The 57,671-nt window shown below is 68.6% G+C and carries 46 protein-coding genes (2 of these 46 only partly in view); 25 read left to right on the top strand and 21 right to left on the bottom strand.

Annotation, left to right across the window (positions count from 1 at the left end):
* The 5 genes from KY661_RS25580 to KY661_RS25600 form a co-directional block, all read left to right on the top strand.
* On the top strand, positions 1-128 hold the end of the coding sequence (locus KY661_RS25580) for a vWA domain-containing protein (protein ID WP_225412713.1). 850 nt of this gene lie to the left of the window's left edge; 128 of the gene's 978 nt are visible here — the last part of the coding sequence; the start codon falls outside the window, past its left edge; the stop codon is at positions 126-128.
* Positions 129-137: 9 nt separating this feature from the next.
* Positions 138-1,517 carry an adenylosuccinate synthetase gene (locus KY661_RS25585; protein ID WP_225412714.1) on the top strand — a complete coding sequence of 460 codons (1,380 nt, stop codon included), beginning with the start codon at positions 138-140 and terminating at the stop codon, positions 1,515-1,517.
* 83 nt (positions 1,518-1,600) lie between these two features.
* A complete protein-coding gene (locus KY661_RS25590) occupies positions 1,601-2,362 on the top strand; it encodes a hypothetical protein (protein WP_225412715.1) in 762 nt (253 codons plus the stop codon).
* Complete coding sequence (locus KY661_RS25595; RefSeq protein ID WP_225412716.1) at positions 2,359-3,162, top strand: hypothetical protein; 804 nt, start codon at positions 2,359-2,361, stop codon at positions 3,160-3,162. The genes KY661_RS25590 and KY661_RS25595 overlap by 4 nt, the downstream gene beginning before the upstream one ends.
* Before the next feature lie 80 nt (positions 3,163-3,242).
* Complete coding sequence (locus KY661_RS25600; protein ID WP_225412717.1) at positions 3,243-4,469, top strand: serine/threonine-protein kinase; 1,227 nt, start codon at positions 3,243-3,245, stop codon at positions 4,467-4,469.
* A gap of 9 nt (positions 4,470-4,478) precedes the next feature.
* Here KY661_RS25600 and KY661_RS25605 read toward each other — a convergent pair whose 3' ends face one another.
* Positions 4,479-5,408 (bottom strand): LysR family transcriptional regulator, encoded by a 930-nt coding sequence (locus KY661_RS25605; RefSeq protein WP_225412718.1) that lies wholly within the window; start codon positions 5,406-5,408, stop codon positions 4,479-4,481.
* 121 nt (positions 5,409-5,529) lie between these two features.
* Between KY661_RS25605 and KY661_RS25610 the strand changes: the two genes are divergently transcribed.
* Positions 5,530-6,249 carry an SDR family oxidoreductase gene (locus KY661_RS25610; RefSeq protein WP_225412719.1) on the top strand — a complete coding sequence of 240 codons (720 nt, stop codon included), beginning with the start codon at positions 5,530-5,532 and terminating at the stop codon, positions 6,247-6,249.
* A 13-nt stretch (positions 6,250-6,262) separates the two neighbouring features.
* Here the strand turns inward: KY661_RS25610 and KY661_RS25615 are convergent, their stop codons facing one another.
* Both KY661_RS25615 and KY661_RS25620 read right to left on the bottom strand, forming a co-directional pair.
* Positions 6,263-7,561 carry a phospholipase D-like domain-containing protein gene (locus tag KY661_RS25615; protein ID WP_225412720.1) on the bottom strand — a complete coding sequence of 433 codons (1,299 nt, stop codon included), beginning with the start codon at positions 7,559-7,561 and terminating at the stop codon, positions 6,263-6,265.
* Positions 7,562-7,656: 95 nt separating this feature from the next.
* Positions 7,657-8,472, bottom strand: coding sequence for an SDR family NAD(P)-dependent oxidoreductase (locus KY661_RS25620; RefSeq protein ID WP_225412721.1), 816 nt, complete (start codon positions 8,470-8,472; stop codon positions 7,657-7,659).
* A gap of 192 nt (positions 8,473-8,664) precedes the next feature.
* Here KY661_RS25620 and KY661_RS25625 point away from each other — a divergent pair, with 192 nt between their 5' ends.
* A complete protein-coding gene (locus KY661_RS25625; RefSeq protein ID WP_225412722.1) occupies positions 8,665-12,123 on the top strand; it encodes an ATP-binding protein in 3,459 nt (1,152 codons plus the stop codon).
* A gap of 11 nt (positions 12,124-12,134) precedes the next feature.
* Positions 12,135-13,040: a vWA domain-containing protein gene (locus tag KY661_RS25630; RefSeq protein ID WP_225412723.1), complete on the top strand. Its 906-nt coding sequence runs from the start codon at positions 12,135-12,137 to the stop codon at positions 13,038-13,040.
* 43 nt (positions 13,041-13,083) lie between these two features.
* Here KY661_RS25630 and KY661_RS25635 read toward each other — a convergent pair whose 3' ends face one another.
* The 7 genes from KY661_RS25635 to KY661_RS25665 are packed head-to-tail and all read right to left on the bottom strand — an operon-like array spanning position 13,084 to position 21,016.
* Entirely contained in the window at positions 13,084-16,641 is a 3,558-nt protein-coding gene (locus KY661_RS25635) for a serine/threonine-protein kinase (RefSeq protein WP_225412724.1), read from the bottom strand.
* 60 nt (positions 16,642-16,701) lie between these two features.
* A complete protein-coding gene (locus tag KY661_RS25640; protein ID WP_225412725.1) occupies positions 16,702-17,076 on the bottom strand; it encodes a response regulator in 375 nt (124 codons plus the stop codon).
* Between the two features lie 19 nt (positions 17,077-17,095).
* Positions 17,096-17,791: an ATP-binding protein gene (locus tag KY661_RS25645; protein WP_225412726.1), complete on the bottom strand. Its 696-nt coding sequence runs from the start codon at positions 17,789-17,791 to the stop codon at positions 17,096-17,098.
* 1 nt (position 17,792) lies between these two features.
* The gene (locus tag KY661_RS25650) at positions 17,793-18,527 is read right to left on the bottom strand and encodes a response regulator (protein WP_225412727.1); all 735 of its coding nucleotides are present in this window, start codon (positions 18,525-18,527) and stop codon (positions 17,793-17,795) included.
* Positions 18,528-18,538: 11 nt separating this feature from the next.
* Entirely contained in the window at positions 18,539-19,954 is a 1,416-nt protein-coding gene (locus tag KY661_RS25655) for a sensor histidine kinase (RefSeq protein ID WP_225412728.1), read from the bottom strand.
* Positions 19,951-20,583 (bottom strand): thioredoxin domain-containing protein, encoded by a 633-nt coding sequence (locus KY661_RS25660; protein ID WP_225412729.1) that lies wholly within the window; start codon positions 20,581-20,583, stop codon positions 19,951-19,953. Before KY661_RS25660 ends, KY661_RS25655 begins: the two co-directional genes overlap by 4 nt.
* A 1-nt stretch (position 20,584) precedes the next feature.
* Complete coding sequence (locus tag KY661_RS25665) at positions 20,585-21,016, bottom strand: response regulator (RefSeq protein ID WP_075011416.1); 432 nt, start codon at positions 21,014-21,016, stop codon at positions 20,585-20,587.
* Positions 21,017-21,344: 328 nt separating this feature from the next.
* On the opposite strand from KY661_RS25665, the gene KY661_RS25670 reads away from it, so the two are divergent.
* A complete protein-coding gene (locus KY661_RS25670) occupies positions 21,345-22,235 on the top strand; it encodes a DUF72 domain-containing protein (protein ID WP_225412730.1) in 891 nt (296 codons plus the stop codon).
* A gap of 22 nt (positions 22,236-22,257) precedes the next feature.
* On the opposite strand, the gene KY661_RS25675 is transcribed toward KY661_RS25670, so the two are convergent.
* Positions 22,258-24,615 (bottom strand): CARDB domain-containing protein, encoded by a 2,358-nt coding sequence (locus KY661_RS25675; protein WP_225412731.1) that lies wholly within the window; start codon positions 24,613-24,615, stop codon positions 22,258-22,260.
* Positions 24,616-24,789: 174 nt separating this feature from the next.
* Here KY661_RS25675 and KY661_RS25680 point away from each other — a divergent pair, with 174 nt between their 5' ends.
* The gene (locus tag KY661_RS25680; RefSeq protein ID WP_225412732.1) at positions 24,790-25,332 is read left to right on the top strand and encodes a hypothetical protein; all 543 of its coding nucleotides are present in this window, start codon (positions 24,790-24,792) and stop codon (positions 25,330-25,332) included.
* An 18-nt stretch (positions 25,333-25,350) separates the two neighbouring features.
* Here the strand turns inward: KY661_RS25680 and KY661_RS25685 are convergent, their stop codons facing one another.
* Together KY661_RS25685 and KY661_RS25690 are read right to left on the bottom strand one after the other, a co-directional pair.
* Positions 25,351-25,860, bottom strand: a complete 510-nt coding sequence (locus tag KY661_RS25685) for a DUF1579 domain-containing protein (RefSeq protein WP_225412733.1) — start codon at positions 25,858-25,860, stop codon at positions 25,351-25,353.
* A gap of 8 nt (positions 25,861-25,868) precedes the next feature.
* Complete coding sequence (locus KY661_RS25690) at positions 25,869-26,360, bottom strand: hypothetical protein (protein WP_075011419.1); 492 nt, start codon at positions 26,358-26,360, stop codon at positions 25,869-25,871.
* Between the two features lie 192 nt (positions 26,361-26,552).
* Between KY661_RS25690 and KY661_RS25695 the strand changes: the two genes are divergently transcribed.
* The 8 genes from KY661_RS25695 to KY661_RS25730 all read left to right on the top strand — a co-directional run bounded on the left by KY661_RS25695 (position 26,553) and on the right by KY661_RS25730 (position 33,602).
* The gene (locus KY661_RS25695; RefSeq protein ID WP_225412734.1) at positions 26,553-27,077 is read left to right on the top strand and encodes a pyridoxamine 5'-phosphate oxidase family protein; all 525 of its coding nucleotides are present in this window, start codon (positions 26,553-26,555) and stop codon (positions 27,075-27,077) included.
* A 321-nt stretch (positions 27,078-27,398) separates the two neighbouring features.
* Positions 27,399-28,736 carry an inositol-3-phosphate synthase gene (locus tag KY661_RS25700; protein WP_225412735.1) on the top strand — a complete coding sequence of 446 codons (1,338 nt, stop codon included), beginning with the start codon at positions 27,399-27,401 and terminating at the stop codon, positions 28,734-28,736.
* The gene (locus KY661_RS25705; protein ID WP_225412736.1) at positions 28,714-29,649 is read left to right on the top strand and encodes a phosphatase PAP2 family protein; all 936 of its coding nucleotides are present in this window, start codon (positions 28,714-28,716) and stop codon (positions 29,647-29,649) included. The genes KY661_RS25700 and KY661_RS25705 overlap by 23 nt, the downstream gene beginning before the upstream one ends.
* Before the next feature lie 70 nt (positions 29,650-29,719).
* Positions 29,720-30,883 (top strand): GtrA family protein, encoded by a 1,164-nt coding sequence (locus KY661_RS25710; protein WP_263437364.1) that lies wholly within the window; start codon positions 29,720-29,722, stop codon positions 30,881-30,883.
* Positions 30,873-31,856 (top strand): hypothetical protein, encoded by a 984-nt coding sequence (locus KY661_RS25715; protein WP_225412738.1) that lies wholly within the window; start codon positions 30,873-30,875, stop codon positions 31,854-31,856. The genes KY661_RS25710 and KY661_RS25715 overlap by 11 nt, the downstream gene beginning before the upstream one ends.
* Before the next feature lie 21 nt (positions 31,857-31,877).
* On the top strand, positions 31,878-32,468 hold the full coding sequence (locus tag KY661_RS25720; RefSeq protein ID WP_075011425.1) for a protein-tyrosine phosphatase family protein: 591 nt from the start codon (positions 31,878-31,880) through the stop codon (positions 32,466-32,468).
* A 26-nt stretch (positions 32,469-32,494) separates the two neighbouring features.
* A complete protein-coding gene (locus KY661_RS25725; protein WP_225412739.1) occupies positions 32,495-33,046 on the top strand; it encodes a hypothetical protein in 552 nt (183 codons plus the stop codon).
* Between the two features lie 46 nt (positions 33,047-33,092).
* The gene (locus KY661_RS25730) at positions 33,093-33,602 is read left to right on the top strand and encodes an OsmC family protein (protein ID WP_075011427.1); all 510 of its coding nucleotides are present in this window, start codon (positions 33,093-33,095) and stop codon (positions 33,600-33,602) included.
* 16 nt (positions 33,603-33,618) lie between these two features.
* Here KY661_RS25730 and KY661_RS25735 read toward each other — a convergent pair whose 3' ends face one another.
* From KY661_RS25735 to KY661_RS25745, 3 genes are all read right to left on the bottom strand, one after another.
* Positions 33,619-36,234: an alpha-amylase family glycosyl hydrolase gene (locus KY661_RS25735; RefSeq protein ID WP_225412740.1), complete on the bottom strand. Its 2,616-nt coding sequence runs from the start codon at positions 36,232-36,234 to the stop codon at positions 33,619-33,621.
* 17 nt (positions 36,235-36,251) lie between these two features.
* On the bottom strand, positions 36,252-37,730 hold the full coding sequence (locus KY661_RS25740; RefSeq protein WP_225412741.1) for a serine/threonine-protein kinase: 1,479 nt from the start codon (positions 37,728-37,730) through the stop codon (positions 36,252-36,254).
* A gap of 83 nt (positions 37,731-37,813) precedes the next feature.
* Entirely contained in the window at positions 37,814-40,324 is a 2,511-nt protein-coding gene (locus tag KY661_RS25745) for an efflux RND transporter permease subunit (protein ID WP_225412742.1), read from the bottom strand.
* A gap of 171 nt (positions 40,325-40,495) precedes the next feature.
* Here KY661_RS25745 and KY661_RS25750 point away from each other — a divergent pair, with 171 nt between their 5' ends.
* The 5 genes from KY661_RS25750 (at position 40,496) to KY661_RS25770 (ending at position 47,779) form a co-directional block, all read left to right on the top strand.
* Positions 40,496-42,184 (top strand): alkaline phosphatase family protein, encoded by a 1,689-nt coding sequence (locus KY661_RS25750; RefSeq protein ID WP_225412743.1) that lies wholly within the window; start codon positions 40,496-40,498, stop codon positions 42,182-42,184.
* Positions 42,185-42,415: 231 nt separating this feature from the next.
* Positions 42,416-42,802: a toll/interleukin-1 receptor domain-containing protein gene (locus tag KY661_RS25755; protein ID WP_225412744.1), complete on the top strand. Its 387-nt coding sequence runs from the start codon at positions 42,416-42,418 to the stop codon at positions 42,800-42,802.
* Positions 42,799-46,167 carry an NACHT domain-containing protein gene (locus KY661_RS25760; protein ID WP_225412745.1) on the top strand — a complete coding sequence of 1,123 codons (3,369 nt, stop codon included), beginning with the start codon at positions 42,799-42,801 and terminating at the stop codon, positions 46,165-46,167. Before KY661_RS25755 ends, KY661_RS25760 begins: the two co-directional genes overlap by 4 nt.
* 654 nt (positions 46,168-46,821) lie before the next feature.
* On the top strand, positions 46,822-47,103 hold the full coding sequence (locus tag KY661_RS25765) for a hypothetical protein (protein ID WP_225412746.1): 282 nt from the start codon (positions 46,822-46,824) through the stop codon (positions 47,101-47,103).
* Between the two features lie 166 nt (positions 47,104-47,269).
* Positions 47,270-47,779: a hypothetical protein gene (locus KY661_RS25770; RefSeq protein ID WP_225412747.1), complete on the top strand. Its 510-nt coding sequence runs from the start codon at positions 47,270-47,272 to the stop codon at positions 47,777-47,779.
* 70 nt (positions 47,780-47,849) lie between these two features.
* Here KY661_RS25770 and KY661_RS25775 read toward each other — a convergent pair whose 3' ends face one another.
* Positions 47,850-48,062: a hypothetical protein gene (locus KY661_RS25775; protein ID WP_225412748.1), complete on the bottom strand. Its 213-nt coding sequence runs from the start codon at positions 48,060-48,062 to the stop codon at positions 47,850-47,852.
* 241 nt (positions 48,063-48,303) lie between these two features.
* Between KY661_RS25775 and KY661_RS25780 the strand changes: the two genes are divergently transcribed.
* Positions 48,304-49,569, top strand: a complete 1,266-nt coding sequence (locus KY661_RS25780) for a hypothetical protein (protein ID WP_225412749.1) — start codon at positions 48,304-48,306, stop codon at positions 49,567-49,569.
* Positions 49,570-49,632: 63 nt separating this feature from the next.
* Here KY661_RS25780 and KY661_RS25785 read toward each other — a convergent pair whose 3' ends face one another.
* Both KY661_RS25785 and KY661_RS25790 read right to left on the bottom strand, forming a co-directional pair.
* Positions 49,633-50,391 carry a DUF4142 domain-containing protein gene (locus KY661_RS25785; RefSeq protein ID WP_225412750.1) on the bottom strand — a complete coding sequence of 253 codons (759 nt, stop codon included), beginning with the start codon at positions 50,389-50,391 and terminating at the stop codon, positions 49,633-49,635.
* A 185-nt stretch (positions 50,392-50,576) separates the two neighbouring features.
* A complete protein-coding gene (locus KY661_RS25790) occupies positions 50,577-51,479 on the bottom strand; it encodes a hypothetical protein (protein ID WP_225412751.1) in 903 nt (300 codons plus the stop codon).
* A gap of 260 nt (positions 51,480-51,739) precedes the next feature.
* Here KY661_RS25790 and glgX point away from each other — a divergent pair, with 260 nt between their 5' ends.
* Entirely contained in the window at positions 51,740-53,875 is a 2,136-nt protein-coding gene (glgX, locus tag KY661_RS25795; protein ID WP_225412752.1) for a glycogen debranching protein GlgX, read from the top strand.
* A 1,209-nt stretch (positions 53,876-55,084) separates the two neighbouring features.
* On the opposite strand, the gene KY661_RS25800 is transcribed toward glgX, so the two are convergent.
* The gene (locus tag KY661_RS25800; protein WP_225412753.1) at positions 55,085-56,206 is read right to left on the bottom strand and encodes a serine/threonine-protein kinase; all 1,122 of its coding nucleotides are present in this window, start codon (positions 56,204-56,206) and stop codon (positions 55,085-55,087) included.
* 105 nt (positions 56,207-56,311) lie between these two features.
* On the bottom strand, positions 56,312-57,671 hold the 3' portion of the coding sequence (locus tag KY661_RS25805; RefSeq protein WP_225412754.1) for a serine/threonine protein kinase. Its footprint extends 587 nt past the window's final position; 1,360 of the gene's 1,947 nt are visible here — the last part of the coding sequence; its start codon lies beyond the right edge, outside the window; the stop codon is at positions 56,312-56,314.

Here is a 57,671-nt window from a genome sequence, read left to right on the forward strand (position 1 = left end):
GCGCGGTGGTGCGCTCGCTCACCCCGTTCGCGGCGGTGCTGGAGCGGGATGGCACGCCCCGGCCCCGCTTCGACGGGGGCGCGGACCTGCCCACGGGGAATGGTTCCTCGGGCTACCACCGCCGCTGAGGAGGGCCCATGTCCGCGCGCCGGGAGGCCCATATCGTGGTGGACCTCGGCTTTGGGGACTCCGGGAAGGGGACCCTCACCGAGTGGCTGGTGCGGCGGCACGGGGCGCGCCTGGTGGTCCGCTTCAATGGGGGCGCGCAGGCGGGCCACAACGTCGTCACCGAGGATGGGCGGCACCACACCTTCTCGCAGTTCGGTGCCGGGAGCTTCGAGCCCGGCGTGTGGACGCACCTGGCGCGCCCCACGGTGTTCCATCCCCTCGCGATGCTCGTGGAGGCGCGGTACCTGGCGCGGCAGGGCGTCACGGATGTGCTCGGCCGCACGACGGTGAGCGAGGGGGCGCGGGTCATCACCCCGTTTCACCAGGCGGCGGGGAGGATTCGCGAGCTGGCGCGGGGGGCTGGGCGGCACGGCACGTGCGGGGTGGGCGTGGGGGAGACGGTGCGGGATGCCCTGGCCCACCCGGAGGAGGCGATTCACGCGGGAGACTTGCGCCACCCGGAGCGGCTCGTGCGCAAGGCCCGGCGTGCCCAGGAACGGCTGCGGGCGGAGCTGTCCGAGGCGAGGCGCGCGGCGAGTGTCCATCGCCAGGCCGAGCAGGAACTGCGGCTGATGGATGATCTCGATGTCTCCTCGCGCTGGGTTGAAGCGGTGACGGCGCTCCAACCGGAGGAGCGCGTAGTGGAGGACGCTTGGCTGGGCACTCGCCTTCGGGAGGGCACCACCGTGTTCGAGGGGGCGCAAGGCGTGCTCCTCGACGAGAACTGGGGCTTCCATCCGCACACGACGTGGAGCACCTGCACCTTCGACAACGTGCTCATGCTGCTGAACGAGCACGGCTTCGATGGGGATGTGCACCGGCTCGGTGTGCTGCGCTCCTATATGACGCGGCACGGAGAAGGCCCGCTGCCCACCGAGAACGCCGCCCTGGCGTCAGCCCTGCCCGAGCCGCACAACAGCGCTGAGGGATGGCAGGGCTCCTTCCGGGTGGGCAGCTTCGATGCGGTGCTGGCGCACTACGCACTGGCCGCGTGCGGAGGCGTGGATGCGCTGGCGGTGACCCACCTGGACAGGCTGTCCGAACGCTGGCCCGTGTGTACGGCCTACCGCGCCCCCTCAGGCTGCGACGCAGAGAGCTTCGTCCGGGAGGCGAGTGACTCCACGAGGGTCACAGCACTGCGCCTGGGCCCTCACGGGGACCTTCGCTACCAAGAGCGTCTCACGCACGGACTGCTCCAATGCGAACCGTGGCCGGAAATGCTCGATCTCGGAGAGCACGCCGAAGCCCGGGGCGAGCGATTCGTATCTTGGCTCGAAACCATTCTGGGAGTGCCCGTGAAGGTGACGTCCCATGGCCCCACCGCCCAGAGCAAACGCTCCCGGAACTGACGGCGCGGCAGCTGGACTGGCGCGGAGATTGAAGACTTGCAGGACGATTCACCCTCGGTCAAAGCTGAACACCGGGAGGGTGGATGGTGAAGGAACATGCAGGTGGGGCAGGCCCCACACTGTTCGGCGGCCGCATCGAGCGGATCCCGAGTGTTGTCGACCTGGGTCCAGTCCCTGTCCCCAACTCGTGCGACGCGGTGTATGCCACCGATGGTCCCCGCCGTTGGGTACGCAAGCCGCTCATGGGGGCGAATGGCCTCCTCGCAGAGGCGCTTGGCCTCATGCTTGGCCGTGCCCTCCACGCTCCCATCCCAGATGGGGCTGTCACGGGCCCGCCGGATGACCTCGTGTGGCTCAGCGAAGTCGTTCCGAACATCCAGCATTGGGAGAGTCAGCACGTCAACTTCATCATCAACTATCCCGAGGTGGGGCGGCTGATGGCACTGGACGCACTCCTCTTCAATGACGACCGGCATGCCGGCAACCTGGTCTTGCAGGCGACAGATAGGAGCGCGTTCGAACGCCGAGCCTGGGGCATCGACATGGGCAACGCCTTGGCGGGAGTGCCCGCCGACTTCGCCAAGGCAGAGTTTGCAACGCCGAGTATCGCGAAGCTGGTGGACAAGCTTCCTGCCGTTCTTCTCCAAGAAGGCGCTCTCTTGGCCGCTGTCCAGGCACAGGAGCTCAGCGCCTACGTCGTCACCTCCATGGTCAGCGAGGCATGCGAACTGGCTCGGGAGCCCCGGAAAAACGAGGAGTTACTTCTCTCCTCCCTCCTCCGCCGGTTAGCGCGTGCGCCGGACCTCGTAGCGGAGTACCTTTCCAAGATCGGTTCCCGCCCATGACTGCCCGTTTCCGCATTGTCCACTTCGTACCCGACCCGTTCTCGGGCATGCGTGTACCTGTGGCTGCGCTGGTTCAGGGCCCTCAGGGCATCCGGGTTGTGCGCGCGCCCCATACATTAGGTCCCAGTTGTGTTGGCGGCTTGGCGACGTGGCACAATATGCAGGGCTTGGTTCAAGGGTTGGATGCGGTCAAAGAGTTCGACCGCCTGCCCATGAGCATGGGGCCGCACGTGACCTTGGACGTCCAGCGTGATGTCCCAGCCCAGGTGGAAGACCCAGAGTCGTGGGTAGCGAAATTTGTTCTTCCGCAGCGGCCGGCCGCTCCTGGCGACACACGGGAAGTCATCCCGAAGGGTCCTCGGCGAGAGGACGTAGGCTACGGGTTTTTCCAAAGCTGGAAGGTCGAACGGTACGTGCACCGGCACTTCAAAGGCGAGACGCTCGGCCTTCAGGATGAGTACGCCGGCACAATCTCCCACGCCGTCATTGGTACCGGCGAGATCATGCTGATGGAACCTGTTCTTGGGCAGCGACAGGATGTGCACAGGCAGGTTGAGCGGATCAGCAAGACCTTCCTCGCATGGGGCAGGCTCCTGGAGCGAATGCATGCCCAGGGCAAACCGCGCTTTGTGGCCTACGTGTTCTCTCCTCCTAAAACGGCCCTCCCAGAGGTCAGGCAGTTCCTGAGTGCCGCCGAAGCAGAGGTCATTGATGTCGAGATTCCGAATGAGCGGGACTGCTTTATCAGCGACATTCGGCGAATCGGCCTCACCAACCCGGCAAATTCGCATCTGAGCTAGGCACTTCTCCTCTGCCAAGCGTCAAGGACGAGCTGTTCCCTGAAGCGCTCCCGTCCGGCACCGTCATCGGTTCATGGCAGTTGGAAGACTGCGCGGGCTATGGGACGTATGGGGCGGTCTACCGCGCGCACCGGGTGGGGAAGACGGAAGGCCCACCGGTGGCCCTCAAGCTGGCGCGGTATCCGGGCGATGAGCGCTTCGTTCGGGAGGCAGGACTGCTCTCCCGGCTCCAGCACCCTCACGTGCCCAGCCTTCTAGGCAGCGGCTCCTGGAAAAGAGGCCGCGCCCGGAACGAACACCCCTATCTGGTGATGCAGTGGGTGGAAGGCCTTCGCCTGTATGCCTGGGCCGAGCAGCAGCCGCGCACGCCCTTTCAGATCCTGCAGGTGCTTTCCCAGGTGGCGCGCGCCCTGGAAGCCCTTCATGCGCGCCGTGGCCTTCATCGCGATGTGAAGGGCGAGAACATCCTGGTGACTCCGGAGGGCGAGGCCTTCCTCATGGACTTCGGGTGCGGCACTTGGGCGGGAGCCGCACCCCTCACCGATGGGATTCTCGCCCCGGGCACCCGGCCCTACCGCAGCCCTCAGGCCCTGCGCTTCCAATGGACCCACCGCCATTCGGCCACCTCCCATTACGAGGCCACGCCCGCCGATGATGTGTATGCCCTGGGGGTCACGGCCTATCACCTCTGCACGGGCACCTATCCGCTGCCTCCCATTCCCGCTGAAGAGAAGGAACGCGGTCAGCAGGAGGTGCGGATTCCCTCTGGTAGAGACGACTTCCTGCGGCCCGAACTGGAGGACCTCATCCTCCGCATGCTCTCTGACCGTCCCCAGGACCGAGGCAGTGCCGCCGAGCTGGCAGCGGCCATGGAGGCGTTGACGGCCACGCGTGCAGCTCAAGCTGTTCGTCGCAGGAAGGGATGGCCCTATCTCGTCCTTCCCCTGGCTGTTGGGCTCCTGGTGCTGATCTCCGGGAACTTGAACCTGGAGGGATTTCGGGCCCCTCCCTCTGCCCTGAGTGATGGAGGAACCGGCGGCGTGGCGGACGCGGCGGTGGCAGATCTTCCCGTGTCTGGAGAGAAGCTGGAGCCCGAAGTACACAGCCTGAGCCTCGATATCCCGCAGGCCCCATTGCCAGGACAGCGCCGGCCCCCCTGTCCCCGCTCTCAGACCCTTGTCCGGGGAGGCTGCTGGATCGAGATCAAAGCCTCGCCTCCCTGTGAAGAAGGCTCCTACGCCTGGAAAGACGCTTGTTACTTCCCTGCTCCCGCTCCCCGGCGTTCCAGCACTTCGGACAGTCCTTAGAACGAGGGCTCAGTGCGCGCACCAGGCCAGCTCCGCCTCGGTCCCCGTGACGAAATCCAGGAACGCCCGCACCTTCGCGGGCAGCAGGCGCCGCGACGGATGGACCACGTGAAGCGGGATGGGCGTCTCCTCCCACCCCTCGAAGAGCCTCACCAGCTTGCCCTGGGATACCAGCGGGCCCACCCCTAAATCCAGGATCCGCGCGATGCCCTGTCCTTCCACGCAGGCCGAGAGGTGGACCACCGCGTCATTGAGCGTCAGCCGCCCGGAGACGGGCACCTCGATGCGCTCCCGTCCCCGGCGGAACTCCCAGGTCCCCGGGCTGCCCATGCCGGCGTAGCGGAACAGGATGCACTCGTGCCGCCCCTCGCCCAGCTCCCGCGGGTGCGCCGGCCGTCCATGCCGGGCCAGGTAGGCGGGCGCCGCGCACGTCACCACGCGCGTGCGCAGCAGGGTGCGCGTCACGAGCGAGGAGGGCTCGGGCTCTCCAAAGCGCACGGCCGCGTCGAAGCCCTCCGCCACGAGGTCCGCCACCCGGTGGCTCACCACCAGTTCCAGGGACACGCCCGGATTGGCCGCCAGGAACGTGCTCAGGTGCGAGTGCAGCCAGCAGGACACCACGGGGTCCACGTTCACGCGCAAGCGGCCTCGCGCGGCGGTGGCCGCCCCCCCGGCATCGCTCGCCGCCTCCTCGATGCCCGTCAGCAGGGGCGCGACCTGCTCGTAGAAGCGGCGGCCCTCGCCGGTGAGCACCACGGCGCGCGAGGAGCGGTCGAACAGCCGCACCCCCACCTGCGTCTCCAGACGGGCCACCGCGCGGCTGATGCCCGAGGGCGTCAGGCCCAGGGACTCGGCGGCGCGCACGAAGCTGCCCGCTTCGACGACCGCCACCAAGACGCTCATTCCACTCAGAAGCCGGGCATCGGGGGGCGTGGGCATGGGTGACTCCCAGTCACGGTGACGGTGCGTACAATGCGCTCGTCCCCGGGGTTGTCCAGGGCCATATCCCTCCTCGCGGGCCCGGACTTCCCGGGCCGTCTTCTCCAAGAGGGATCATTCCATGCGGCTGAAGGACAAGCGGATCATCGTGCTCGGCGGCAGCTCGGGTATCGGACGGGCGGTGGCGCAGGCGGCCGCCCAGGAGGGCGCCTCCGTGGTCATCGGCTCGCGCCAGCAGGCGCGGGTGGAGCAGGCCGTGGCCCGCCTTCCCCCGGGCACCCAGGGCCATGCCGTGGACCTGAGCGACGAGGCCCAGGTGCGTGGCCTCTTCGAGCGGGTGGGGCCGTTCGATCATCTGGTCTACACGGCGGGCGATGCCCTGCCGCACGGCGCGCCCGGCGGCCTGTCGCTCGCGCAAGCCCGTCAGCTGTTCGAGGTGCGCTTCTGGGGCGCGTACATGGCGGCGACATTGGGCAGCGCGCACATCCGCCCGGGCGGTTCCATCGTGCTCACCAACGGCACCGTCGATGTCCGTCCGATGAAGGGGCTGGCCGTGGGCTCGGGCGTGAGCGGGGCGATCGGCGCGCTCACCCGGGGGCTCGCCGTGGAGCTGGCCCCCTTGCGCGTCAACACCGTCTCCCCGGGCCTCATCCAGACGGAGCTCTGGGACGGCCTGAGCGCGGCGGACCGCGAGCGCATGTACCAGGAGGCCGGCGCCAAGCTCCCCGTGGGCCGCGTGGGCGAGCCCGAGGACGTGGCGCAGACCTACCTCTACCTCATGTGCCAGGGCTTCGGCACCGGGCAGGTGCTCACCGTGGACGGGGGCCACGTGCTCGTCTGAGCCGCTCCGGCCCCTACTTGCAGGGGTAGTTGGCCTTGGTGCACGTCACGCCGCCGTTGTACGCGTCGTTGAAGTGGCCCACGTACGCGTCGTAGATGGGGTGCACCGTCCCGGTCTCGGGGGCCAGCTTCACGAACAGCTCCTCGTTCTCGTTGAGCGCATCCTGGGACCAGTTCTGGGAGCCCGTGTACACCCGGTACGCATAGGACGCCCCGAACCTGCCGTAGAGCGCGAAGAACTTGTCGTGGACCTTGTCGCGCCGGCGGATCGCCACCCCGGCCCCCAGCAGCTCGTCGTACACCGGCCGGGCCATGTCGATGCCCTCGGTGGCGTTGCCCCCCACCACCATCCACACCGAGCAGCCTCCGGCCTTCATCCGTTTGATTTGCGCGAGCAGCGCGGGCCGCCCTGCCGTGACGAAGGACATGCCGATGCGCAGCCGGCAGTTCGCATCCGGCGTGGCGTCGTTCAGCCGGGTGACGATGGTGTCCGTCTGGCCCATGCCCTCCGGTGACGCGTAGGCATCCGCCGGGTTGGCCATGTAGTAGCCCCGGCCCGAGTCCGCGTCGTAGTAGTCATTGCCGCTGTAGTGCTTCCGGTTCCACATGTCCGTGAAGTTCGCGTTCAGCCCCGCCACCAGCGTGGCGGCGTCATAGAGGACGATGGCGTTGTTGAACGCCTCCGTGCCGCTCGCGCCCGTCAGGTTCGCCGAGCTGATCCACGCCACATCGGGGTGCAGCACCCCGTTCGGGTCCCGCGTCTGGCTGAACGTGAAGAGCTTCGTGTGCATGTTGCCCGAGGCCCCGGTGCCAATGCAGCCGCCCCCGCCGCTCGCGTTGGTGCAGAACTTCACGTGGGCCAGCTGCTGGAGCGTGTCCACGGCCGCATAGCCGGTGCTCGCGTTCTTCGCGTCCATCACCACGTACACCGTGACGCCCCGGGCCTGCGCCGCGAGCAGCGCATCGGCGATGCCCGTGTTGCTCACCGAGTGGATGGCCGCGCGAATCGTGGCCCCCGCCGGCGTCTGCTCGATGAGGCGCTTCACCTCCTGGGTAATCGTCGGGTCCACCCCGCTGAACGCGGGCGGGTTGTTGAAGTACGCCCAGGCCAGCTTGCCCCCCAGCGTCCCCGGCGCCGAGCTCACCCCCGCCTCGACCTTCCCCACGTCCACGTCGTGGAGCACGTGCTCGCGCTGCGTCTCCTCGCAACCCGTGACGGCCAGGGTGGCGGCGGCCAGGCCCAGGGCCTGGAGCCGCTTGCCGATACCGTGTCCCATCGTGCCCTCGCCTTTCGCCGCAGCGTTGTCTTCCAAGATGTTCACCTGGACAAGGTAAACTCAAAATACTTGGAATACCGCTTTTCTGCCAGCAGGCGATGCCTTTCTGTCTTCCCGCAGGGGGGGCGGGGCTACTGCTTCTTCGTCCCGGAGCCGGGCTCGGACATCTTCCGGTGCATCTGGGCCGTGGCCGGGTCCGGCATCATCTGGGCCGCGGCGGCCATCGCGCGGTTCTTGACCGAGCCGGCGACCACCTTGTCCTTGCCGGCCATCAGCGCCTCGAAGCCTTGGCGGGCCACCTGGGCCGGATCATCCTTCTCGTCCTGGCCCACCTTGGTGTCGTCCATGCCCGCGCGGTGGAAGAAGTTCGTCTCGGTGGGGCCCGGCATCAGCGCGGTGACGGTGACGCCCACGTCCGCCAGCTCGTTGCGCAGCGCCTCCGAGAAGGAGAGCAGGAAGGCCTTCGAGGCGCCGTACACCGCCTCGAACGGCGCGGGCATCACCGCCGCGATGGACGAGGTGAACAGGATGCGCCCGCTCTTGCGCTGCACCATGTCCCGCGACACGCGCTTGGCCAGGTGCACCGACGAGGTGACGTTCAGCGCGATGAGGTTCAGCTCGTCCTCCAGCCGCGTCTGCTGGGCAAAGGCCCCGCCCACGCCCACCCCGGCGTTGATGGCGATGGCGTCCACGGGGCGCCCCAGCGCCTGAATCTTCGCATAGAGGAACTCGACGCCCTCGTAGCGGGCGAGGTCCACCTTCACGCTCTCGACGTGCCCGCTGCCCCCCAGGCTCCGGGCGGCCTCGGTGATGCCGTCATCCTCGGCGGCGATGAGCACGTCGTAGCCGTTCTGGACGAACTGCTTGGCCAGCTCGTAGCCGATGCCGCTGGAGGCGCCGGTCACGACGGCGAACGGACGGGTCTTCTGCTGTTCCGACAGAGCCATGGTCTTCTCCTGAAAGTCAGGGGGGACATCCGCGGGCCTCAATGTTGGGACGCCGCCCCGGTCAGGCCACCAGGGCCGTCCGCCGTACCGGACGGCAGCCAGGCAGGCCGCGTCCAGGCCCGGCGCCTTGCCTGCCCAGAAACCTTCCAGCCTGTGTTGATGGGGGAGTGGCCGCTCCACTAAGAGCGTTCCATGCCCGTGCAGCAACCGCCTCCCTCGCTCGGCCCAGAGACCCATCCCCTGCGAGGAGGCGGGGAATGCGGCGCGCGGATGCGGCAGGTGGACTGGTCGAAGACGGCCATCGGCCCCGTGGAGCAGTGGCCCCAGTCGCTGCGCACCGCGGTGGGCATCCTGCTCAACTCCAACTACCCGCTCTACATCGCGTGGGGCCCGAAGTACGTGCAGCTCTACAACGACGCCTACCGGCCCGTGTGTGGCGCCACGAAGCACCCGGCCGCCCTGGGCCAGGAGGCGAAGGTCACCTGGCCCGAGGTGTGGGGCATGCTCGCCCCCGGCTTCGACAAGATCATGGCCACGGGGGAGGCCAACTGGGTCGAGAACCTCATGATGCCGCTGGACCGCAACGGCTTCCTGGAGGAGTGCTACTTCACCTACAGCCACAGCCCCATCCTGGATGAGACCGGCGGCGTGGGCGGCATCTTCGCGGCCCTCACGGAGACCACCGCGCAGGTGCTCGACGCGCGGCGGCTGCGCACCCTCAATGACTTGAGCACGGGCACCACCGACATGAAGTCCGCCTCGGCCGCGTGCGAGGCGGCCGCGCGCATCCTGGCGCAGAACCCCCACGACGTGCCCTTCGCCCTGCTCTACCTCGCCACGGACGAGGGCCGCGCGGTGCGCCTGGCCGGCGCCGCGGGGCTCGAGGCGGGCAGCGCGCTCGCGCCCCTCGCCATCCGCTTGCAGGGCGAGGACCTGTGGCGCCTCCAGGAGGTGATGCGCACCGGGCAGGGCGTCCGCCTGGAGCGGCTCCCCGGGCACCTGGGCGCGTTGCCGGGGGGCCCCTGGCCGGAGCCCGCCACGCAAGGGCTCGTCCTTCCGCTCACGCTCGCCGGGCACACCCAGCCCTCCGGCGCCGTCATCCTGGGCGCCAGCCCCCGCTGCGCGATGGAGGGCAAGTACGAGAGCTTCCTGCGGCTCGTGGGCGCGCAGGCCGCCACCGCCGTGCAGAGCGCCCGCGCCTTCGAGGAGGAGAAGCGGCGCGCGGAGGCCCTGGCGCGGTTGGACCAGGCGAAGACGGCCTTCTTCAGCAACATCTCCCACGAGTTCCGCACGCCCCTGACGCTCATGCTCGGGCCCGTGGAGGATGGCCTCCAGGACACCGAGCAACCCCTCCCCCCGCACCAGCGCGAGCGCCAGGAGACGGTCCACCGCAATGGCCTGCGGCTGCTCAAGCTCGTCAACACGCTGCTCGACTTCAGCCGCATCGAGGCGGGCCGCGTGCAGGCGCGCTACCAGCCCACGGACCTGAGCGCCTTCACGGCGGAGCTGGCCAGCGCCTTCCGCTCGCTGGTGGAGAAGGCGGGCCTTGCCTTCACGGTGGACTGTCCCCCGCTGGAGGCCCCGGTCCACGTGGACCGGGAGATGTACGAGAAGATCGTCCTCAACCTGCTGTCCAACGCCTTCAAGTTCACCTTCGAGGGCGGCATCCGGGTGTCCCTGAAAGCCGAGGCGGACCGCGCGGTGCTCACCGTGGCCGACACGGGCACGGGCATCCCCGAGGCGGAGCTGCCCCACGTGTTCGAGCGCTTCCACCGCGTCGAGGGCGCGCGGGGCCGCAGCTACGAGGGCAGCGGCATCGGCCTGGCGCTCATCCAGGAGCTGGTCCGCCTCCACGGGGGCACCCTCGGCGTGGAGAGCACGCCCGGCCAGGGCAGCCGCTTCACGGTGGCGCTGCCGCTGGGCACCGCGCACCTGTCCTTCGGACAGTTGCTGGACGCGGGCATCCCCGCCACCCCAGGGCGGGGCGTGGTGCCCTTCGTGGAGGAGGCGGCGCACTGGACGGAGACGGCGCCCGCCGCGTTGCCAGTGGAGACGGGCCCGGCGCCCACCGCTCCGGTCCCCCCGCACGCCGAGGCGCCCGCGCACGTGCTGCTCGCGGACGACAACGCGGACATCCGCGAGTACGTGCGGCGGCTGCTCACCGGCCGGGGCTGGACGGTGGAGGCGGTGCCGGACGGCGAGGCCGCGCTCGCCTCCGCGCTGGCGCGCCCGCCGGACCTGGTGCTGACGGACATGATGATGCCGCGCCTGGATGGCTTCGGGCTGATGCGGGCGCTCAAGGGCCACGAGACGACTCGCCACGTGCCGGTCATCGTCCTGTCGGCCCGCGCCGGCGAAGAGGCCACCGTGGAGGGCATGGAGCAGGGGGCGGACGACTACCTGGCCAAGCCCTTCTCCGCCAAGGAGCTGCTGTCCCGCGTGGCCGCGCGGCTGGAGCTCTCCCGCGCCCGCCGGCGCAGCGAGGCCCTCGCCGAGGAGCTGAAGCTCGCCGACCAGCGCAAGGACGAGTTCCTGGCCATGCTCGCCCACGAGCTGCGCAACCCCCTGGCCGCCATCAGCCTGGCGCTGTCCATGCTCGACCGCATGGACGGCGATGCCGCCAAGGTGGCCAAGCACCGGGACATGGCCAAGCGGCAGATCAGCAACCTGGTGCGCCTGGTGGACGACTTGCTGGACGTCTCGCGCATCACCCGGGGCAAGCTGGACTTGCGCAAGGAGGACGTGGACCTCGCCGTCCTCCTGCAGAACGCCCTGTCCGTGACGCGGCCCTTCATCGACTCGCGCGGGCACACGCTGTCGGTGACGCGCGCGCCCGGCGTGTTCCGGCTGCACGCGGACGCCACGCGGCTGGAGCAGGTGGTGGTGAACCTGCTGACCAACGCGGCGAAGTACACCGAGCCGGGCGGCAGCATCTCCGTCCGCCTGTCGCGGGAAGGGCCGGAGGGGGCCGGGCAGGCCGTGCTGCGCGTGAAGGACACCGGCCGGGGCATCCCCCGGGACATGCTCGGCAAGGTGTTCGAGCTCTTCGTCCAGGTGGCGCCCACCATCGACCGGAGCACCGGGGGGCTGGGCCTGGGCCTCACGCTCGTCAAACGCCTGGTCGAGATGCACGGCGGCACCGTGGAGGTGTTCAGCGAGGGCGCGGACCGGGGCAGCGAGTTCACGGTGCGCTTCCCGCTGCTGGCGCCCGCCCCGGCGCGGGTGGGGGCTGCGCCGGTGGCCACACCTGCCGGCGCCCCGTTCCACAGGCGGCGCATCCTCGTGGTGGAGGACTCGGCGGACATCCGCGAGAGCATGACCGAGGTGCTGGAGGACCTGGGCCACGAGGTGGCCACCGCGAAGACGGGGCCGGAGGGCGTGGAGCAGCTCCTCGCCCTGCGCCCCGACGTGGCCCTCATCGACGTGGGGCTGCCCGGCATCGACGGCTACGAGGTGGCCCGGCGGGCCCGCGCGGCGCCCGGCGGGGAGCGCCTCTACCTGGTGGCGCTCACCGGCTACGGGGGGCCCGAGGCCAAGGCCCAGGCGGAGCGCGCGGGCTTCAACTTGCACCTCACCAAGCCGGTGAGCATCGACGAGCTTCCCCAGGTGGTGTGCCCCCCGGGGCTGACGGACGCCCCGTCCCCGGACTAGCCTGCCGGCGCATGGGATACGGCAGCTACAGCTACGAAGCGCACCAGGCTCTCACCCAGGCCCGCAAGGACCTGCCCGCGCAGCAGGTGTTCCGCCAACGGGAGTGCCACCCGAAGATGAACCCCAAGGGGGTGAAGCTGCGCGAGAGCCGCGACAGCGCGGAGCATCCGAACTCGCTGGCCATCGTGTTCGCGCTCGATGTGTCGGGCTCCATGGGGGAAATCCCCGACCTGCTGGCGCGCAAGCACCTGCCCTCGTTCATGAAGACACTGCTGGAGGCCGGCGTGGCCGACCCCCAGGTGATGTTCATGGCCATCGGCAACGCCTTCGCGGACCAGGCGCCGCTCCAGGTGGGCCAGTTCGAGTCCTCCGAGAAGCAGATGGACCAGTGGCTCACCCACATGTACCTGGAGGGCGGCGGGGGCGGCCTCGGCGAGACGTACGAGCTGGCGCTGTACTTCGCCGCCGAGCACACCGCGCTCGACTGCCTGGAGAAGCGCCAGAAGAAGGGCTACCTCTTCATCACCGGCGATGAGCCCGCGTTCGAGACCGCCTCCCGCGAGCACATCCAGAGCATCATCGGGGACAGCGTGCCGGAGGATCTGCCCCTGGTGCAGATCCTTCAGCGCGTGGAGCAGTCCTACGAGGTGTTCTTCCTCCTCCCGGACCGGAACCGGCGGACGTACTCGCCGTTCTGGTTCCAGTACCTGGGCGATCGCGCCATCTGCATGGAGACCCCGGAGGACACCTGCCTCGTGGCCGCCGGCATCGTGGCCTTGCGCGAAAGGGTGACGCCCAACCTGGAGGCCCTGGCGGACCGGCTCCGCCAGCAGAAGCTCCCCGACGATCGCATCCAGGGCATCGTCAACACCCTGCGCCCGTGGGCCCGGCGGCTTCCGGGCGCCGCGAAGCGCTGAGCCTGCCGCGCCCGCATATAATGATGCGGGCGAGAGGGGCCGCTCAGGGCTTCCCGGGCTCCACGGGCCGCACCACCGTCTCGTCGTCGAAGTCCCCCGCCTCCCCCAGCGGGGCGCTGGCACTGGCGGCCTGGGCCTTCTCGCGGCTCAGGCGCCAGAACGCCTGGGGCGTCAGCGGCGCCTCGCCCGGCCCCGGCACCACGCGCGGCCAGAAGCCGGACTCCGTGAACCCCAGCCGCTCCACCAGGAGCCGCCGCTCCTCGGCCAGCGGCGCCGCGCCCCCGGTGTCTCCCAGCGCCTCCAGCGCCTCCGCGTAGCGCTGGAGCGCCAGCACGAGGCCGCTGAGGTTCCCCGCCGCCCGGAGCCGCGCCACCGCCTCGTCCCCGAGCGCCCGCACCCGCTCCACCGCGCCGCCCTCCAGCGCCTCCAGGTGGGCCAGGCCCATGAGGCACAGCGCCGCGGCGTGCTCGTCCTGCGCGCCGTCGTTCGCCAGGGCCAGCCCCTGCGTGTAGGCGCGCCGGGCGTCCGCGGACCGGCCCGCGACGAACTCCACGTCTCCCAGGAAGGCGTGCGCGCAGGGCTGGCCGTAGCGGACCTCCTGCCGCCGCATCACCTCGAGCGCCTGGTGAATCAGGTGCCGGGCCCGGCCGAGCTGCCCCACGTGGAACTGCTGCCGGCCGGCGTAGAGCCTCGCCACGCACTGGTACACGCCGGTGATGGCGTTGGCCTCGATGTAGGCCAGCATCTCCGTGGTGCGCTTCACCCCCTCGTCCCAGCGGCACTCCGCCTCGGCGACGATGGCCGCGTAGAAGAGCGAGGCGGCCATGCGCACGGGGTTGCCCAGCCGCAGCGCCATGCGCGAGGCCGCGGCCACGCTCTCGCGCGCCTGGCGCGAGAGCCCCATGTGCGCCCGCGCGATGGCGAGCAGCCCCTCCGAGTGCGCCTGCTCCACGGTCTCGCCCAGCTCCGCCGCCAGCGCCACCGCCTCGGCCAGCACGGGCTCCGCCTGGCCGAACCTCCCTGTGCTGCACAGCGCCCGGCCCACGATGTGCTTCGCCACGCAGAGCGCCGCCCGGGGCGCGTCCTCCACCGGCGAGGCCAGGCACCGGTGGCTGAGCGCCAGCGCGCGGGCGAAGTCCCCTTGCGCGTAGTACACCCGCGCGTACGCGCTGTTCAGCAGGAGCGTCTGCGCCGGGGTGAGGCCGGGCAGCGTCCCGCAGTGCTCCAGGAACTGGAGCAGCTCGGCGCCCTGTCCCAGCAGGCAGCCCACCCGGACGCGCTCGCACAGGGCCTTCACCAGCAGCGCATCCCGCGCGGGGGTGCCCGGCAGCGTGAGGAGCAGCGCGTACGCCTTGCGCAGGTGCTGGCTGGCGGCGATGGGCTCCAGGAGCCGCTCCGCCTCCAGCCCTGCCTCCACGTAGGCGCTGGCCGCCCGCATCGTCTCCCCGGCCTTCTCCCAGTGCGGCCCCAGCGTCGCGGGAGGCGCATGGCGAAGCCGCAGCCGCTCGCCGATGCGCCGGTGGATGTCCGCGGCGTCCTCCCAGGCCTCGTGCGCCGCGAGCCGCTCGCGCACCGCGTCGCTCGCGAACGTGCACGCATCGCCCGAGCTGGCGCACAGCCGGTGCGCCTCCGCCGCGGCGAGCGCCTCGCGCACCTCCCCGGGCGTGAACAGCCCCAGCGCCGCCAGGTCCGAGCCGAGGAAGCGCCGGCCCATGAGCGCCGCCACCCGCAGCACCCGCAGCACGGGCTCCTCCAGCGTCCGCCCCATCACCGTGGAGACGGCCTCCGGCAGCCGGTACTCGGTGCGCAGACGCTCGGACAGGCGCAGGCGCCCCTCCGCGTCCCGCGACAGGTACCCCCCGTGCTGCAAGTCCTGGAGGATGCGCACGCTGGCCAGCGGGTTGCCGGTGGCCAGGAACGGCACCCACTGCATCAGCGTGCGCACCTGGCCCGGCGCCGCGCCGCCCACGAGCGTCGTCAGGAGCCGCTCGTTCTCCTCGGGGCTCAGCGGGTGGAGCGTCAGCATCCGCAGCGCGCCCCGGCTCGCCAGGGGCGGCGGGGGGCGCGCCGTGCACAGGAGCAGCACGCCCGGCGGCGGCGCCGCGGTCAGCCGGGAGAGCACCGCCAGGGTGCCCTCGTCCGGCCAGTGCACATCCTCCAGCGCCAGCACCAGCGGGTGCACCGCGCCCACCGCGGCGAGCAGGTGCGCCAGGGCCCGGCCCACGCGCTCCGGCTCCAGCCCCTGCACCAGCGCGCCCCCGCCGCCCGGCCCCTCCTGGCCGGGGAGCAGCCGGGACAGCTCCGGCACCAGCCGCCGCAGCTCCTGCGCCTCGCCCGCGAGCACCCCGCCCGCGGCGCCCCGCACGCGCGCGCCCAGCTCGCCGCGCAGGCCCATCATCCGCTCCACCAGTTGCCCCAGCGCCTCGCGCAGCGGGGAGTAGGGCACCAGCTCCCCGAGCTGGCGGCAGCGGCCGGAGCCCACCAGCGGCCAGAGGCCCCCGTCCGGGCGCAGCAGCACCTCGGACAGGAGCCGGCTCTTGCCCAGCCCCGCCTCGCCCACCAGCATGAGCGCCCGGCCCTGGTGCGCGGCGGTGGCCTCCAGCGCCTCCTGGAGCAGCGCTCGCTCGCGCTGGCGCCCCACGAAGGGCACCTCCTGCGCCAGGTGCGCCGGCACCGGCGAGGGCACGGGCTCCCGGTGCCGCACCCGCCCGTTGAGCAAGTCGAAGTACACGGCCTGCAGCCGGATGGCCAGGCGCGCCGCGCCGCCGAAGCGCTGCTCCGGCCCGGGCTCCAAGAGCGAGCGCACCAGCGCCGCCACCGCCGGGGGCACCCGGGGGCAAACCTCTTCCAAGGGCGTCATCGCGCCTGCGCGCTTGAGCCGGGCCAGCTCCGCGTACGGCTTGCCGCCGGGAAACGGCGAGCGCAGCGCGAGCATCTCGTAGAGCAGCGTGCCCAGCGCGTACAGGTCCACCTTCTCGCTGAAGCGGTCCTCCGCGCCGAAGAAGCACTCGGGGGCCAGGTACGAGAGCGTGCCCGCCACGGGGCCGCCCTGCGGCGAGAGGAACCCGCCGGACAGCCGCGCCAGGCCGAAGTCCAGCACCTTCACCTGGGGCTCCACCGCGTCGGTGATGATGATGTTGGCGGGCTTGAGGTCCAGGTGCAGCACCTTGGCCTCGTGGCACCAGGCGAGCGCCTCGGCGATGCGGCGCGCGAGCTGGAGCGCCTCCAGCGCCTCCAGGGGCCCGCGCCGCTGGAGGTACTGGCCCAGCACCTCGCCCGGCACCAGCTCCATCACCAGGTACAGCCGCCCATCCTCCAGGAAGCCGTAGCCGAGCACCTCCACCAGGGCGGGGTGGCGCAGGCGCGTGAGCGCCTCGATTTCATTCTGCTGCCAGACGAGCTCCTGCGCGGTGATGGAGCGCGCCGAGTGCTTGCTGACCTTGATGGCCACGGGATTCTGGGCGGCGTCGCGCGCCCGGTGCACCACGCCGAAGCCGCCAGCGCTCAGCACGTCCTCGATGACGTAGCCGCCCACCGTGCTCCCGGGCACCAGCGCGGCGGGGACGCCCGGGGCGTCCTTGTCCAGGACAGGGGGAACCATCGTCTCGGCGAGGCCTCAGAATGCCAGGGAATGCCCCGGGGAGCACCCCCACCGGGGCGCTCACCGGGGGGCGGGGGACAGCAGGCGGCACAGGCACGCCAGCAGCTCGTCGAAGTGCGTGCCCTTCTGGAAGACGGCATCCACCGCGTGGCACAGCGCCTCTTCGTTCAGCCACCCGGTGACGAGCACCAGCTTGGCGCCGGGCAGTTTGCCGCGCACCAGCGGAATGAGGCTGCGCCCATCCCCATCCCCCAGCCGCGAGTCCAGCAGCACGGCGTCATACCGCGGCGCGTCGTTGAGCAGCCGGGCGGCCCGCGCGCACGAGTCGGCGGTGACGACGGTGAAGCCCTCGTCCTCCAGCAACATCGTGAGGGTCATCCGGTTGCCCGGGTCATCTTCCACCAGCAGCAGCCGGCGGCACATCCCCGGAGTCATGACGTCATGCCCATCGCCCTCAGGGCCCTCCCAGCGGAAAGTGCACCCGGACGCGGGTGCCGGAGGGCTCGCCGGGCAGCACTTCCACCCAGCCCTGGCTGCGCAGGGCCAGCCGCTGGACGATGCACAGCCCCACGCCGGCATGGCCGGGCTTGGTCGTCATGAAGGGCTCGAACACCTGGGCCTGGTGCTCCGGGGGAATGCCCCCGCCGGTGTCGCTCACCTCCAGGGTGACGCGCCCGTCCTCTTCCCACGTGCGCACGCTCAGCGCGCCGCCCCCGGGCAGGGCCTCCAGGGCGTTCTCCAGCAGGCACCGGGTGAGCAGCGCCAGGTCCTCCGCGTCCGCCTCCACGGGCGTCTGGTCCGCGCACGAGCGCTCGGTGCGCACGCTCACCGGCACCCGCACCTGGGTGAAGGCCCCGTCCACCGCCTCGCGCAGCAGCGTGCGCCCCGGGGGCCCCTCGCCCGCGGGCGGGCCCCGGCGCGAGAGCAGCTCCTCGGCGGAGGCCAGCTCCCGGTCGATGAGCTGGAAGAAGGCCTCCACGCGTGGATCCGCCGTCCACAGCTCCGTCTTCTGGGCCTTGCGCATGAGGTAGTAGGAGGCGTTGCGGATGCTGGAGAAGCGGTTGCGCAGGTTGTGGCGCAGCACGGAGGTGACGACCTCGGCCACCACCGCGCGCTCATGGCCCCGCAGCGCTTGCGTGTGCTCGTCCACGTCAGCTCCTTCCCCACGGCCGGCCGCGGGTCCGCGCGATGGCCTGGGCCAGCTCGCGCACGGAGATGGGCTTGCGCATGCAGGCCACGTCTCCGAGCGCGGCCACCTCCCGCATCATCTGTGGCACATCGTGTCCCGAGACGGCGATGACGCCCATGTCCAGGCCCGTGCCGCGCACCTTCTCCACCATCTCCGCGCCCGTCATGCCCGGCATCACCAGGTCCACCACGCAGACATCGAAGCGCCCCGAGCGCACGCGCTCCAGCGCCGCGTCCCCGTCATAGACGGCCTGCGCGCTCACCCCGCACAGGCGCAAGCCCTCCACGGTGGCCTCGGCCACCTCCTCTGTGTCATCCACCACCAGCACCCCGGGGGCCCGCGCCGCGCGCCGCAGCGTGCCCAGGAGGTGCTCCACATCGAAGGGCTTGGGCAGCACGGTGAAGGCGCCCTCGGCGAGCGCGTCGTTGATCAAACTCTCCTGGGCGAAGGCCGTCATCAGCACCACGGGCAGCCCGGGGTGCTCGCGCCGCAGGTGGCGGTGCAGCTCCACGCCATGCAGCCCGGGCATGCGGATGTCCGTGAGCACCACGTCCACGGGCCGCGCGCGCACCACGCGCAAGGCCTCCTCGCCGCTGGAGGCCTCCAGCACCTCGTGCCCCTCCAGCTCCAGGTTGGCCGCCAGCGTGATTCGCAGGGACTCCTCGTCGTCCACCACCAGGATGCTCGCCGCGCTCACGTCCGTCCCCCTCAAGCGGCCTGGGCCGCCACCACCGGCAGCTGGATGATGAACTCGCTGCCCTGCCCCCGCTCGCTCGCCACGTGCAGGCTGCCCCCGTGCCGCTCCACCCGGCTGGCGACGATGGCCAGCCCCAGCCCCGTGCCCTTGGCCTTGGTGGTGAACAGCGGCTCGAAGATGTGGGGCAACACGTTGGCCGGAATGCCCTCGCCGTTGTCCACCACGCGCACGAACAGCGTGCCGCCCTCCCCGCCCTCGGCGCGGACCACCACCTGCCCGGGACGGTCCGCCGGAATGGACTCCACCGCGTTCTGCACCAGGTTGATGAGCACCTGGCGGAACTGCTCCCGGTCCAGCATCGGCACGGGCAACTGCTCGGGAACCTGATTGAGGACGCGCACGGACTCCCGGGGAGGTACCACACCCACGGCCTCCTCCACCAATGGCTTCAAGGGGCAGGGCTGGAGGCTCAGCGGGCGCTCGCGCGCGAAGTCCAGCAGGTCCGAGATGATGCGCGCGCAGTTGCCCAGCTCCCGGTCCATCAACCCCAGGAGCTGCGGCACGCGCGCATCGCCCACCGCCTGCTCGGGCTTGGCCAGGCGCTTGGCCAGGTAGGAGTGCGCGTTGCGCACGGCGGCCAGGGGGTTGCGCAGCTCGTGGCCCACGCTGGCGGCCAGTTGCCCCACGGCGGCCAGCTTGCCCACCCGCACGGCCTGCTCCTGCGCGGCGCACAGCTCCTGGAGCGCCCGGTCCAGCGCGAGCGACTTCTCGTGCTCGCGCTCCGTGGCCAGCTCCGCGGCCGCCTGGCGCCCGGCGCTCTGCCACAGCTCCCGCTGCCCGCCCACGCACGAGCGGATGAGCACCAGGTCGATGAAGGCCACCCACACCGAGTGCTCCAGGAAGCGCCACTCCTGGGGGTTGACCGCGCCGTAGATGGACTCGGGCCAGAACAGGCCGCGCAGCAGGTGGTCCACCACCACCACGCCCGTGGCGCTCATGAGCACGGGCCAGTCCCGGTAGAAGGCCAGGAAGGCCAGCGAGCCGAAGATGTGGAAGTGCGTCTCGATGCGGCCCCCGGTCAGGTGGATGAGCAGCGAGGACCAGAGCAGCTGGGAGACGGCCACCACGTGCCGGGTGAGCACCGTGCCCGGGCGCAGCCACACCAGGCAGATGGGAAACGCGCTGAGCGCCCCGCCGAGGAACACCGCCGCGTACACGTGCACGTGCAGCTCTCGCGCGCGCCCTGCCCACCCGTACGGCGAGACGAAGAGCGCCAGCGCGATGGCCACCACCCACTGCCCGGCCATCAGGCCCGCGAAGAGCCGGTCCACCCACCGCCACACCTCTTGCTGGTGCTGGGTGAAGAGCCGGTGGGTGCGCTCCTCCAGCCGCGGCTCCGCCGTGGGCACTGCCTGAACGGCACTCATGGCGTGGAGCCTCCGGCGACGAGCGGCGCGGCATCCTCCAGGGCACAGCCGTAGACGGGGTGCCGCGCCCGGCCCTCCTCCGCGCGGAGCAGCGCCTCGACCGCGGCCCGGCCGGAGTTGTGGCCCTCGTGGCCCCGCGAGCCGGTGATGCCGCCGCTGAAGCGCAGGCGCCCCGCCTCATCGAAGAGCACCACGTGGCCCGAGGTGGTGGCCCCAAAGCGCTGGGCCTCCACGCCCCCTGCGTCCTTGTGCACGGTGACGCCGGGAATGGCCGCGGCGCGCTGCCACAGCGCGCCCTCCTCCCACCCGGCCTCCGCGCGCTCGGGGCGCAGGAAGAGCACGTGCGCGTCCGCGCGCCCGCCCGCGTGCGCCATCACCGCCTCCAGCTCCGTGAGGCTCGCGCGGGTACACGGGCACATCGGGTGCGCCAGCATCACCAGCAGGAAACGGCCCGGCGCGGCGCGCAGCGCGCTGTCCGGGGGCAGGCGCGCGGGCGGCTCGGCCACGGGGCCCGCGGTGTTCGAGTAGCGCGCCAGCGCCGTCATCCCGCCCAGCACCGCCCCGCACCACACCACGCCCAGCACGGCGAGCACCCACCGCGGGCGCGCCGGGGGCCTTCCCTTCTCCATCTCACAGCACCCGCTTCCAGGCGCCCAGCTCGCTCGACAGCGAGCTCATCATCCGCTTGAGCCGCGAGGACTCCGCCGCGCGGTGAATCAAGTCCACGAGCTGCGAGGGCTGGTAGGGCTTGATGAGCAGGTAGTAGAGCCCCTGCGCATCATACTTGTCGCGCTTCTCCAGGTACTCGCGGTGGCCGGTGACGAGCACGCCCGACAGGTGCGGCTGGGCGGCGGTGGCCTCGCGCAACAGCTGGATGCCGTTGCGGCCCGGCATGTTGAAGTCCGTGCACAGCACGTCGAACGTGTGCTGCGAGAGCAGCTTCATCGCCGCGTCCGCGTTCGTGGCCGTCATCACCCGGAAATCCTCGGAGAGAATGGCGGCCGCGGTGACGAGGACCGGGTACTCGTCATCCACCACCAGGACATTGAGCCGCTCGTTCATGGGTTTTCAGCGCCTTGTGTCTGCACAGGGTGAATGTGGACAAACGTAGGTTAAACCGACCACCAGACACAGCCGACCAGCAAAACTCTATTGAGACACTGTAACGCCGCTGGATCATGACCGCTCGGGGGCGGACGGGCCAGGGGTTGCGCATCAGACACAGTGCGTCGGAAGCGGCCCGAGCAGGAGGACCTTTCGGGCTCTCCGACATTGAATAAGTAAACATCCCCGGCTTCCCCGGAACCCCCACCCCCTGCGGTAGGAAGAGGTGCCCCCGTGCTTACCTTGTAAGCCGGAGGCCGCCGGAGCGGCCCCGGAGGGAGGACCCATGGTCCGGTTTGGCCCCGCGGGGTGGACATATAAGGACTGGGAAGGGCTCGTCTATCCGAAGCCCAAGCCCAAGGGTTTCCAGCCACTGGAGGCCATGGCCTCACTGTTCGATGCGGTTGAAATCAATACCTCCTTTTACCGGCCCATCAGCCCCCACAACGCCCACGTGTGGCTGGAACGCACGGAGGCCAATCCGCACTTCCGCTTCACCGCGAAACTCTGGCGGCGCTTCACCCACGAGCGCACCTCGCCCTGGACGGCGGAGGAGGTGAGGTGGGCGCGTGTAGGACTCGGCGTGCTGCACGCGGCGGGGCGGCTGGGGGCGGTGCTGGTGCAGTTCCCCTGGTCCTTCCGCAACACCCCGGAGAGCCGGGACTGGGTGGACGGGCTCGTGGGCGCGTTCGAGGGGCTGCCGCTGGTGCTGGAGGTGCGGCACGCCTCGTGGAACGAGCCCTCGTACTACGCGGAGCTGGTAGAGCGGGGGCTGGGCTTCGTGAACATTGACCAGCCGCTGTTCAAGAACTCGCTGGCCCCCAGCGCCCGGGCCACCGCGGCGGTGGGCTACGTGCGCGTGCACGGGCGCAACGCCAAGGACTGGTTCCGGCAGGGCGCGGCGCCCATCGAGCGCTACGACTACCTCTACTCGGCCGGGGAGCTGGCCCCGTGGGCCGAGCGCACGAAGGAGATCGCCCAGCACCCGCGGGTGCAGGACGTGTACGTCATCACCAACAACCACGCCCGGGGCAAGGGCGTGGTGAATGCCCTGATGCTCCAGGCGATGGTGACCGGCCAGAAGGTGAGCGCCCCGGAGGGGCTGCTGCGCGAGTACCCCGGGGCGCTGGGGCCCTACGTGCAGCAGGGCCCCGCGCAGGAGGCACCCCGGCCGTGAGCCCGGGGCGCTCCATGCGCCCTCAGTGGGTGATGGAGACGGTCTTGCCCACCTTGGTGTTGTTGTCCTGGAGCAGCTCGCCGTCCCACTGCTGGGAGTTGGCCAGGGCCGCGAGGTAGTAGGCACCCGGCTCCACCCACACGCTGCCCAGCAGGGACAGCACCTGGCAGCCCCCCGGCTCGAGGTAGTTGGTGAACTGGTGCGCCACCTGCGGCTCCCACGACGGCCGGTAGGGCGACGGCGGGGTGAGGATGGCATCCTCGGACAGGTACAGCGCCACGTCGGTGTGGCCGCCGCTCGTGCCCTGGTTGCACACCGTCACCGAGGCCGACAGGGGCATGTCCCGCGTCACGCGGGAGGGCCCGGTCACCTTGGTGACGACGAAGTCGGGCCCATGGCCAATGCCCACCTGGGAGCCCACCTTCGTGTTGTTGTCGCGGATCAGCTCCTCGAGGCCCTGGTACGGATTCACCACGGCGCCCAGGTAGGCGGCGCGGCGCTGAGCGACGTGGGCCATCCCCTGCACGGACACCGTCTGGCACATGCCGGGCTGGAGGTGCTCCACCCACGCCTGGCCCACCCACGCATCCTCTCCTCCGGACGGGAACTGACTCACGGTGATGACCGTGTCCTGGGACAGGACCAGCGCCACATCGGTGCCGCCGCCGCGCGTGCCCTGGTTGCACACCGTCACCGCGGCCTGGAAGTCCTCCCCGGGCGCGATGCTCGCCGGGCCACTCACCTGGGTCACGACGAAGTCCGGCGCGTCGCCCACGCCCACCCGGCTGCCCACCTTCACGTTGTTGTCCTCGATGAGCTCGGTGAAGGTGTTCCACGGATCCACCGCGGCGCCCAGGTGGTACGCGCCATCAAAAGGCGCCTGCCCCTGCACGGCCACCGTCTGGCACTGACCCGGTTCCATCTCGGGCAAGGAGGTCCCTCCCAGCAGGAAATCCGAGGCAGGCCCCGGCGGGTGCGCCACCGTGATGGAGGTGTCCGTGGACAGATACACCTCCACCTCCGTGGCGCCATGGCGCGTCCCCTGGTTGCACACCGTCACCGAGGCGGTGATGCCCGCATGCCGCTCGGCGCCCGTGGGCCCGCTCACCTGGGTGACGACGAAGTCAGCCCCCACGCCCACACCGAACCGGTTGCCCACCTTGGTGTTGTTGTCCGCGATGAGCTCGGGAGAACCGTGGTACCCATTCACCACGGCCCCCAGGTAATACGCGCCCTCGGGCACCCCGCCCGCCTGGGCGGGCATGGACAGGGCCCGGCACTGTCCCGGCTCCAGCCAGCCCGCGGTCTGGGGCGGTGCCACGAGCGCATCGCCCGGCTGCTCCGGGGTGGACGCGGTGATGACCTTGTCCTCGGAGAGGTACAGCGTCACATCGGTCTCGCCGCCCTCCGTGCCCTGGTTGCACACCGTCACCGAGGCCACGAATGGCTGGCCCACCTCGGCGCTGGCGGGCCCCGTGAGCTTGGAGACGATGAAGTCGGGCCGCTGGCCCAGGCCCAGGCGGCTGCCTGCCTTGGCGTTGTTGTCCTCGAGGAACTCGGTCTCGCCATTGCCCGGATCCGCCACGGCGCCCAGGTAATACGCCCCTTCCTCGGCACTCAAGGCGGCGGCCGCCGGCACGGACACGGTCCGGCATGCCCCTGGCTCCAGGCTATCGACCACCACCGCGCCCAGGAACTGATCCGTATACGGGCTGGGAGACTGCGGAACCGAGATGACCGTGTCCTCGGACAGGTAGAGCGCCACCTCGGTGCCCCGGGACACGGTGCCCTGGTTGCACACCCGGATGGAGGCGGTGAAGGGCTCGCTGAACTGGGCACTGGCGGGCCCCGAGACGTCCGAGATGATGAAGTCCGGCGCGGCCCCGATGCCCAGGCGGTTGCCCGTCCGGGTGTTGTTGGTCTCCCGGATCTCCGGAACGTACCCGAGCGGATCCGCAGCGGCGCCCAGGTAGTAGGCCCCTTCGGTGAACACCAGGGCGTGCCCTGGCACGCTCAGCGTCTGGCAGGCGCCCGGCTCCAGGAAGTCCGACGGCGCCATCCCCGCGGGCTGATCCGTGTAGGGCCCCGGGTTCGTGGGCACGCTGATGACCGCATCCACGGAGAGGTACAGGCCGATCTCCGTGTGGCCTCCCTGAGTGCCCTGGTTACACACCGTCACCGTGGCGGTGAAATCCGCGCCGTCCTGCATGCTCACGGGCCCCTTCACGCTCTTCACGATGAAGTCCGGGCCGTCCGTCACGGCCACGGCCTGGAGGCTCTCCGCCAGCGAGGTGTCCGCCGGCTCCTCCGGCGTTCCACAGCCCACGGCGCCCATCATGGCCACCATGCCAATCACTGCCTTCCCAACGCGTCGTTGCACACAGCCTCCTCGGAAAACTCGGAGCCCGTAGAGCGGGCAAGCGTGCGTTTTATTCATAGCGTGAAGCCCTGACGTGCCGTGGGTGGAAGGCGCACCCCCGCCCAAGCCAGCCATTGCATGGCGGGCGTCGAGCCGCTTCAATCCCGCGCAACGCCTTCCTCACCCGAGTGCCCCATGACGCCGCCGGCCCCACCGCTGGCCCAGATCGAAGTCAGTGGCCGGGCCCTCATGGCCTTGCTGTCCGCGATGCGGCTCGTCCAGGACAAGACCGTGAAGCTCCTGGCCGGACACGGCATCGCCCCGGTGGAGCGCGACGCCTGGTATCCGCTGGGCGCGGTGCTCGCCTCGATGCGCACCATCCTCGTGCAGATCGGCCCGAACACGATGAAGACCGTCGGGCGGCATCTGCCCGACCATGTGCCGTTCCCCACCCCGGTGGACTCCATCGAGGCCGCGCTGCGCGCCATCGACGCCGCCTACAAGGCGAGCCACCGGGGCACGGGAGACATCGGCGGCTACGCCTACACGTCCCAGGGCAACCGGACCGGGCGCCTGGTGTGCGACAACCCCTACCCGTGCCAGATGGACGAAGGCGTCATCGAAGCCATGACCGAGCGCTTCCGGCCCAAGGACTCGTTCTTCGTCCACGTGACCCACGAGCCGCAGCAGTGCCGCGAGCGGGGCGGCCCCCTCTGCGCATACATCGTGCGCTGGTAGCCCCGCCCGCGCGCGGCCTCAGGGGGCGGACACGCGGCGGTACACCGTCTCCACGGCCTTGCTCTCCGGCCCCTGGCCCTCGGGCGGGATGTTGTAGTGGGTGATGACGAGCGCATCCGCGCTGGGCTGGTGAATCTCCGTGCGCCAGCCCCACGGCGGCCCCGAGGGCGCCCCGTAGCTGCCCAGCACGGCGAGCCCCGGGCTGGAGCCCGCCCCCGTGGAGAACATCAGGGAGGTGCCGGTGTGGAAGCTGTCGAGCCACGCCACCTCGTAGCGGTCCATGTCCAGGTGGTAGGCGATGAAGGCCATGCCGGAGAGCGGCTTGCCCTGGAACGAACCCTCGTACTCGTGCAGCAGGAACCGCCCCCCGGCCACGGGGCGCAGGGTGCCGCGGCACGGGGACTCATCGGCGAGCCGGTCCGGCTCGAACCACAGCCGCGTCGTGCCCTCGTACTGGCCGGCGAGCTGGGCCAGCCGGTGGTGGGCGCCACCCTCCGCCTGGGACTCCTCGAAGGAACGCTTGGCCATGGGCGTGCTCAGGCCTCGTCGGAGAAGGTGTGCACCAGCTCCCCGGTGAGCTTCAGCACCAGCCCCGAGCCCGGCTCGTCGTGCTCGTCATCACGCCCCACCTCGAGCACCTGCTCCTCCTCGTCCCACTGCCCGTAGTAGTACTCGCCACCGGCCACCATCCACGCCTGCGTGTCGGCCACCAGCGTCTCCACGGTGTCCTTGCCGCTCGTGTAGCGGTACACGGTGAAGTCCGCGGACTCCTTCTTCAGCTCCTTCACCATGCCGGCGAGCTCCTCGTCCTGCGGCGCGCCGCCCGGGAACTTCTCCTGCTTCCACTCGCGCTTCTCCTCGGCGGGCTTGCGCCCCTTCCACGCATTCAGCAGGGCGCGCACCTTGTCGCGCGCCTCGTTCTGGAGGCCATGCACCTGCTCGGGCAGCTCGATTTCTCCCAGGGCCAGCAGCGCGGTTTCGATCTGCACGGCTTTGAGAATCCACTCGTTCATCGGCGTCTGCAGCATGTGCGGTCTCCCGGGCCTCTCCAGCGGGGGCCCTGTCAGGCGGGCGGCCTCCCTATCACGTCCCCTGCGGTGCAACCCAGCCTTCATGGAAGGGCCTGTCCGCCTGGCCGCTTTCCCTCCAGCCATCACCCGCCTGTCAGAGGGTTCCTCACCCCCACGCGGCTGCTTACCGTCACAGCCGGGAGGCATGGAATGGCCAACAAGACGGAGCAGGACGTGGTCGCGCACCTGGGGGAGCTGATCCAAGACATCAAGGTCGCGATGATGACGACGGTGGAGGAGGACGGCAGCTTGCGCTCGCGGCCCATGTGGACCCAGAACCGCCCGTTCGACGGCAAGCTCTGGTTCTTCACCCGCGAGCACTCGGCCAAGGTGGACGAGGTGGAGCACGACCACCACGTGAGCCTCGCGTACTCGGAGCCCTCCAAGTCGCGCTTCGTGTCGGTGAGCGGCCGCTGCCAGCTGGTGACTGACAAGGCGAAGGCGGCCCAGCTGTGGGATCCGACGCTCAAGGCCTGGTTCCCGGAAGGGCTGGAGGACCCCGAGCTGTCGCTGCTGTGCATCACCGTGGAGAAGGCCGAGTACTGGGACACGCCCAACAGCCGCATGGTGCAGCTCATCGGCTTCGTGAAGGCCACGCTCACCGGAGATACATACAAACCGGGAGATCACCAGAAGGTGGATGTTGCGGGGAGCTCCACCCCCTCCATGCACTGAGTCCATTTTTCACAAGGTGTAAGCAAAAGGCTTCCAAGCCTCCGGGAAAAAGGCCTGCTTCAGGCCTGCCCGGAGGCGGGGTGGACCCGTTTCTCCTGATCCTCTGGCCGGAGCGGAAAGAATCGCGGCACCCCCCATGGATTCTCGTTGAAATCGTGGTAACGACGCGGCGTTGAACTTCCAAACGCTTTAGAGTATCAACCATCCGCGTTCGAGAGTTTCCCCCTTGCGGGGGACCGTGCCAGGCCGGGGCCAGCCGCTTCTGCGGACTCGAGACTGCGATAGGGCGGGCCGCGTCCGCCGTCTGAAGGAAGCCACCACATGGATAAGAAGGTCAGGGCAGTCTCCAAGCCCGAGGGCAAGCTGGCGATTCTGCTGCCGGGTCTCGGTGCGGTCTCCACCACGCTCATCGCGGGCGTCGAACTGGTGCGCCAGAACAAGGGCCTGCCGGTGGGTTCGCTGACTCAGATGGGCACGGCGCGCCTGGGCAAGCGGACCGATGGGCGCACGGTGAAGCTCAACGAGCTGGTGCCCCTTACCTCCCTGAACGACGTCGTGTTTGGCGCCTGGGACATCATCAGCGAGAACGCGGCGCAGGTGGCCGAGCGCTCCGGCGTGCTGACCAAGGAGCACCAGGAGCTGGTGCGCCCCGCCCTGGAGAAGATCGTCCCCAAGAAGGGCGTGCACAACCCCGAGTTCGTGCGCCGCATCACCGCCAACCACATCAAGGACACGAAGACGCACCGCGAGAGCATCGAGGCGCTGCGCCAGGACATCCGCGACTTCAAGAAGGAGCTCGGGGCCAAGCGCGCGGTGATGATCGTCTGCGCCTCGGTGGAGACCTTCACGGGCACCCCTGCGGCCACGCAGTCGCTCGCGGCGCTGGAGAAGGCGCTGGATGCGAACGACGCGTCCATCAACCCCACGCTGCTCTACGCGTACGCGGCCCTGAAGGAGGGCGTGCCCTTCGCCAACGCCACGCCGAACACCTCGGTGGACACCCCGGCGCTGCAGGAGCTCTCGCGCCAGGAGAACGTGCCGGTGGCGGGACGTGACCTCAAGAGCGGCCAGACGATGATGAAGACGGTCATCGCCCCGTCGCTCAAGGCGCGCATGCTGGGCCTGGAGGGGTGGTTCTCCACCAACATCCTGGGCAACCGCGACGGCGAGGTGCTGGATGATCCGGCGGCCTTCAAGGCCAAGGAAGTCACCAAGTCGGGCGTGCTGGACACCATCCTGCAGCCGGAGCTCTACCCGGAGCTCTACGGCAAGGTGAGCCACAAGGTCTCCATCCACTACTACCCGCCGCGCGGCGACGCGAAGGAGGGGTGGGACAACATCGACATCTTCGGCTGGCTGAACTACCCCATGCAGCTGAAGATCAACTTCCTGTGCCGCGACTCCATCCTGGCCGCGCCGCTGGTGCTGGACATCGCGCTGTTCATGGACCTGGCCAAGCGCCTGGAGTGGAAGGGCATCCAGGAGTGGATGTCGTTCTACTTCAAGAGCCCGATGGCGCAGCCGGGCCTGCAGCCGGAGCACGACCTGTTCATCCAGCTGACGAAGCTGAAGAACACGCTGCGCGTCGTCGCGGGCGAGGAGCCCATCACCCACCTCGGACTCGACTATTACGGAGATGACCTCCCGCTCGTCAAATAGCGCCGATGCGAAGTGGGTGCCCTGGCTCATCACCCTGTTGGGGGTGGGCCAGCTCCTCTTCGTCATGGCGGTGGGCCGGCTGCGCTGGGAGCACGTCGCGGCGGACCTGTTGATCGTGGGGCTGGCCTGGGCTGGCCCCTCGTCACGGTCCTTCCTGCTGCGGGGCGGCCTGGCGCTCTGGTTCACCGGCATGCTCATGGACAACCAGTGGCTCTGGTTGAGCCTGCGGGGGCCCGTGCACTCAGGGGACTTGTGGGACCTGGAGCACGCGCTCTTTCCCGCCCCCGGTGACACCACGTGGCCCGCGTACTTCGCCACCCGCACCCACCCGGTGCTGGACCTGCTGTGCGGCTTCTCCTACGCGGCCTACATCTACGAGGTCATCCTCGTCGTCCTGCTGTTCTTCTTCCGCAAGCACCCGCGCTTCGGCCAGGCTTGCTGGGCGTTTCTGGCGGTCAACTTCATCGGGGTCATCACCTACATGGTCTACCCCGCCGCCCCGCCCTGGTACGTGATGCAGTATGGCCATGGTCCCGTGGACCTCTTGGCCGCCCCCAGCCCGGCTGGAACGGCGCGTTTCGACGCGCTGCTGGGCATCAACTACTTCGCGAAATTCTACGCACGCAGCCCCAACGTCTTTGGAGCCATGCCCTCGCTGCACGTCGCCTACCCCGTGATGATGACCTGGCAGCTGTGGAGCCTGGGGCGGGCGTGGCGCGTGGGGGCAGCGGCCTTCGCGGGCCTGGTGGCCTTCTCGGCACTGTACCTGCAGCATCACTACATTCTGGATGTGGTGGGCGGTGTGGTGGCGGCGCTGCTGGCATGCGCGTTAGTGGAGTTTGCATTTTCCCGGCGTGAATCTCCGGCCATCGCGCCCGCACCTCTCCTGCCCGGAGGAGACAGCCGTGTTTGACACCCTCGTGTCGTGGATTCAGGGAGACCTCTCGCCCAGCGCCCGCATCTGGACGGCGCTGGCGCCAGCGATGCTGGCGAGCGCCTACTTCATTGGCGGCCTGCTGGTGTTCTCCATCCGTTGCCTCTTCAAGGGCGTGCCCCAGGACGAGGAGACGCTCAAGCGCGGCAGCACCGTGCTGGTGGGCATGTTCCTGCGGCACTACTTCTTCTGGATCATCCAGCCGCTGTGGGCGGTGGTGTACCGCTCGGGGCTGCCGGCCAACGCGCTGTCCATGCTCTCGGGCCTGCTCGGGGTGTCCTCCGGCGTGGCGGTGGCCGCGGGGCGCTTCGCGCTGGGCGGCTGGCTGTTCCTGGCGGCCGGCATCCTGGACGTGATGGACGGGCGCATCGCCCGGCTGCGCAAGGAGGCCAACCCCGCCGGCGCCGCGCTGGACTCGGTGCTGGACCGGTACGTGGACTCGGCCATGCTCATGGGCCTGGCCTGGTACTACCGGGACACGTGGGTGCTCCTGCCGGTGCTGATGGCGCTGCTGGGCACCTCGCTCGTGCCGTACGTGCGCGCCCGTGGGGAAGGCCTGGGCATCAACATCCGCGGCGGGGCCATGCAGCGCCTGGAGCGGGTGCTCTTCCTGGGCGCCGGCGTGGCGCTCTCGCCCATCTTCGAGGCCATCTGGTTCCCGGAGCAGAAGCACCCCATCCACTGGCTGGCCGTCATCGGCATGGTGTTCGTGGCGGTGATGAGCAACGTGACGGCGCTCTCGCGCTTCCGCACGCTCGTCAACGCGCTGGCGCCGCCGCCGGCCACCCCGAAGAAGCGCTCGGGCCTGTCCCTGTTCGGCTTCAACGCCGCGGCGGGCGCCATCGCCACGGCGGTGGACTTCGGCGCGGTGCTGGGCATGGTGGAGGGGCTGAAGTTCTCCCCGGTGGCGGCCACGGCGCTGGGCTGCGTGCTGGGCGGGGTGGTGAACTACACCCTCAACCGGCTGATCACCTTCCGGAGCCGGGGCGCGGTGGCCCCGCAGGTGGCGCGGTACACGCTGGTGAGTGCCACCAGCGCGATGTTGAACGCGGGAGGCGTGGCGCTGCTCACGCTGCACCCGCAGCTGGCGTATACCCTGGGATGGTGGCTGGCACGCGGGGCGGTGTATTTCGCGTGGAATCTCCCCCTTCAGCGGGACTACGTCTTCAATGACCCGCCGGAGGCGCTCATGGAGCGCCCGCATGCGGCATGAGAGACTGTCCCGGCTGTCCCTCCTGGCCCTCCTGACGCTGCCGTGGCTGGCGGCGGCGGGACCTGTGCTGGAGCCTCTGCCCTCCTCGAGTGACAACTACGGGGAGAGCTTCAGCTTCATGACGGACCTGGAGGATGGGACGTTCCTCTCGGCGCAGTTCTCGGTGACGAACATTGGCCCGGGCAGCCGCCACGGCATCTGCCGGGCCACCGTCGTGCGCCCGGGCAAGAAGACGTGGGCCCCCTCCACCCGCGTGGGGGGCGATGACTGGGGCTACGACAAGGACACCAACACGCTCAAGGTGGGCGCGTGCACGCTGCACTCGGGCAACGGCACGCACCTGACGCTGCCGCTGGACGGGGGGCTCATCCGCATCGTGTTCGACGAGCCGCTCGCGCCCCGCACGCCGCCGGGCGCCGAGGTGGTGATGGGCAACGGGCGCTGGCGCCACCAGGTGCTCTTGTCCTCCAGCCCGGTGAAGGTGACGCTGCAACTGCCCGGCGCCCCGGCGCCCCTGGTGCTCTCGGGCGGCGGCTACGGCGACCACTCGCACTCCACGGTGGTGCCGGCGAAGCTGGCGCGCAGTTGGGTGCGCTTCCGCTCGCTGCGCGGCGGGGAGACGGTGCTGCTCCTGGGCCGCGAGGGGTTTGGCGGCGAGTTCGGCCCCATGTACCAGTGGACCGAGGGCGCGGAGCCCCAGCCGATGGAGCGCTTCGTGCTGCACCGCGTGGACGAGGGCAAGTCCAAGGCCGCCCGGTGGCAGGCGGAGGTGAACGCCGGCGGGGAGACGTGGACGCTGCGCTCCACCGCGCTGCTGATCCGCAACGCGCCCGTGCAGGACCTGGGCCTCCTGGGCAGCCTGGTGAAGTCCGTGGTGGGCTCGCCGGTGACGTACGTCATGCGGGCGGTGCTGGAGCGCCCGGGGCAGCCGCCCCTGGAGGGGCTGATGGAAGTGACGCAGGATGAGAGCTGAGCGGACCGGGGGGCTTGACCCGTGAGTGTGTCGTTGTTGAGGGATGTGCACCACGTGCCGGGTGTGCGCGGCTGGGTGCGCAAGCAGGTGCTGCGCTCGGTGGCGCGCGTGGTGGAGTGGACCACGAAGCTGCCCGGGCAGGGGCTGAACATCTCCCAGGTGGAGGACTGGCTGTGGGTGGGCGGCTCGGTGTCGCGCGCGCAGTACGGGGCGCTGGCGGCCCGGGGCATCACCGCGGTCATCGACTTGCGCGCCGAGCGCTGTGACGACGAGGCGGCGCTGGCGGCCCTCGGCATCGAGCTGTTGCGGCTGCCGGTGGTGGACCGCTACCCGCCCTCGGTGGCGCAGCTCCGGCAGGGCGTGGAGTGGGCCCTGCCCCGGGTGGCGGCCGGCGGGCGGCTCTATGCCCACTGCGAGCACGGCGTGGGCCGGGGCCCCCTCATGGGGCTGGCGGTGATGGTGGCGCGGGGCTGGGAGGCGCACGAGGCCTACCGGAAGCTGCGCAAGGCCCGCTGGCAGTCGACGCTGAACGACCGGCAGCTGGAGGGGCTCGCGGACTTCACCAGCGCCTGGACGTCCCCGCCGGAGCAAGCCCGGGCCCGCCTGGGATAGACTGCCCCTCCGCGGTCAGGAGCGGCATGAACATCCCCACGGCCATTTCGCAGGGAAAGCCCACCCTCTTGGGCTTTTCGACGCCTCGACACTTCAACCCCGTCTCGTGGCTGGTCCGGCGCTTCACCGGCAGCGAGTGCAGCCACTGCTTCTTCCTGTACTGGGATGACGACTTCCAGTGCGACATGGTGCTGGAGTCCCACGAGCTGGGCTTCCGGCTCATCACCTGGCAGCGCTTCGTGGCCTCCAACCGCATCGTCGCGCTCATCGAGCCCGTGCACGTGCTGGAGCTGGGCTTCATCAAGCTGGGCGAGTGGGTGGGCAGCGCCTACGACTTCCAGGGGCTGTTCGGCCAGTCGCTCGTGCAGCTCGGGCGCTGGCTGAAGCGCAAGTGGCGCAATCCCTCCCAGTCCTCGCAGGCCATGTTCTGCAGCGAGTCCATCGTCCGCTGCATGCAGTGGGCGGAGCACCCGGAGGCCACCACGTTCTCCCCCAAGGAAACGACTCCGCAGGACCTGCTCGCCTTCTACCGGGAGTCGCCCCGGGGCAAGGTGCTGGACACTCAACCCTGGGCTTGAGGCCCGGCCCCTGTCACCCTTTTCCCTCACCTCAAGGATTCGCCCCATGAACTCGACGGAACTCCGCGCCCTCCAGGCCCCCCTCAAGGACAAGTACCGCGCCGAACCGGCCGCGGCGGTCGTCACCCTCAAGGCGCAGGGCACGCTCGACAGCCAGTCCATCGCCTGCAAGGTGGAGACGGGCCGGGCGCTCGCGGCCGCGGGGCTGCACCCGGCCACGGGCGGCTCGGGCCTCGAGCTGTGCTCGGGGGACATGCTCCTGGAGGCGCTCGTGGCGTGTGCGGGGGTGACGCTCAAGGCCGTCTCCACGGCGCTGGAGATTCCGCTGCGCCAGGGCACGGTGCGGGCCGAAGGGGACCTCGACTTCCGGGGCACGCTGGGCGTGGACAAGACCGCGCCGGTGGGCTTCAAGGCCATCCGGCTCTCATTCGAGCTCGACACCGATGCGCCCCAGGAGAAGATCGACCAACTCCTGAAGCTCACCGAGCGCTACTGCGTCGTGTTCCAGACCCTGAACCACCGTCCGGAGCTCAGCGCCGAGGTCCGCAAGCGCTGAGCGGCCGGCCCAGGGCTCAGGGCACCGTCAGCACGGGCGTGCGGTCCAGCACGAGCGGATCCACGGCGCCGTCCCCGCCCCCGAACTTCCACTGCTCGGTCCCCGGCACGAGCGGCCGGTAGCCCCCGTCATAGTCCCAGGTGGTGGCGTACACCTTCACGCCGCTCAGGCTGCTCCGCCCTGCGAACAGCTCGCCCGGCAGGGTGAAGAAGACGGTGCCCGAGGCCGCGTCCACCTCCAGGGCCGCGGCCGGGGACACCGGGGAGCCCTCGTTCGTGGCCGAGGCCCCGTCCGTGGAGAAGAGCGCGTTGGACCAGCCGTGGGCGCGGATCCGGTAGTCCCAGTTCATCCCGGCGGGCAGCGTGCTGTTCTGCTGCGGCATCACCGTGAGGCCCTCGCGGCCGGGCACATCGATGAAGACCGTGAAGGCCACATGGTCGAACCCGTTCTGCGGGTTCCACTCCGTGGTGACGCGCGGCATCTGGAAGGCGAGCTTCAGCACGTTGCCCGAGCCCAGCAGCGTCACCCGGCGGAAGTCGCCCTGGTGGTTGCTGCCCCAGGAGAGATCGGACGGGTAGCGGTAACGGCCCTCGGGGCCGGTGTCATCGTTCGCGGGATCCTCGTGGGTCAGCAGCGGCACGAAGGTGCGGGACACCCGGAAGGTGAGCGTCTCGGAGAGCACCCCGGCGGCCTCGGACCACGCCACCAGGGAGTGCTCGACGGAGGGGTCCACCATGCTGGCCACGCTGATGACGGTGCGCCAGGTGCCATCCGGCCCCACCGTCACCTCGTTCGCCGGGCCCAGCGCCCCGTCCACCACCACCCGGAGCGAGGACACCCCCACCGCGGTGCCGGACAGCTCGAAGTCCTGGGACACCGTGCCGCCGCTGGCGGTGTTCAAGGCGATGCGAGCACTGGCAGGGGGGACCGGTGTCCCCTGGCCACTGGGGCGGAAGACTCGCACCGCGCGCGCGGGCAGCTTCAGGGACAGGCGGCCCTGGGGGCCCACCGTGGCCTCCGTGCCACCATTCACGCTCGCGAGCAGCGCCAGCCCGGAGCCCTCGGGCAGGCCCGTCTCCAGGTTGTCGAGCAGCGTCTCCTCATCCGAGGTGTTGAAGAGGACGAAGGCCACCTCGCCCTCCCCCTCCATCTTGTAGGCGAACACGCCGCCGCGAACGCCGTTCTGCCGCAGCACCGTGGGCTCGCCCCGGCGGAAGACGGCGTGCGCCTTGCGCAGCGCGGTCAGCTCCTGGATGAAGGTGTAGAGCGGGGCGGAGGTGTCGAAGCGGTCCCGGCCGCCGGACTCGAAGCCCGCCTGGAACATGGCGCTCCGGCGGCCGGTGAAGTCCTGCTCGGTGCCGTAATAGATGACCGGGATGCCCGGCACCGTCATCATGAACACGAGCGCCTGCCGGAGGGCCGCCTCCGAGCCCCCCGCCCGGAAGCGGTCCACATCGTGGTTGTCCAGGAACGTGGGCATCAGGTGCGGCCGGGAGAACACCTCCCGGGCATTCGTCAGGCGGTGCGCCAGCTCCGAGGTGGGGTGGCCCCGGGCGAAGACATCCCCCGCGGTGCGGTACAGCGGAAACTGGAGCATGCCCGGCAGCAGCGCCTCGCCCGTCACCGGGTCGTCCATGTACGAGGCCACCTTGCGCGACAGCGTGTCCTCGAAGGGCTTGTCGCTGGCGAAGCCCTCGCCGAAGGCCAGGAAGCCCACCTTGCCCAGGCCCCGGGCCGTTTCGAGCACGCCGGGGTGCGCGGGGTCCTTCGAGAAGAGGAAGTCCTTGAAGAGGTCCGGGGGCACATAGAAGACGGTGTCCACGCGGAAGCCGTCCACCCCCGCCTCGCGGATCCAGAAGTTGTAGCTGTCCTTGAGGGCCGCCGTCACCGCGGGGTTCGAGGTGTTGAGATCATCGAGATCCGACAGCTGCCAGTTCAGCTCCTGCTCGGGGTTCTGGTAGTCGAGGATGCTCGGCGTCCAGTGGAAGATGCCCGCCTGCCGGTGCGCGGGGTTCGTGGGGTCCCACTGGTCGAAGGGCGCCTGCGAGGGGCCACACGCGGGCTTCGCCCCGGTGTTGAGCTGAACGTGCCGCTCCACGTGGTCCGCCTCGTACGCCACGTAGCGGAAGCAGTTGGCCATGTGGTTGAGCACGATGTCCTGCACCAGGTACATGCCGCGCCCATGAAGCGCGCGGGACAGGCTCCGGTAGTCCTCGAGCGTGCCCAGGTGCGCATCCACCTCCATGAAGTTCCGGGCCCAGTAGCCGTGGTAGCCGCCGTAGTTGACGAGCGGATCCCACCACTGGTTGGCCACGGGCGGCGTCACCCACACGGCGGTGGCACCCAGCCCCTGGATGTAGTCGAGCCGGGAGACAATCCCCTCCAGGTCGCCGCCGCTGTAGCGGGCCTCCTCCTGGGGGCCGTACTCGCCCGCGCCCTGGTCGTCGTTGCCCGGGTTCCCGTTGGCGAACCGGTCCGTCATGACGAAGTAGAGGATCTGATCCCGCCAGTCCGGCGAGGCAACGTGCAGCAGGTCCGCCGGAGGGGCCGGAGGGTCCTCCTGGGACTTGCAGCCCAGCACGGTGGAAGCGCCGCAGAGCAGCGCCAGGAACTTCGCGGAAGAGGAACGCATGGGGCCTTCAGGGACGGTTAGGGATGCTCGGACGTGGGAGACCGCTGGGCCGGAAAGGACGGCAGGTAGCAGGCGCCCTTCCAGTCATAGGCATCTTCTTTACACGGCTGATTGGCGTCTCGCAGGGCGTACCAACACCCGCCGCGGATCTCGACCTCGCCGTTGCGGTTGCACGGCGGCCGGCGCTGTCCCAGAAAGGGACGCTCGGGGATCGGCAACCCCAGCCCCGGGTTCAAGCGGGGGGTCTCCATGGGCGCGGTGAAGGCCACCGGGCTCATCGCCGCGCTGTCCCCCATCGCCGTCACGCCCCCATCCCGGCTGTCCCCGTCCCAGCGCTCCCGGGCGTCCTCCTCGGCCCGGGCGCCCCACCCCCGGAGCACGGGCGCAGCCAACAACCCCACCACCACCCCCAGCACGCTCACCGCCCACATGCCCTCCAGCACGGCGGGCCACATCCGCCCCGAGGGCCCCGGGCCGGACTCGGCCGGCAGCGGGGCGGGTGAGGCGCGGTGCACCTCCCACGCCCCGCCGTTCTCCCGCTTCGCCCACCCGGGCACCTCCGCCACCCGCACCTCCAGCGCCCGGTCCGCGCCCGGCCCCGCCCGCTGCGCCGCCTCCTCCAGGGCCTGCGCCGCCTGCCGCGCGCTGCCCTTGAAGCGCTCCAGCGCCGACACCGCGCACAGCCGCAACACCAGCGCATCCAGCTCCGGACTCACCCGGGGGTTGAGCGCGCTCGGGGGCTGGGGGCCGGGGCCCTCCTGTGCCCACACCTCTGCGCCCGCCTCTTCCGGCTCGGTGGGCGGCGGGTACTCCCCGGTCACCATTCGGTACGCGGTGATGCCCAGCGCGAACAGGTCATCACACGGGCTGGCCGCGTACCGGGCGGTGGGGTGGCGCCAGAACAGCTCCTGGAACGCCCACGCCTCGGGGCTGCGGTAGGCGGAGGTCCCCGGCGGCAGCACCTGCCACGTCAGCGTCGCCGCGCCCCGGAAGTCCCCCGCCCCGAAGTCCATCAGGTACGGGTGGCCATCCGGGCCCTGCACCAGGATGTTGTCGCCCTTCACGTCCCGGTGAACGCCGCCCGCCTCGTGCGTGGCCTCCAGCGCCTGGGCCACCCGCGCCAGCACGCGCAGGGCCTGCCGGGAGGAGGCCTGGTGGCTCGCCGTCCACTCGTAGAGCGGCACCCCCTCCACCCACTGCATCACCAGGTAGGGAAACACCCCGCGGCGGTGCTGCCACAGCCCCTGCCCGTGGAGCACCGGCACGTAGGCCGAGCGGATGCGCCGCAGGAGCGACGCCTCGCGCTCGAAGCGCTCATCCCCCACGTGCAGCGCCAGCTTCAGCGCGTACAGCCCCGCCTCGCCCTCACGCTGCACCCGGTACACCGTGCCGGAGGTGCCTCGGCCCCTCCAGCCCGTTACCCGCCAGGGGCCCACCTTCGTCCCCAGGGGCAGCGAGGCGGGATCCGGCTCCAGCACCGGCAGCGTCGTGTTCATGGGCAACCCTCTGCCCACAACCCTACTCCATGGGTGGATGTGCTTGCACCCAGCCCATCAAGTCCCTTTCAGGACTCCGGCCGCTACTGGTGGCCCGCGGCGCCCTCCTCGGCCGGAGGCACGCCCTCCTCCACCACGTGGTGCTTGCGCCGCCAGCGCTCCACCAGCAGCAGGAAGGCCGGGAAGCCCACCAGCACGATGAGGATGTTCACCCCGAAGCCCAGGTTGGCCAGGGTGCCGATGGAGTTGAGCCCCGGGTGCCGCGCCAGGATGAGCGCCAAAAAGCCGATGGCGCTCGTCAGCAGGCCGCCGGTGATGGCCCGGCCCGTCTCCGCGTACACGCTGATGAAGTCGCTGTCCGGCTCGCCCAGGCGCTGCACCAGGTGCACGCCTGCATCCACCGTGGTGCCCACCAGCACCGGCAGCACCACCAGGTTCAGGTAGTTGAACTGCAGGTCCAGGATGGCCATCAGCCCCACGAGCCCCGCCACGGACACCAGCGTGGGCATCATGCAGATGAGCGCCGTGCGCAGCCGGCCCAGGGTGATCCACATCGCCACGAGCACCGACAGCACCGCGGCGGCGAGAATCTCCGGCCCGTCGTGCGCCACCATGTCCAGGATGTCCGCCAGGATGAGCGACTCGCCCGTGGCCGAGACGTTGGAGCCATCCGGCAGCTGCAGCCCCCGCACTTCCTTGGCGAAGCGCCGCGTGCCCGCGCCGTCCGCGAGGTTCACCGCCGCGTACACCAGCACCACGCCGCCCGCATCCCCCCCGTTCATCCCCTCGAACTGCCGGCGCACCGCGTCGGGCAGCGTCGAGCGGTCGAAGGGCTGGGCGGCCGACATCTTCAGCGCGCGCTCCACGTCGGGCCGCACGGTGTCGGACAGCCGGGAGAGATCCAACCCCTCCAGCTTCCGGTGAATGGCCTGGAGAATCGCCTGCTTCTCCTGCTGCTTCCCGGGCACCAGGTCCGCCACCGAGCCCACGAAGTCGATGGTGGAGTCCTTGCCCTGCTTCTCCTTGCGCGCCTTGAGCTCGCGCACCACCTCGAGCTCCTGCGCCTGGGTGTCGGTGAGCACCACCACCGGGGACTGCGAGTAGCCCAGGATCTTGTCCATGCGCCGGTCCAGCCGCACCGACGGCAGCGACACGTCATCGAGCTTCGTCGAGTCGTAGTTGAAGCTCACGCGCCACGCCTGGCTGATGAGCGCCACCATGCCCACGCCCACGACGATGGACACCGCGCGGTAGTGCTGCGGCAGCCAGCGCGCCAGCACGGCCAGGGGCCCCGCGGACGCCTCGTGCACGCCCGGCGTCCACCCCAGGCGCGAGGCCAGCCCCAGCATCGCCGGCAGGATGAGCACGTACGAGACGATGCTCAGCACCATGCCGATCGCCGCGATGACGCCGAACTCGCGGAAGGCGATGAACTCGGAGATGGAGAGGCTCAGGAACGTGAGCGCCGCCACCACCGCGGCGATGAGCGCCGAGAAGCCCGTGTGGCGGAACGACTCGCGCACCGCCGCCAGCGAGTCCTGCCCCTCCGAGCGCAGCGTGGCATAGCGCCCCAGCAGGTGGATGCCGTGCTCCACGCCCAGGCCGCCCAGCACCGCGCCCAGGAAGCCCGTGAGCAGGTTCACCTGCCCGTACACCGCGCCCACGAAGCCGTACGTCCACGAGAGGCTCGCCACCACGGGCGCCATCGTGAAGGCCACGCTCCAGGCGCTGCGGAAGTGGAAGGCCAGGTACAGCACGAGCAGCACCAGCGCGATGCCCGAGGCGCGCCCGAGGTCTCCGGTGATGACCTTCTGCTGGTCGATCTTCTTCTTGTAGTTGCCGGTGATGGCCGTGGTGAAGCCGGGCCCGTACTTGGACAGGTCCTGCTGGGCGAGGAACTCTTCCACCTGGCCCACCACCTTCTTGGCGTAGTTCAGGTCCGCGGAGCTGCCCTTGGGCTTGAGCAGCAGCACCACCATGCGCTCCTCGGGATCCAGGTAGTACAGCTCCCCCGCCGCCGAGCCCTGCCCCGAGCCCGTGCCCGCGAAGCGCTGGCTGGCGCCGCCCGTGTACTTCTGCTCGATGTCGGAGAAGTCCAGGGAGGGCGCGGGCTCCTCGTCCAGCCGGACGAAGAGCGGGTTGGCCTGCTGCTTCTCCCACAGGATGCGCGCGTCGATGCGCTCCTGAATCGTCCTCAGGTCCGGCACATCCACGTAATAGAGCGCGTGCTCCTCGAAGAAGGCGCGGGGCCGCTGGTAGTTGACGTAGCGGACTTCCGAGAGCTGGGCGAGCCGGGGCGCCATGTCATCGGCGAAGCGCTTGAGGGCCTCGGGCTCCGCGCCCAGCCCCGCCACCACCACGTTGCCCTGGCCACCGAAGCGCTTGCGCAGCTTCTCCAGGTCCTGGACGCTGGAGAAGGAGCGGGGCAGGAGCGCGGTCAGGTCCGCGTTGAGCGTCAGCTTGCCCGCCAGGAAGGAACCCACCGCCACCAGCACCCCGGCCAGCAACAGGGCCTGCCAGGGCTTGCGGTGGTTCCGTGCGGCGAGGGCGCCGATGGCCGTCTCGAACCGCTCACTCAACCGCTTGTCACTCATGAAGTCCGCTCTTTTGTCCAAAACCGCGCAATGGAGGCCCCCCAACATGTCGAGGCTGCCCCCGTGAGTCAACGAAACCCACACGGGGGGCAGGCGGGGGACGGAGCCCTGGCCAGGCTGCCGTCAGCACCCTGACATATCCACCGGAGGCATGCTTTCTTCCGGCCCCACATGAAGAAGCCTCGCCGCTGGCTCCGGTTCAGCCTGCTTGCCGGACTCGTGCTCCTGGGAGTCACCTACATGCTGCGCCCTCCTCCCCCCCGGGGACGCCCCGCGGATCCGCCCTACCTCACCTTCTTCCTGGTGGACGGGCTGTCGCAGGAGGTGTTCCAGCGGGAGCTGGCGGCGGGCCGCCTGCCCAACATCGCCCGGCTGATGGAGTCGGGGCTCTACGTGGAGGACGGCATCGCGGCGTTCCCCAGCATGACGGGCTACGGCTTCTACCCGTTCCTCACCGGCCGCGACGCGGTGCACAGCGGGGTGCTGGGGCTGCGCTGGTTCCGCCGCGAGGCGCAGGAGGGCAACTTCCGCAACTACGTGGGCCGCACCAACGTCGCCATGAACCAGGACATGGTGTCCGAGCCGCGCACGCTCTTCGAGTGCTTCCCCGGCCAGCACTCCTTCTCGGTGAACAGCTACGCCAACCGGGGCGTGGTGCGGAACGAGATTCTCGGCTGGGCCTTCAGCATCGCCAAGTACCAGGAGCAGTACGGGGTGCTGCGCTTCCTTGCGGGCACGCCCTGGCTGGGCCCCCGCTTCCTGCCGGACTGGTTCGCCGCCGAGACGCAGACGGTGGAGCTGGCCATGAAGGACCTGGCCTTCCAGCCCAAGGTGCAGTGGCTCACCCTGGCCACGCCGGATGCGCGCCAGCACATCGCCGGCACGGACGAGACGTACGTGGCGCTGGTGCGGCACGCGGACGCGCTCATTGGCCGCTACCGCGAGGAGAGCCGGCGCCTGGGCCAGGAGGAGCACCGCGTCTACGCCATCATCTCCGACCACGGCGTGACGGACGTGAAGCACAACGTGGACCTGCGCCAGGCCCTGGGACAGGCGGGGCTGAGCGCCTGGCGCGGCGAGGCCACCAACCTGAGCCGCACGCGGCTCGATGAGCCCGTCTCCACCTGGCAGGACACCGACGTCATCCTCGCGGTGAACGGCAACACGATGAACTACGTGTACCTGCGCGCGGAAGGCGCCCAGGGCGCGGAGGCGTGGAAGACCCGCGCGGCGCCGGGCACGGCCTTCCAGCAGGCCCCGCACCGGGGCGGCACCGCCGTGAACGTGGTGGAGGTGCTGCGGAAGGTGGAGGGCGTGGAGCTGGTGGTGACGCGCGCGGACGCCTCGGGCGAGGTGCGCCTCTTCTCCCGCACGGGCGAGGCCCGCATCACCCCGCGCGACGGCGGGCTGGCCTATGCCTGCGAGGGCGAGGACCCGCTGGGCTACGCCCAGAGCGAGGCCACCCGGGGGCTGTGTGACGGGCAGCCGCGCAGCGCACGCGACTGGCTCCAGGCCACGCACACCACGGGCTTCCCGGACGCGGTGGTGCGGCTGCACCGGCTGATGAGCGCCCCGGACGTGGGGGACCTGGTGGTGACGGCGGCCCCCGGCTATGACCTGGCCGCCGACTACGAGCTCATCGTGGGCAACTACCGCGGGGGCCACGGTGGCCTGCGGGCGGATCAGCTCCGCGTCCCGTACATCCTCTCGGGCCCGGGCGTGCCGGCCGGCCAGCGCCTGGCCACCGCGCGCGCGGAGGACGTGGGCGCCACGCTGATGCGCCTCACGGGGTGCCCGCCCCCGGCCCAGCCGGACGGCGAGGACCTGATGCCCAGCGTGGCGGGTCCAACGCCTCCCTGAAAGCCCCTTAAAAGCTCTCTACCCAAGAGAGCTTTTTAACCCGTCCACATCTACCACAACTCCACTGATTAAAATCCCCGTGAAGGCATACAGCATCTTGAAAAACAAACCAGTAGCCCATTTCAATTACTAAACCCTCAGGAAGGCAAGTGTCGCCAACCTATTAGCCCGCAGAATCATGCAACTCTGACCAATTGGGACAATAGGCCCTGCGCGACAGGAGATGCGGACATGGCAAAAGTTTTCATTAGCCACCGTACTGCGGACATGGCACTCGCGACGCGCTTAGCGAGCGAACTTCAAGCAGCAGGACATACAGTATGGCTTGATGACTGGGAAATTGGGATTGGCGATTCAATCCTTGGGAAAATGGGAGAAGGTCTACGCGACGCCGAATACCTAGTGCTCTGCTACTCGGCACATGGTGTCAACTCTCCTTGGACGGCGGAAGAATGGGAATCATTCCGCACGCGCCAACTCAATGGGAAAAAGGTCAAGTTACTCCCGGTGAACCTTAGCGGGGGTCCTCCACCAATAATTTTAGAGCACCTCAAATACGCAGATCTTGTACACAACTGGGCAGACGGTCTTACGCAGTTGCTTAAGGCGATTCGATGACATCGGAAAGATGGAAGATCCTCATCGCACACGCTGAAGACGAAGAAGATCGCGCAGAGCAACTAGCTGAGCCGCTTCGTGCGGCAGGCTACGAAGTCGCACACCGAGGTACAGTCCTCGTTGGCGACTCTATTTTAGCAGCAGCGTCGAGCGTACTCTCTCTTGGTGGACCTGTTGTTGTGTGTGCAACCGTCGCTGCCGTCGGCACTGGCTGGGCGAACGAGCTCACGCAAGCGGCGAGGAAGAACGGTGCGAAGATCTTCGTCGTCCGCATGCAGCCGAAGGTGTACACGGACTTATTGGCTGCGGATGAAGTTGTGGCTGAGTATTGGAAAGATCCAGACACTGCAACAAGAGCCTTGATCAAGGCATTGCAGAAGCATTATCCGTTAAGCGAGGATCACGCTATCGCACTTAGGGCGGGTAACCGCAGACAACGTGCGCTCGACCGTTACCGCTCGCTCGCTCTTGACTCATGCGACATTGTAGATCTGGCAAATCTGCCCGACGGTGATCGCCACCTAGCAACACGAACCCTTGAACTGCGACGACTTTTCGTGTCCGTGCACGTATGCGTAGAGGTTGAAACAGGAAGAAGGGAAGACATCATTCCTCATGAGGCCGAGCTCACAAGAATTGAAGAGCGTCGCGCGAACTTTCGGCTTCACGCAGCAGGCCGCCGAAGCAAAGATTCTTACACGTCAGATCGGTCAGACAAGTCATTACGAATTGTAACACTCGGCGAGCGATTACGAGAAGTACGCCGACTTGTCGTACTGGGAGATCCCGGCGCGGGCAAGACAACCTTACTCAGATGGCTTGCTACCGCCTATCTCCTAAGACTGAAGCACGATCCGGCATTCAAAGATCTCCCAGATGTCGAAACGCTGCCAGAAGAGGACTGGCTACCGGTTCTCATTCGATGCCGCGACCTAGACCAAAATTGTATCCAAGGGTCTCTTGAAACGATCCTCCAGCACGTTCTCCGCAAAACAGGGATGGCCGAAGACGAAACCACTGCTCTTCTAGAAATGCTCAGGGAGAAACTCGACGCTGGAGACGCACTTCTTTTAATTGATGGGCTCGACGAGATCGCCGATCCGCGCGCCCGTGCCAATTTTTGTCAACAGCTTGAACAACTCCGGGTAACTTTTAGTAAAGCACCAATTGTCGTGACCTCGCGCATTGTCGGCTATCGCGAGATGGGCTATCGAATTGGCCGTAGCTTCGACCACGTCTCAGTGGCTGACCTCGGAAGAGCAGAGAAAGATGACTTCGCACGCAGGTGGTGCGCCTTAACCGAACCGACTGAACGGCGCGATAGATCGACTGCAGACTTAATCAAGGCAATCCATAGCAGTGAGCGCATTGAGCAACTCACAGGCAATGCCATGCTACTCACGACAACAGCACTCGTAAAGCGCCAAGTAGGGCAACTTCCGAGTCGACGCGCTGAACTTTATTACGAGGCAGTCAAGGTGCTCCTCCGCTGGAGGAGTGAACAAGATGCGCCGCTCGACCCTGAAGAAGCACTGCCACAGCTTGAATATCTTGCATATTCCATGTGCGACCGCGGAGTGCAACGCCTACGCGAAGGTGAAATTCTTGATCTGCTTGTACAGATGCGCCAGGAGTTTCCACAACAGAGACGAGCAGCCAACCACTCTCCAGAGGAGTTCCTTCGTCTGCTTGAGAGACGTACTGGCCTCGTCGTCGAAACAGGTCGAGAGGTATACGAAGGAATCGAAGTACCAGTCTTCGAGTTCCGTCACCTCACTTTCCAAGAGTATATGGCAGGCCGAGCGCTGGCATACGGACGCTTTGCCAATCCTACTAACGCCCCGCGCGACGAAGTCGTCTCACGGCTGGCTGGACAGACGGCGCCTGTCAACCTTCAAGAGGACTTATTAGATCAACTAGAGCAACCAGAGATTGCTGTCACAGAGAACTGGCGAGAAGCCCTACGACTTTGCGTCGGATGCCGCCGTGATAGTGCCGATATCGACACTACTCTTTTGGCTATCCTAAACGCTCGCGACCATGAAGATGAGACGGTAACGGCCCGTCCTCGAGCCATTCTGGCAATGGAATGCCTAGCCGATGAGCCAAGCGTCCGAGAGGAGACTGCACTTTCTGTATTGCACCAAGTCGTCACCTATTTTCAATCTGGAGATATTTACGGCCATGGCGCCCGAGACACGCTTTTTTATCGCGCGGCACTGGAGCTAGCCAACTCCGAATGGTCGCACCAATTCGAAAAAGAACTTGTCACTGAGTTTATGACCAGCTCTTGGGATAGGCGCAGTGATCTTGGAGGCCTAGTTGCCGAAGTGCGCCATCTCAGGCACAAAAAAGATCCACTGCAAACTCTTTTGGTTGACCAACTTGCGGCACTTCAATCAGGAGATGTACATCGCGCCATTGCAAGCGCTCTGCACCTAATGCAACTGGCGTTTCAAAAGAGCCTCCCCTACGCAGACAATCCCCAGTTCCAACACGTCACTGAGGCATGCAACGCTCTACTTTCAATGCTCGAAAGTTCTGTGCCTGTCAGACACGCAGCAACATGGGCACTCGGATGGATGAGCGAACATGGCTTCTGGAAGCCAAACCATGCGAACCAGCGTCGACTTCTGGAATTCATTGCTGACGAATCAGCCGACCATGAAGTTGTGTACTGGTCTCTGTTTGCACTTAAGCCAACATGCATAACAGACGATGCGATCCTTGAGCGGCTTTCCGATCCTTCGCTCCGGATCAAATCCAAGGCAGTCGAATTCATCGGAACAAACCACGACCGCCGAGGCATTGAACTGTTACTCCGCATGCTCAAGCATCCCGACGACGCTGAGCCATATGCGATAATCAGCGCCCTCGGAAACATACCTGACCCCAGGGCAGTGCAGGCCCTGTGGGAAAGAATAACTTCTCGGAACATACGGCTACAGGCCTCAACAGCACTTGTGAAAAACCCTGATCCTTCCGCCACCGAGTTTGTAGGAAAAGGCCTTAAGCACGCTGATCCGGCCATCCGACGAGGTATCGCCAAAGCACTTTTACGAAACCGTGGCGATGCTCGGACCTCAATGCTCCTCACCATGCACAATGACCCGGATCAAACCATCCGACGGGCAGCAACTGAGGCTTTTGCCATAACGTGTAGCGACCACTTAGACCGAGAACTCCTTTCTTGGACAGGAGACGCCAAATCACTGTGGATTGACCCCCGTCTTCCTGTTGATGACTCACGCGTGCGAACCTTGGCCGACAAGCTGGCCCTTACACCGGAGATTATTCGCGCTCGCTACGAAAACATCGCTATCCACTTCCCTCTTTGCCTCACATGGTTATCAAAAAAAGCTTGAGCAAACGCTATTGGCATAGCGAAAAATCTATTTCAAGGCCTCAAAGAACATGCAAGGCAGCAGGCGGTAATTCGCCATGGCCGCTTCTGATGAAATAGGCGGATGTAGTCGTGACTCTCCGTGATTGGTTGCTCGCCCGAAAGCTTGCAGTGGCATCCGATGCGGTGATTGAATGGTTCGTCAAAGAGAGTCCCGTTAGCATCATGGCGTGGTTGGTGTTACACCGAGCCGACCGTTCCACGTGGGTAGGCTCTCTTTCTCTGAAGAGCACCGGGAGCGGTAGGATACGAAGGAATTGCTCTTCTCCACGGTGGTGGGGGTGATGTCGGTGGAGGCAATGGGGTTACGCCCGCCACTGTGTGTGGCCCCGGAAGTGGACACCTCGCTGGCCGCGCCCTACGGCAAGGTGAACCGGATGGAGCCGTCTCTGGGGCGCGGCAACGAGCAGCGGCTGAAACCAGTGGTCAAGCTGATGCAGGCGGCTCCGAGTCCTTGGGCCAAGGGCTACCGCGTCCGTGTCCTAAACGGCAACCATCTGCCCGCCAGTGAGAAGCGGCTCAGGCATCTGCGATGTTTCCTGGGGGCGGCTCTGCCAGGACATTCGCTGGTGGTCCACGCCCCAAAGCAGGGGCTAGAGGTGGGAACGCCCCGGACGTGGGGGACCTGGTGGTGACGGCGGCCCCCGGCTACGACCTGGCCGCGGACTACGAGCTCATCGTGGGCAACTACCGCGGGGGCCATGGCGGCCTGCGTGCGGATCAGCTCCGCGTCCCGTACGTCCTCTCGGGCCCGGGCGTGCCGACCGGACAGCGCCTGGCCACCGCGCGCGCGGAGGACGTGGGCGCCACGCTGATGCGCCTCACGGGGTGCCCGCCCCCGGCCCAGCCGGACGGCGAGGACCTGATGCCCAGCGTGGCGGGCCCCACGCCTCCCTGACGCGGGGCCGCGCAAGCCCTCCCCTCCCGAAGTGCAGGCGCGCCCGGGGATGCCGTCCCGGAGAGCGGGCTGCCGGGCGAGCGTCCGCTGCACGTGTGGGATTTGCTGGCCACGTTCCCGGCCAGCAACGAAGCACCCACACAAACACTCAACGGGGAGAACAGCGATGACGAGCCTCAAGACCAAGGCACTGGTGGCGGGACTGCTGGCGGGGACGCTGACGTTCGTGGGATGTAAGTCGAACAGTTCCATGGACCGTCCGGAAAGCACCACCACACCCGCGACGGACACCATGAGCACTCCGCCCGCGACCGATAGCACGGGGACGACCGGGACGACGGCCACGCCTCCGGGCACGGGCGGCTCCGGCAGCGAGATGCGGCCCTCCGACGACAACCTCCGGATGCCGGAAGAGGATCCGCTGCGCACGCCGCAGAACGAGAGCATCCGGGACTCCGAGATGGAGCCGGGCATCCACCATGACGCCGACACGGACATGGGCCCGGGCACCGGCGGCTCCGGCATGGACAACAGCATGATCAACGACGACAGCCTGAACGAGGCCGGTGACGCGCCCGAGGGCGTCCGCCTGCCGGATTCGACCACGGACTCGTCCCTGTCTCCGAATGACGACACGATCGAGCACGACGTGGAGTCGGCCGAAGGGGCCCGCTAACCGCTGGGTCCTCTGAGGACTTCCACGGCGTCCACGCTCCGGCGTGGACGCCGTTTCCTTTTTCCCCGCATCAGCTCACGCCGACGCCGGGATAGGAGTTGGGCGAGCTCTGCGGATGGATGATGCGCGGCCCATCACTCTGCGCCGGAGTCCCGGCGGGGCCCTCCGAGGGCCGGATGATGGGGGCGTGGTGAGGATGTTCCGGCCGCTCCTCCGAGCCGCCCGTGTGGCGGGTGGCGGGCACTTCCGGGATGGGAATATGCAGCACGTCTTTCTGGCTCATGGCACGTCCTCCGGGTTTCACGGTTCTGCTTTCAAGGTGGTGCCCCAGAAGGGCCCAGTCACCCTTCCGGGACAGCCCTTGCCCTCTGGCTCCCAACCCTCCAGGCCAGAGCCAGCCATGAACGCCTGGGAATAAAGCGCCCCTTCAGGAAAGCGGGCGCCCGGCCCCAAAGCCCGACATAACTTCCCCGGGTAGGCCGTTCCTTCCAGACGAACCCAGGTCGACCCCCGAGCGAGGCGAGATGAGCATCCGGTTGCTGCTGGCAGGACGATATGGCGGAGGAGACGCGTTCTTCTCTCCCCCCGAGGCTCCCGAGCCCTGGCTGCGGCGCGTGGAGCGTTGGTTCCAGGAGAACGTGGGCGAAGGGCTGGAAGGCTCGCGCCGGCTCGACGGCCCCCAGGGGGCGCCGATGCTGCTGCTGCGCCTGCACCCGGCCGCGGGCGAGGTGTCCGTGGTGGCCGCGGGGCAGGCCCGGGTGGTCATCTCGGCGGAGACCTCGGCGGTGGGCCCCGGGTACCACATCTACCTGTGCGAGGTGCTGAAGCAGCTCGGCCAGGCACTCCACATCACCTGGGCGGACCGCGACGCCGAGGCGGCCGTGGGGGACCCGACGGGCTACTTCCACACGGGCGATGCCGGGGCGGTGGAGCAGCAGATGCTCACGTGGCTCTCCAAGGTGGCCGCCCAGGTGCTGGAGCTGCGCGGCCAGGGCCGCTCGGGCTTCGCGCTCTCCATGCGCTTTGGCCATGCGTTCGAGCACCCGGGCGCCCTGCTCACCCCGCTGGGCCCCCGCGACGAGGCGTGGCTGCGGGCGGTGTGCGAGGAGCCCCAGCGCGGCCAGGACGTGTTTCCCTGGTGGAAGCCCGGCGTGAACGCGGCCTCGCGGCGGGGACGGGCCCTGAGCCTGCTGTGGACGGAGCTCATCTGGCGGCCTCCGCTCCTGGAGGAGGAGCGGCGCCTCTACCGCAACGTGGCGAAGCTGCTGGAGCAGGCGTGGCGCGAGGAGCCCACCCGGGAGTACCCGTGGCGCGAGTGGCAGGAGGTGCTCGGGTACCTGGGCCTGGGCGGCACGCTGGCCGAAGAGGTGAGCCGCCGCGCGGCCCTCGCCCCCGAGGGCCCCCGCATCGGGTACCGCCGGGGCTCGGTGCACGTGGCGCTGCCGGAGGGCTGGGAGATCCGCATCCCGGGCTCGCTGGCGGAGGAACGGCTGGGAGACGGAAGCTGGGTGGCGAGAGACCACCGCCGCAGCGTGCGCTTCGTGCCGCTGGAGGACGCGGAGGACATCGCCCCGGCCAGCTCCGAGCGCCGGGTGCTGGAGCTGGAGCACCGCGGGGCGCGCGTCAGCGGCCGGGCCTCGCTGCACATGGAGCCGGGCGAGTGCCGCCTCACGGCGCTGTGCCACGCCGGCACGCGCCGGGCGCTGTGCGTGGTGAGCTTCGATGATCCGGACGAGCAGGACTGGGCGCTCGGCACCTGGCGCTCGCTGGACCGGGCCATCGCGGCCTGAAAACGGCAAGCGCCGGTCCCCGGAAACGGGAACCGGCGCAAGCGCTGCGGGGCCGAGGGCGGCTTACTTCTTCATGCCCTGCGTGCCCTTGTTCATGTCGGTGGAGCCGGTGGAGCCAGCCGCCCCAGGGGTCCCCTTCATGTCGTTGGCGCCGGCGCCCATGTTGTGATTCATGTGCGCATCGCCCGAGCCGCCCACGGCGCTGGGCTGCGGGGCCAGCTTGCCGAGCACGGTGTAGGCCTGCTGGCGGTGCATGGCCACGTGCTGCGCGTTCTCGTTGATGAGCGCCAGGGCCTCGGCGTCGCCGCTGAAGGCCTGCTGGCCCGCGGCCAGCTTGCCGAGCACCATGTCATGGGTGCCGAGCTGGTTGGCCATATAGGCCGAATCGAACGGCATGCCCTTGAGTGCCTGGAGCTTCTCCGTGGAGGCCTTGTCCGCGCTCATGGCCTTCTTCTCCACGTCGTTCATCGGCTTGGGGTCGGCCAGCTTCAGGTTCTTGCCCTTCGCGTAGGCCATCAGCTTCTCGTCCGCGGCGGTGTGCTCCTTCACCATCTGGCTGCCAAAAGCCTTCACGTCCGGGTTCTGGGCGTTCTGCTGGGCCAGCTGGCCCAGCTTGATCTCTTGCTGGTTCGCATGGTGGAGCCGCTCGAGATAGGCCTTCTCGTCCGCGGGAACGATGACGCCCATGTGCTCGACCGTGCCCTTTGCACCGGCCTTACCTGCCTTGGCGGTGGCCGCCGGGGCGGTGGTGCCCTGAGCAAATGCAGCGGAACCACAAACCAGGGAACCAGCGATGACGAGGCTCTGAAGGGTGCGCTTCATGTGGATGCTTCCTTTGGGAAAAGGGCGCCGCAAAGGCGTCCGATGAAAAACAGGGCTGCACCTTCGTCTGCGAAAACGTCGAGTACACGCGAATTGAGGCATTGACGTCTGGCGTACGACGATGGCCGGGCGGATGTTTTCACCACCCGACATTGCCCCTGTACGCCAGGGAGGGAGCACGGCCCTCAGCGCCGCTTCAAGACCTGAATGTGGGTGGCCACCGTCTCCCCGGAAACCAAATCAAAGGACGCGCGGACGCGGCTGCCCTCTTGAATGCGGGCCAGGGGAATGCGCTGAGCGCCCCGGGTGGCGCGAGTATCATCATTCACGCGCAGCAGATAGGGCTCGCCCGTCTCGAAGTCGATGACCTCGATGACCTTTTGAGAGACATCCTTCACCCGGCCCTCGAAGATCGCACTGGCCACGGCGGCATCGTCCCCCACCGTGCCGGAGCCGCCCGTGCCCTCATCCCGGTTGCGATCGGCCTCCGCCTGGAGCCGCCGCACCTCGGACTGTAACCGGGCAATCTCTTCCTGGGCCTGCTGCGGGGTGAGCGCCGCGGAGCCTCCGGGAGTCCCCTGGGTCGAAGCGCCCCCGGGCGCCCCCACTCCCGTGCCCGTCCCCGTCGTGCTGGGGGCCGGGGTGTTCCCCACCGGGGTGCTGCCGACCGGAGTGCTACCCACCTGCCCCGTCCCAGGCACCGTGGAGGTTCCGCTCAGCGGAGGAATGCTGGCCGGCGTTCCCGGCGCGGTCCCAGGCTGGGTGATGGTGGAGCCCGTCGTCCCGGTTCCCGAGCCCACCTGCCCGGCGCCACCGGTACCGCCCGTCTGACCGAGGCCGTTCACATTCCCAGTGCCGGTGCCCAGCCCTGGGCTGTTCAGCGGCTGCGAAGGCACCGTGAAGGAACCTGTGGACGGCGTTTGCGTGCCCCCCACCGTGGAGCCCGCGCCATTGCTCGAAGTGCCCGTTCCACCCGCCGGGGAACCAGCGGCCCCAGTTCCCGCTCCTCCGCCCGCCTGCTGGCCGTGACTGGCCAGGGGAAGACCCAGGGTGAACACGAGGGCCGCCGACAGAATGATCTTTCGCATGGTTCCGGGCTCCTTGCTTTCCCGTGGCGGAAAGTTGGGTTCCCGACAGCCCAACACCAAGGGCCCTCCCGGCCGGAACAGGCCTGGGCTGCCTGACCGCACGGTGTGCCGGGGCCCGTGCACACGCGCCAGGGGCGGGCGCGCGTCCATGGGGTGTCAGGCGCCCTACACCCCGCAGCCCCGCTGGGCACACTCGCCTTGAACCCAACGGCGCATCCCCCCAGATTCAGCCGCAATCCGGCAAGAGGAACGGATAACCGATGGCAATGGACGTATACCCGGGACGGCCTTACCCCCGCGGAGCGACGTACGACGGAACGGGCGTGAATTTCGCGATCTACTCGCAGGTCGCGTCGCGCGTAGAGGTGTGTGTTTTCGATCCCGCGAATCCGTCGAAGGAGATTGGCCGCTTTGATCTGCCCGAGGTAACGGAGTTCGTGTGGCACGGCTACATCCCAGGGATGGAGCCCGGCACGCTGTACGGCTTCCGGGTGCATGGCCCGTATGATCCCGCCAAGGGCCACCGCTGCAACCCGCACAAGCTGCTGTTGGACCCCTACGCCAAGGCGCTGCATGGCGAGGTGGACTGGAAGCAACCGGTGTTCGGCTACACGTTGGGCCATGCCGATGGGGACCTGGCGCGCGACGAGCAGGACAGCGCTGCGGGCGTGCCCAAGGGCGTCGTGGTGAGTGACTTCTTCGACTGGGGCAATGACCACCGCCCGGAGATCCCCTGGCGTAAGACGGTCATCTACGAGGCGCATGTGCGCGGCCTCACCATGCTGCACCCAGCGGTGCCCGAGCACCAGCGGGGCACCTACGCGGGCCTCTCCCACCCGGCCGTCATCGAGCACCTGCTCAAGCTGGGCGTCACCTCGGTGGAGCTGCTGCCGGTGCAAGAGGCGGCCGACGACTCCTTCCTCAACGACAAAGGCCTGTCCAACTACTGGGGCTACAGCACGCTCTGCTACTTCTCGCCCCACCAGCGCTATGCCAGCCGCCGGACGCCGGGCTCGCAGGTGGCCGAGTTCAAGTCCATGGTGAAGGCGCTGCACGCGGCCGGCATCGAGGTGCTGCTCGACGTCGTGTACAACCACACGTGCGAGGGCAACCACATGGGGCCCACGCTGTCGCTCAAGGGCATCGACAACACGGCCTACTACTGGACGATGCCGGATCCGCGCTACTACCTGGACTTCACCGGGTGCGGCAACAGCCTGAATGCCTCGCTGCCGCAGGCCGCGCGGCTCATCGTGGACTCCCTGCGCTACTGGGTGGAGGAGATGCACGTGGACGGGTTCCGGTTCGACCTGGCCACGACGCTGGGGCGCCAGGCGGCGGGGGAGTTCAGCCCGAACGCGCCGCTGTTCCAGATCATCAACCAGGATCCGGTGCTCAACCGGGTGAAGCTCATCGCGGAGCCCTGGGACGTGGGCATGGGCGGCTACCAGGTGGGCAAGTTCCCGGCGCCGTGGCGCGAGTGGAACGGCAAGTACCGGGACGCGCTGCGCCGCTACTGGAAGGGCGACGAGAACCAGGCGGGCGAGGTGGGCCACCGGCTGGCGGGCTCTTCGGACATGTTCCAGGAGGCGAAGCGCCGTCCGCAGGCGTCCATCAACTTCGTCACCGCGCATGACGGGTTCACGCTGCACGACCTGGTCACCTACAGCCACAAGCACAACGAGGCCAACGGCGAGCACAACCGCGACGGCGCGGACGACAACCAGGCCTGGAACTGCGGCGTGGAGGGCGAGACGGAGGACGCGAACATCATCGCCCTGCGCGAGCGGCAGAAGCGCAACCTGCTGGCCACGCTCTTCCTGTCCCAGGGCGTGCCCATGCTGGTGGCGGGCGACGAGATGGGCCGGACGCAGAAGGGCAACAACAACGCCTACTGCCAGGACAACGAGCTGTCGTGGGTGAACTGGAACCTGGATGCGCGCGGCAAGGCGCTCCTGGAGTTCAGCTCGCGGCTCATCCAGTTCCGGCACCGGCAGCCCGTGTTGCAGCGCCGCCGCTTCTTCCAGGGCGAGCGCATCTGGGATTCGCGCTCCAAGGACCTGACCTGGTACCGGCCGGACGGCACGGAGATGAGCCCGGAGGACTGGCAGAAGCCGTTCGTGCGGTCGCTGGCATTCCAGCTGGGCGGAGACGCCATTCCCACGCTGGACGAGCGGGGCCAGCGCGTCATTGGCGACGGCTTGCTGGTGTTGCTCAACGCGCACCATGAGCCGGTGCGCTTCACCATCCCGGCCGCGGCGGAGGGGCGCCAGTGGGTGCTCGAGTTCGACACCTCGGACGACGCGAAGCCCACGGGCCCGGTGAAGACCGGAACGTTTGAGCTCGTCGGCCGCTCCATGCTGGTGCTGCGCGAAGAGACCCTCAACAAGGCCTAAACGCCTGAACATGCAGTCCCGGGAGCCCGCCTGAGCCCTGAAGGCTCACGGCGGGCTTCTTCATTTGATAGCCTCGGGCAAGGTGAAGCCCGGGCCCGGGGGAAATCAACGAATGAAATGGAAAGCGGTGGGCATAGGAGCGATGGCACTCGCCACAGCCACGGCGTGCCCCCACTCCTTCGGAAGAGAGGGCACCATCGACCGCGCGGTGCACAAGGATTTGATGGAACGCTTGCGAACGAACTGCACTCAGGATGAATTTGAGCTGTTCTGTGAAGACCCAACGAGCAACATGTGCCTCAAGAAATGCGGCGGTCCCGATGGCAAGTAATGGTGAGTGTAAGCTTGGCCTTCCTCCTACCGTTACCCCTGATTCTGCTCCTAGGAAGCTTGACAAACCCGGCGAGTGCTCTGCACAAGCGACAGGAAAAACACATCAGCCCTGTGCTGGACGCCGCAGCACGGGCACAGTTGGGAACCTACCATCGGAGTTGCAAGCTGAGCGCCGATTGCGAGCCGCCCCTGGGGTGCCTCGTCGATGGCCGCATTGGCCAGATTTACTGCGCGGACAGCCAATGCAGCACGGATCGAGATTGCCCCGAAGGACTCGTCTGCCGCAACAGTTCTACCACGGGCAAAGGGCTCCTGGTGCGGCTCTGCATTCCCGTGGGCTCCCGCCCGCTCGGCGCAAGATGCAACGACACACCAGCGGATTCGCAAACGGCCTGCGGGCCTGGCCTTCAATGCAGTGGGAGGCGTGGCTGGTGCGGCACGCCTTGCCGTCCCGGAGTCCAAGAGGATTGTCCCTCAGGCTTTTTCTGTGACGAGGAGGCAGCAGAGCCCCTCTGCATGCCTACTTGCGAAGCTCAAGGATGCCCCACAGGCCAACAGTGCATCCGCTACGAGCGAGGCTCCTCGGCTTGTGCAACCGTCTACGGCCGCAACTGTCAGCAGGGCTCCTGTCCCGCGAACCAGCAGTGCAAGGTGCTGGATGCAACAGGGCCTGTGGGTAAGATCTGGATGGATTGCGTCACCCAATGCCAGCCTGACGAAAAGGCATGTCCAGACGGCCTGACGTGTTCTCTCGTCGTCTGCCGCCGCCCATGCGATCCGCAGGCTCCCGATGCTTGCGGCACCGGTTTCCGCTGCGGCCAGTATTCGTCTAGTGCGCCTTGGTTCTGCGAGCCCGACTGGTGAAGTAAAACCGCCTCAATGGCGCACGGCGCGCCCGTTCCGGAACTCGTGGGGGACGTACTCGGGGCTGGTCTCCATCTCCCCCCGCGCCTGGGAGGCCATGGAGATGACCTCGCGGATCTCCTCCACGGCCTCGCTCGGTCCATAGGGCCGCCCCGTGGCGGACAGAAACGCGCGCAGCGCATCCCGCATGGCCGCCGCGGTGGCATGGCGCTCAGCCGGATCGACGCGAAGCGCCCGAAGCGCCACGGCCCGCAGCGGCTCGGAGACGGCGGCCATCACCTTCTCCACGTCCCTCGCATGAAGCCGCGAGGCCCGGTCACCGAGCCGGGCCGGATCCACCCAGGCGCCCTTCTCGGGCCAGAGCTTTCCGAGCAACCGCTGGAAGCCCCCTGAGAGGCGCATCCTCGGCCGCTCATAGGGCAAGTCCAGCACATGGACATGGGTCAGCAGTTCCACCAGCACCACGCCCAGGGAAAAGATGTCCGAGCGGGCCTCCGGGGTTCCCAGGCGCAGCACTTCGGGCGCGGAGTAGCCGACGGTGCCCTTCAGGGTATGCGCGGGCGTACGCTGCCGGCCGGGCAGCCGCGTGAAGACCGCCCCGAAGTCCGTGAGCTTCACCTCACCGTGTTTGCTGATCCGGAGGGTGGAGGGATTCACGTCCCGGTGCACGAGGTGGAGGAGCCGCCCATGACCGTCCTTCAGCGTGTGCGCATAATGGAGCGCATCGGCAGCCTGCGCGATGACATAGGCGGCGAACCGCTCGGACACAGGCTTGTGGCGCCGCACGGCGCGGCGAAGCACCTGCTCCAGCGCCAGGCCATCCACGTACTCCATCACCACCAGGGGACGCCGGGCCCGCGTGTCCACGTGCAGCACCCGCGCGATGGCCGGATGGTCCAGCCTCCGGGCCACCTGGGCCTCTTCGAGCATCCGGCGGCGCTCCGCCATCCGGGCCGCGGGAGGCAGGCACTTGATGACCGCGAGGCCCCCTGGCCCGCCGGGGGTATGGCGCTGCGCGAGGACACGCTCCCCCGGCCCCTCTCCCGTCAGCTCTCTCACCAGCGAGTAGTGAACCCCATTCGCGGTGAACAAGTGGATGTCCCCCTCGGGGGTGGTGGTGCGGTCAGCGGACATGCGTGCGCTCCTGAGGCAACCCTTCGCCTCGAACCCAGCGGTTCGGTCACCTAAAAGTGGCCTACCCCTAAGGTAGTATGACACGCTGACAAAAGCCACGCGCACCTATTCGGTGAACGCTTCCACGAACGTCGCGATCCCGATGTTGGTGTGCTTGAACGTGTCCTGGGTGGAACTAGAATCCTTGACCAGCCCGAAACCGCCCTCGGTGCCATCTTCGGCCACGGCGCAGACAGGAAAGCGAGGACCCTTGATCAACTGGGCCTCCGTATAGCGGATATAGAACCGGTCTCCGCCACCGCCCCAGATATGCCCGAACAGCCGGGTCCCCCTCGGAAGCTCTTCATAGCGGTCAGAGGCCACCCAGCTCACGATGGGACCAATTCGAAAGGGGACCGAATCTTTGCCGTTGGTAGGGGGGTAATTGGAATTGAGCCGGACATTCATGCCATCTCTTGCCCGGATGCCAATGGCCTCCATCGCCTTGAGCGCCTCGGGAGGACAGGCTTGCGGTTCTGGCCTCACGGGCACTCCTGTACAACTCACGATGAAGCCGGCCACGGCGCACAACGCGCCCTTGTTGACGCTCTTGGGCTTGGGGATGGCCTTGCCCGGCAGAGAAGAAGGATCGGCGGGGGAAGATGCTGGAGAATTCTTCACGGGACTGTCTTTCTGCGGAGCATCAGGAGAAGAGAACGGCACGGAGAGCAGCGGCGAGACTGCCACGGGAGTTTGGTGCGTGGGGAGCAGTGGCCAGGACAAGTCCTGGGGCAGAACGCGCGATTCCGCCGCCCCAGGCGAGGAGGGCCCCCCAGGCAAAGTGCTGGGCGGCGCCTCGGCCCGGTTCCACACGGCCCACAGTCCTGCGGCCAGAATCACGAGGCCCCCTACGACAGCGGCACGTTTCCACCCCGCCCACCCGCTCAGGGACTGGGCGGACAACAACAGGTCCCTTTGATTGCGTGCCGCCTCCCGCCGCTGCTCCTCGTGCCCCTCGACCGCCTTGAGCGCATGCGCCGCCCGCACGGCCTCATCCTCCGCCACCACACCATCACCGGGTGTCGGGGGCAACGTCGTGGCCATCTCCGGAGCCCTCATAGGCCGCGGCACATACAAGGGAGCCTCCCATGCCCCCGCCTGTGTCATCACCCGTTCCAGGGCCTCGCAGAGCCGATACCCATCCTGGTAGCGCCGCCGCGGGTTCTTGGAGAGCAGCCTCAACACCACCCAGCTCAGCCCGGGCGGAACCCGGGAATTGATCCGATGCGGAGGAACGGGGCGCTGCCGTGCCACCTGCTGCGCGAACGCGGCATCCGGCAAACCCTCCGGAAAGGGCAGCACTTCCGTGAGCAACACGTAAAGCATCACCCCCACGGAGTACCAATCATCCACCTGCCGGAACCGGTAGGGTGCAGCCCCTTCAAGCTGAGAAGCCAGAACCCGCGGACTGCAGTAAGGCGGGGTG

The organism is Allostigmatella hybrida (assembly GCF_020103775.1).
In the GTDB taxonomy this organism is placed as follows: domain Bacteria; phylum Myxococcota; class Myxococcia; order Myxococcales; family Myxococcaceae; genus Hyalangium; species Hyalangium aurantiaca.

Coding starts and splice junctions, on each gene's coding strand:
- KY661_RS25585 (WP_225412714.1), top strand. CDS start 138: ATGTCCGCGCGCCGGGAGGCCCATATCGTGGTGGACCTCGGCTTTGGG.
- KY661_RS25590 (WP_225412715.1), top strand. CDS start 1,601: ATGGTGAAGGAACATGCAGGTGGGGCAGGCCCCACACTGTTCGGCGGC.
- KY661_RS25595 (WP_225412716.1), top strand. CDS start 2,359: ATGACTGCCCGTTTCCGCATTGTCCACTTCGTACCCGACCCGTTCTCG.
- KY661_RS25605 (WP_225412718.1), bottom strand. CDS start 5,408: ATGCCCACGCCCCCCGATGCCCGGCTTCTGAGTGGAATGAGCGTCTTG.
- KY661_RS25610 (WP_225412719.1), top strand. CDS start 5,530: ATGCGGCTGAAGGACAAGCGGATCATCGTGCTCGGCGGCAGCTCGGGT.
- KY661_RS25620 (WP_225412721.1), bottom strand. CDS start 8,472: ATGGCTCTGTCGGAACAGCAGAAGACCCGTCCGTTCGCCGTCGTGACC.
- KY661_RS25625 (WP_225412722.1), top strand. CDS start 8,665: ATGCCCGTGCAGCAACCGCCTCCCTCGCTCGGCCCAGAGACCCATCCC.
- KY661_RS25630 (WP_225412723.1), top strand. CDS start 12,135: ATGGGATACGGCAGCTACAGCTACGAAGCGCACCAGGCTCTCACCCAG.
- KY661_RS25635 (WP_225412724.1), bottom strand. CDS start 16,641: ATGGTTCCCCCTGTCCTGGACAAGGACGCCCCGGGCGTCCCCGCCGCG.
- KY661_RS25640 (WP_225412725.1), bottom strand. CDS start 17,076: ATGACTCCGGGGATGTGCCGCCGGCTGCTGCTGGTGGAAGATGACCCG.
- KY661_RS25655 (WP_225412728.1), bottom strand. CDS start 19,954: ATGAGTGCCGTTCAGGCAGTGCCCACGGCGGAGCCGCGGCTGGAGGAG.
- KY661_RS25660 (WP_225412729.1), bottom strand. CDS start 20,583: ATGGAGAAGGGAAGGCCCCCGGCGCGCCCGCGGTGGGTGCTCGCCGTG.
- KY661_RS25665 (WP_075011416.1), bottom strand. CDS start 21,016: ATGAACGAGCGGCTCAATGTCCTGGTGGTGGATGACGAGTACCCGGTC.
- KY661_RS25670 (WP_225412730.1), top strand. CDS start 21,345: ATGGTCCGGTTTGGCCCCGCGGGGTGGACATATAAGGACTGGGAAGGG.
- KY661_RS25680 (WP_225412732.1), top strand. CDS start 24,790: ATGACGCCGCCGGCCCCACCGCTGGCCCAGATCGAAGTCAGTGGCCGG.
- KY661_RS25685 (WP_225412733.1), bottom strand. CDS start 25,860: ATGGCCAAGCGTTCCTTCGAGGAGTCCCAGGCGGAGGGTGGCGCCCAC.
- KY661_RS25690 (WP_075011419.1), bottom strand. CDS start 26,360: ATGCTGCAGACGCCGATGAACGAGTGGATTCTCAAAGCCGTGCAGATC.
- KY661_RS25695 (WP_225412734.1), top strand. CDS start 26,553: ATGGCCAACAAGACGGAGCAGGACGTGGTCGCGCACCTGGGGGAGCTG.
- KY661_RS25700 (WP_225412735.1), top strand. CDS start 27,399: ATGGATAAGAAGGTCAGGGCAGTCTCCAAGCCCGAGGGCAAGCTGGCG.
- KY661_RS25705 (WP_225412736.1), top strand. CDS start 28,714: ATGACCTCCCGCTCGTCAAATAGCGCCGATGCGAAGTGGGTGCCCTGG.
- KY661_RS25710 (WP_263437364.1), top strand. CDS start 29,720: ATGCTGGCGAGCGCCTACTTCATTGGCGGCCTGCTGGTGTTCTCCATC.
- KY661_RS25715 (WP_225412738.1), top strand. CDS start 30,873: ATGCGGCATGAGAGACTGTCCCGGCTGTCCCTCCTGGCCCTCCTGACG.
- KY661_RS25725 (WP_225412739.1), top strand. CDS start 32,495: ATGAACATCCCCACGGCCATTTCGCAGGGAAAGCCCACCCTCTTGGGC.
- KY661_RS25730 (WP_075011427.1), top strand. CDS start 33,093: ATGAACTCGACGGAACTCCGCGCCCTCCAGGCCCCCCTCAAGGACAAG.
- KY661_RS25735 (WP_225412740.1), bottom strand. CDS start 36,234: ATGCGTTCCTCTTCCGCGAAGTTCCTGGCGCTGCTCTGCGGCGCTTCC.
- KY661_RS25740 (WP_225412741.1), bottom strand. CDS start 37,730: ATGAACACGACGCTGCCGGTGCTGGAGCCGGATCCCGCCTCGCTGCCC.
- KY661_RS25745 (WP_225412742.1), bottom strand. CDS start 40,324: ATGAGTGACAAGCGGTTGAGTGAGCGGTTCGAGACGGCCATCGGCGCC.
- KY661_RS25750 (WP_225412743.1), top strand. CDS start 40,496: ATGAAGAAGCCTCGCCGCTGGCTCCGGTTCAGCCTGCTTGCCGGACTC.
- KY661_RS25755 (WP_225412744.1), top strand. CDS start 42,416: ATGGCAAAAGTTTTCATTAGCCACCGTACTGCGGACATGGCACTCGCG.
- KY661_RS25760 (WP_225412745.1), top strand. CDS start 42,799: ATGACATCGGAAAGATGGAAGATCCTCATCGCACACGCTGAAGACGAA.
- KY661_RS25770 (WP_225412747.1), top strand. CDS start 47,270: ATGACGAGCCTCAAGACCAAGGCACTGGTGGCGGGACTGCTGGCGGGG.
- KY661_RS25775 (WP_225412748.1), bottom strand. CDS start 48,062: ATGAGCCAGAAAGACGTGCTGCATATTCCCATCCCGGAAGTGCCCGCC.
- KY661_RS25780 (WP_225412749.1), top strand. CDS start 48,304: ATGAGCATCCGGTTGCTGCTGGCAGGACGATATGGCGGAGGAGACGCG.
- KY661_RS25785 (WP_225412750.1), bottom strand. CDS start 50,391: ATGAAGCGCACCCTTCAGAGCCTCGTCATCGCTGGTTCCCTGGTTTGT.
- KY661_RS25790 (WP_225412751.1), bottom strand. CDS start 51,479: ATGCGAAAGATCATTCTGTCGGCGGCCCTCGTGTTCACCCTGGGTCTT.
- glgX (WP_225412752.1), top strand. CDS start 51,740: ATGGCAATGGACGTATACCCGGGACGGCCTTACCCCCGCGGAGCGACG.
- KY661_RS25800 (WP_225412753.1), bottom strand. CDS start 56,206: ATGTCCGCTGACCGCACCACCACCCCCGAGGGGGACATCCACTTGTTC.